Source organism: Dokdonella immobilis (assembly GCF_900115085.1).
In the GTDB taxonomy this organism is placed as follows: domain Bacteria; phylum Pseudomonadota; class Gammaproteobacteria; order Xanthomonadales; family Rhodanobacteraceae; genus Dokdonella; species Dokdonella immobilis.
Genome location: NZ_FOVF01000034.1, coordinates 1 through 51,527, shown reverse-complemented (window position 1 = coordinate 51,527; position 51,527 = coordinate 1). Strand labels below are relative to the sequence as shown.

Annotated in this window: 38 protein-coding genes; 21 read left to right on the top strand and 17 right to left on the bottom strand. The window is 65.0% G+C overall.

The features are described from left to right. Positions 1–112 precede the first annotated feature (112 nt). Entirely contained in the window at positions 113–559 is a 447-nt protein-coding gene (locus BM125_RS17215; RefSeq protein WP_175498162.1) for an REP-associated tyrosine transposase, read from the bottom strand. A gap of 324 nt (positions 560–883) precedes the next feature. Here BM125_RS17215 and BM125_RS17210 point away from each other — a divergent pair, with 324 nt between their 5' ends. From BM125_RS17210 to BM125_RS17180, 7 genes are all read left to right on the top strand, one after another. Continuing rightward, positions 884–1,771, top strand: coding sequence for a carbon-nitrogen hydrolase (locus BM125_RS17210; protein WP_092410279.1), 888 nt, complete (start codon positions 884–886; stop codon positions 1,769–1,771). Between the two features lie 11 nt (positions 1,772–1,782). Further along, entirely contained in the window at positions 1,783–3,033 is a 1,251-nt protein-coding gene (locus BM125_RS17205; protein ID WP_092410277.1) for a TraB/GumN family protein, read from the top strand. A gap of 33 nt (positions 3,034–3,066) precedes the next feature. Then, positions 3,067–5,748, top strand: coding sequence for a DUF349 domain-containing protein (locus tag BM125_RS17200; protein ID WP_092410275.1), 2,682 nt, complete (start codon positions 3,067–3,069; stop codon positions 5,746–5,748). 197 nt (positions 5,749–5,945) lie between these two features. Beyond that, positions 5,946–10,409, top strand: a complete 4,464-nt coding sequence (gene gltB / locus BM125_RS17195; protein ID WP_092410273.1) for a glutamate synthase large subunit — start codon at positions 5,946–5,948, stop codon at positions 10,407–10,409. After that, positions 10,406–11,815, top strand: a complete 1,410-nt coding sequence (locus BM125_RS17190) for an FAD-dependent oxidoreductase (RefSeq protein WP_092410271.1) — start codon at positions 10,406–10,408, stop codon at positions 11,813–11,815. Before gltB ends, BM125_RS17190 begins: the two co-directional genes overlap by 4 nt. A gap of 29 nt (positions 11,816–11,844) precedes the next feature. Then, positions 11,845–12,498 (top strand): response regulator transcription factor, encoded by a 654-nt coding sequence (locus BM125_RS17185; RefSeq protein WP_092410269.1) that lies wholly within the window; start codon positions 11,845–11,847, stop codon positions 12,496–12,498. A gap of 253 nt (positions 12,499–12,751) precedes the next feature. Continuing rightward, complete coding sequence (locus tag BM125_RS17180; RefSeq protein ID WP_092410267.1) at positions 12,752–13,558, top strand: hypothetical protein; 807 nt, start codon at positions 12,752–12,754, stop codon at positions 13,556–13,558. A 197-nt stretch (positions 13,559–13,755) separates the two neighbouring features. On the opposite strand, the gene BM125_RS17175 is transcribed toward BM125_RS17180, so the two are convergent. Then, complete coding sequence (locus BM125_RS17175) at positions 13,756–14,202, bottom strand: hypothetical protein (RefSeq protein WP_092410265.1); 447 nt, start codon at positions 14,200–14,202, stop codon at positions 13,756–13,758. Between the two features lie 174 nt (positions 14,203–14,376). Between BM125_RS17175 and BM125_RS17170 the strand changes: the two genes are divergently transcribed. After that, positions 14,377–14,685 (top strand): UBP-type zinc finger domain-containing protein, encoded by a 309-nt coding sequence (locus tag BM125_RS17170; RefSeq protein WP_092410263.1) that lies wholly within the window; start codon positions 14,377–14,379, stop codon positions 14,683–14,685. Between the two features lie 86 nt (positions 14,686–14,771). Here the strand turns inward: BM125_RS17170 and BM125_RS17165 are convergent, their stop codons facing one another. After that, complete coding sequence (locus tag BM125_RS17165) at positions 14,772–15,695, bottom strand: Vgb family protein (protein ID WP_092410261.1); 924 nt, start codon at positions 15,693–15,695, stop codon at positions 14,772–14,774. Between the two features lie 253 nt (positions 15,696–15,948). Between BM125_RS17165 and BM125_RS17160 the strand changes: the two genes are divergently transcribed. The 3 genes from BM125_RS17160 to BM125_RS17150 all read left to right on the top strand — a co-directional run bounded on the left by BM125_RS17160 (position 15,949) and on the right by BM125_RS17150 (position 20,061). Beyond that, the gene (locus tag BM125_RS17160; RefSeq protein ID WP_092410259.1) at positions 15,949–18,042 is read left to right on the top strand and encodes a winged helix-turn-helix domain-containing protein; all 2,094 of its coding nucleotides are present in this window, start codon (positions 15,949–15,951) and stop codon (positions 18,040–18,042) included. Between the two features lie 245 nt (positions 18,043–18,287). Next, a complete protein-coding gene (locus BM125_RS17155; RefSeq protein WP_092410257.1) occupies positions 18,288–18,986 on the top strand; it encodes an SDR family oxidoreductase in 699 nt (232 codons plus the stop codon). A gap of 166 nt (positions 18,987–19,152) precedes the next feature. Continuing rightward, the gene (locus BM125_RS17150) at positions 19,153–20,061 is read left to right on the top strand and encodes a haloalkane dehalogenase (RefSeq protein WP_092410255.1); all 909 of its coding nucleotides are present in this window, start codon (positions 19,153–19,155) and stop codon (positions 20,059–20,061) included. Between the two features lie 153 nt (positions 20,062–20,214). Here BM125_RS17150 and BM125_RS17145 read toward each other — a convergent pair whose 3' ends face one another. Then, complete coding sequence (locus BM125_RS17145) at positions 20,215–22,983, bottom strand: exo-alpha-sialidase (protein ID WP_092410253.1); 2,769 nt, start codon at positions 22,981–22,983, stop codon at positions 20,215–20,217. Between the two features lie 454 nt (positions 22,984–23,437). Here BM125_RS17145 and BM125_RS17140 point away from each other — a divergent pair, with 454 nt between their 5' ends. Continuing rightward, positions 23,438–24,223 carry a DUF2189 domain-containing protein gene (locus BM125_RS17140; RefSeq protein WP_175498161.1) on the top strand — a complete coding sequence of 262 codons (786 nt, stop codon included), beginning with the start codon at positions 23,438–23,440 and terminating at the stop codon, positions 24,221–24,223. Between the two features lie 73 nt (positions 24,224–24,296). Here the strand turns inward: BM125_RS17140 and BM125_RS20335 are convergent, their stop codons facing one another. Beyond that, a complete protein-coding gene (locus tag BM125_RS20335; protein WP_175498160.1) occupies positions 24,297–25,067 on the bottom strand; it encodes an N-formylglutamate amidohydrolase in 771 nt (256 codons plus the stop codon). Here BM125_RS20335 and BM125_RS20905 point away from each other — a divergent pair. Next, positions 24,968–25,420, top strand: coding sequence for a peptide ligase PGM1-related protein (locus BM125_RS20905; protein ID WP_342741303.1), 453 nt, complete (start codon positions 24,968–24,970; stop codon positions 25,418–25,420). The two genes, BM125_RS20335 and BM125_RS20905, sit on opposite strands and share 100 nt — an antisense overlap. A 70-nt stretch (positions 25,421–25,490) precedes the next feature. Here the strand turns inward: BM125_RS20905 and BM125_RS20330 are convergent, their stop codons facing one another. The 7 genes from BM125_RS20330 to BM125_RS17100 all read right to left on the bottom strand — a co-directional run bounded on the left by BM125_RS20330 (position 25,491) and on the right by BM125_RS17100 (position 36,731). Beyond that, entirely contained in the window at positions 25,491–26,099 is a 609-nt protein-coding gene (locus BM125_RS20330; protein ID WP_092410247.1) for a hypothetical protein, read from the bottom strand. A 339-nt stretch (positions 26,100–26,438) separates the two neighbouring features. Next, a complete protein-coding gene (locus BM125_RS17125) occupies positions 26,439–26,981 on the bottom strand; it encodes a hypothetical protein (protein ID WP_139225089.1) in 543 nt (180 codons plus the stop codon). A gap of 195 nt (positions 26,982–27,176) precedes the next feature. Further along, entirely contained in the window at positions 27,177–29,633 is a 2,457-nt protein-coding gene (locus BM125_RS17120) for a zinc-dependent metalloprotease (protein WP_092410243.1), read from the bottom strand. Positions 29,634–29,768: 135 nt separating this feature from the next. Continuing rightward, entirely contained in the window at positions 29,769–30,164 is a 396-nt protein-coding gene (locus BM125_RS17115; protein ID WP_092410241.1) for a TraR/DksA family transcriptional regulator, read from the bottom strand. A 402-nt stretch (positions 30,165–30,566) separates the two neighbouring features. Next, positions 30,567–32,267, bottom strand: a complete 1,701-nt coding sequence (locus BM125_RS17110) for a hypothetical protein (protein WP_092410239.1) — start codon at positions 32,265–32,267, stop codon at positions 30,567–30,569. 390 nt (positions 32,268–32,657) lie between these two features. After that, entirely contained in the window at positions 32,658–33,254 is a 597-nt protein-coding gene (locus BM125_RS17105) for a BLUF domain-containing protein (RefSeq protein ID WP_092410237.1), read from the bottom strand. Positions 33,255–34,106: 852 nt separating this feature from the next. After that, complete coding sequence (locus BM125_RS17100) at positions 34,107–36,731, bottom strand: peptidoglycan DD-metalloendopeptidase family protein (protein WP_092410235.1); 2,625 nt, start codon at positions 36,729–36,731, stop codon at positions 34,107–34,109. A 264-nt stretch (positions 36,732–36,995) separates the two neighbouring features. On the opposite strand from BM125_RS17100, the gene BM125_RS17095 reads away from it, so the two are divergent. Beyond that, positions 36,996–37,352, top strand: coding sequence for a hypothetical protein (locus tag BM125_RS17095; protein ID WP_092410233.1), 357 nt, complete (start codon positions 36,996–36,998; stop codon positions 37,350–37,352). A gap of 233 nt (positions 37,353–37,585) precedes the next feature. Beyond that, positions 37,586–38,680 carry a GGDEF domain-containing protein gene (locus tag BM125_RS17090; RefSeq protein WP_092410231.1) on the top strand — a complete coding sequence of 365 codons (1,095 nt, stop codon included), beginning with the start codon at positions 37,586–37,588 and terminating at the stop codon, positions 38,678–38,680. Between the two features lie 27 nt (positions 38,681–38,707). Here the strand turns inward: BM125_RS17090 and BM125_RS17085 are convergent, their stop codons facing one another. The 3 genes from BM125_RS17085 to BM125_RS17075 are packed head-to-tail and all read right to left on the bottom strand — an operon-like array spanning position 38,708 to position 42,596. Then, entirely contained in the window at positions 38,708–39,379 is a 672-nt protein-coding gene (locus tag BM125_RS17085) for an SDR family oxidoreductase (protein ID WP_092410229.1), read from the bottom strand. A gap of 55 nt (positions 39,380–39,434) precedes the next feature. Beyond that, entirely contained in the window at positions 39,435–41,027 is a 1,593-nt protein-coding gene (locus BM125_RS17080) for a sulfotransferase family protein (protein WP_092410227.1), read from the bottom strand. Positions 41,028–41,045: 18 nt separating this feature from the next. Further along, complete coding sequence (locus BM125_RS17075) at positions 41,046–42,596, bottom strand: choice-of-anchor J domain-containing protein (RefSeq protein ID WP_139225088.1); 1,551 nt, start codon at positions 42,594–42,596, stop codon at positions 41,046–41,048. Positions 42,597–43,591: 995 nt separating this feature from the next. Between BM125_RS17075 and BM125_RS17065 the strand changes: the two genes are divergently transcribed. Further along, a complete protein-coding gene (locus BM125_RS17065; RefSeq protein ID WP_092410221.1) occupies positions 43,592–44,143 on the top strand; it encodes a hypothetical protein in 552 nt (183 codons plus the stop codon). Positions 44,144–44,152: 9 nt separating this feature from the next. Then, a complete protein-coding gene (locus BM125_RS17060) occupies positions 44,153–44,725 on the top strand; it encodes a hypothetical protein (RefSeq protein WP_092410219.1) in 573 nt (190 codons plus the stop codon). Positions 44,726–45,076: 351 nt separating this feature from the next. Here BM125_RS17060 and BM125_RS17055 read toward each other — a convergent pair whose 3' ends face one another. Together BM125_RS17055 and BM125_RS17050 are read right to left on the bottom strand one after the other, a co-directional pair. Further along, positions 45,077–46,000 carry a collagen-like triple helix repeat-containing protein gene (locus BM125_RS17055; RefSeq protein ID WP_092410217.1) on the bottom strand — a complete coding sequence of 308 codons (924 nt, stop codon included), beginning with the start codon at positions 45,998–46,000 and terminating at the stop codon, positions 45,077–45,079. A gap of 29 nt (positions 46,001–46,029) precedes the next feature. After that, positions 46,030–46,791, bottom strand: coding sequence for a hypothetical protein (locus BM125_RS17050; protein ID WP_092410215.1), 762 nt, complete (start codon positions 46,789–46,791; stop codon positions 46,030–46,032). 704 nt (positions 46,792–47,495) lie between these two features. Between BM125_RS17050 and BM125_RS17045 the strand changes: the two genes are divergently transcribed. The 4 genes from BM125_RS17045 to BM125_RS17030 all read left to right on the top strand — a co-directional run bounded on the left by BM125_RS17045 (position 47,496) and on the right by BM125_RS17030 (position 51,034). Beyond that, positions 47,496–49,178 carry a GspE/PulE family protein gene (locus BM125_RS17045; RefSeq protein WP_175498159.1) on the top strand — a complete coding sequence of 561 codons (1,683 nt, stop codon included), beginning with the start codon at positions 47,496–47,498 and terminating at the stop codon, positions 49,176–49,178. Between the two features lie 364 nt (positions 49,179–49,542). Further along, positions 49,543–49,902, top strand: coding sequence for an ArsR/SmtB family transcription factor (locus BM125_RS17040; protein WP_092410211.1), 360 nt, complete (start codon positions 49,543–49,545; stop codon positions 49,900–49,902). Then, a complete protein-coding gene (locus BM125_RS17035) occupies positions 49,899–50,393 on the top strand; it encodes an SRPBCC family protein (RefSeq protein WP_092410209.1) in 495 nt (164 codons plus the stop codon). The genes BM125_RS17040 and BM125_RS17035 overlap by 4 nt, the downstream gene beginning before the upstream one ends. Continuing rightward, positions 50,390–51,034: a glutathione S-transferase family protein gene (locus tag BM125_RS17030; protein WP_092410207.1), complete on the top strand. Its 645-nt coding sequence runs from the start codon at positions 50,390–50,392 to the stop codon at positions 51,032–51,034. Before BM125_RS17035 ends, BM125_RS17030 begins: the two co-directional genes overlap by 4 nt. Positions 51,035–51,527: the final 493 nt, after the last annotated feature.

The window sequence follows — 51,527 nt, the reverse complement described above, 5'->3', positions numbered from 1 at the left end:
CCAGAATTGTGCCGGAGAGCATCGCGCCTGAAGGCGCTCCTACGAGGTGCCGGTCGGGCGGCGCGGGGGTCGATGAACGGCGATGCGATGCCGCTTCGTTGTTGGAGCGGCTTCAGCCGCGATGCCCTTCGCTTAGCCACACCGCATCCCAGAATGGATACTCGCCGACGCGCCTTGCCAGACCGGCACGTACCGGATTGCGAACCACGTAGCGTGCAAGCCAAACCACGTCTTCGTCGCTGCGCACGGCATGATCGTGGAATCCGCGGGCCCAGACCTGTCCGCTGGCGGCACGCGACACATTCACCGCCCGGGATGTCGACCCCTTGATGCGTCCGACAAGGGTCGAAAGCGAATCGGCGCCACCGAGTTCGACCAGTCCATGCCAGTGGTCGGGCATGAGCACCCAGCAGAGTAGCGTTGATTGCCGAAAAAGCGCACGCGCATTCAGGGCACGTACGAATGCCCGTGCGCTCGTCTGGTCGGCGAATAACGCCGCGCGACCTGCCGTGCAGAAAGTAACGAGATATATTCTGCCGGGTTCACTGGCGCGCCCCATGCGCAAGCGGGCGTGGCCTCGAACAGGAGGGATTGGCTGGTTCATGGGGCCATGATTCGCCAGACCCGGCTCATGCACGATAGACGTATTCGGAGTTTCTTGTAGGAAAATGCCGCATTGGTGCTGTTCAGGGCATTGACCGGTGCGACAACTCTGGGCAAGGGCTTCGCGCCTGAAGGCGCTCCTACGAAAAGCCGGAATGCCGGCACACGGTTCCGATGACCGGCGATGCGTTGCTGCTTCGTTGTTACCTTGAGATCGGCGGATTGAACCCGCAACTCGCATTCCGCGTTACCATTCCGCCTTTGCCTGTTTGCGATTCCCATGAACCCCGGATCCCTCAAGGTTGCCCTGCTCCAGGAGATCGACCGCGGCAGTACCGCGGCCAATCTCGACGCCATCGAAGCCGGCCTGCGCGAAGCCGCGGCCGCTGGTGCGCAATTGGTCCTGCTGCAGGAACTGCACAACGGACCGTATTTCTGCCAGCACGAAAGCGTCGACGAGTTCGATCGGGCCGAATCCATCCCGGGTCCGTCGACCGAACGTATCGGCGCGCTGGCCGGGGAACTGCGCCTGGTCGTGGTCTGCTCGCTGTTCGAGCGCCGCGCGGCCGGGCTCTACCACAACACCGCCGTCGTCTTCGACCGCTCGCGCGAGATCGCCGGCGTCTATCGCAAGATGCACATCCCGGATGACCCGGCCTTCTACGAGAAGTTCTACTTCACCCCGGGCGACCTCGGCTTCGAGCCGATCCAGACCTCGGTCGGCAAGCTCGGCGTGCTGGTCTGCTGGGACCAGTGGTATCCCGAAGGCGCGCGCCTGATGGCCCTGGCCGGCGCCGACCTGCTGCTCTACCCGACCGCGATCGGCTGGGATCCCGCCGATGCGCAGGACGAAAAGGATCGCCAGCGCGAGGCCTGGATCATCAGCCAGCGCGCCCATTCGGTGGCCAACGGCCTGCCCCTGCTTTCGGTAAACCGCACCGGCTTCGAGGCCTCGCCCGATGGCGGCCGCGGCATCCAGTTCTGGGGGTCGAGCTTCGTTGCCGGCCCGCAGGGCGAATTCCTCGCCCAGGCCTCGACCGACCAGCGCGAGCTGTTGCTGGCCGACATCGATCTTGCGCGCAGCGAGTCGGTGCGCCGGATCTGGCCGTTCCTGCGCGACCGCCGCATCGACGCCTACGCCGACCTGCTCAAGCGCTACCGCGACTGATTCCGGAACCCATGTCCAGCGAAAACGAACTTCCCGCCAGCGCGGGCGAAATGAGCGCCAGCCTTGCCGCACAACCGATCGCGCGGATCACCCGCGATGGGGTCGAGTACGTCCTCCTCGGCACCGCGCACGTTTCGCGCGCCAGCGTCGAGGCCGTGCGCGAAATCCTCGAACGCGAATCCTTCGATGCGGTGGCCGTGGAACTGTGCGATCCACGCTACAAGTCGATGCGCGATCCCGAATCGTTCCGCAATCTCGACCTGTTCCAGATCATCCGCCAGGGCAAGGCCGGCCTGGTCGCGGCCAACCTGGCCCTGTCCGCCTTCCAGCGCCGCCTGGCCGAGCAGTTCGGCATCGAGCCGGGCGCCGAGATGAAGGCGGCGATCGACGGTGCCGAGGCGCGCGACTTGCCGATCTGGCTGATCGACCGCGAGGTCGGCGTCACCCTCAAGCGTGCGATCCGCAGCGTCGGCTTCATGGACCGGGTCGGCATCATGGGCGGTCTCGCCGCGAGCCTGATCACGCGCGAGGACGTCGAGGAAAGCGAGATCGAAAAGCTCAAGGAAGGCGACATGCTCGGCAGCATGTTCAACGAATTCGCCAAGGAGTCGCCGCCGCTGTTCGAGGCCCTGATCGCCGAGCGCGACCGCTACATGACCGCTCGCCTGCGCGAGGAGTCGACCGATTCCCTGCGCGCCGACAAGCCGGTCCGTCGCGTCCTCGCGGTGATCGGTGCCGGCCACCTCGCCGGCATCGAAAAGGCCCTCGAGGCGCAGCAGGATGATCCGGGCCCGATGCAAAAGGCACTGTCTGAACTGCCACCCGGCTCGCCGTGGCCGAAACGCATCGGCCTCGCCCTGTTCGTGGTCATCGCCGTCGCCATCGCGATCCTGTTCTATCGCGGCACCGACTCCGGCACCGAGGCGCTGTGGACCTGGGCCCTGTGCACCGGCATCGGTTCGGCCATCGGTACGCTGGCCGCCGGGGGTCATCCGCTCAGCACCCTGGCCGCCCTCGTGGTCGGCCCGCTCAAGCCGTTCCGCCCCGGCGTTCCGGTCGGTGCGGCCGCCGCCGGCGTCGAGGTCTGGATCCATCGCCCGCGCGTAGCCGACTTCGACAGTCTGCGCGACGACGTCATCCACTGGACCGGTTGGTGGAAGAATCGCATCTCGCGCACCCTGATGGTCTTTGTCTTCGCCAACTTCGGCATGATCCTCGGCGAGTGGATCGCCGGCTTCCGCATCGTCAAGTCGCTGCTCTGAACTCCATTCCCGACTCCTTCTGAAGATCACGCCATGAGCCTTGCCCGATTCTTTTCCAAGCCGCGCTGGCAATCGAAGGACGAATCTGCACGGCGAGCCGCCGTAGCGTCCGACCAGGAGCCGGAACTGATCGAGGCATTGCCGCGGCTGGCCCGCGAGGACTCCGACGCCGGCGTGCGCATCGCAGCGATGAAGCGCCTGGCCGATCCGGGCCTGACCCAGGCCATGGCCAGCGACGACCGCGACGAAGGCGTGCGCGTCGCCGCGCGCAGCCTCTGGGCGGAACTGCTTTCCGGCACCCATGCCGCGGCGCCTTCGCTGGCCGATCGCCTGCGCCTGCTGCGCGCCCAGGACGACCCGCGCCTGATCGAGCAGATCGCAACCAGCGCACCAGAGGCCCCGCTTCGCCTGGCCGCCCTGCAGCGCATCGATCGCCAGACCCTGATCCTCGACCGCGCAACGACCGATGCCGACCCCGAAGTACGTCTGGCTGCACTGGCCCGCATCGACGATGAGGGCCAGCTCGCACGCATCGTCGAGCGCACGCGCAGGACCGACAAGACCATCAACCGGCTGGCCGCCGAGCGGCTCGAGAACCTGCGCGTCGAACGTGGCGATGTCGACGCCATTGCCCTGCGCGCACGCCAGCTCTGCGAGCGCCTCGAGCGCGTCCTGCGCGAAGGCGACGGCAGCGAAGAAGCCGCGGACATCGCCTCGGCATGGACGGGCATCGCGGACAAGGCCCCGCCGACGTTCATCGCCCGCTACCGCAATGCGCGCGAACTCTACGAACTGAGCCGCAACCCCGACGCCGTGGCCAGGCTGCGCCAGCGGGCCGAAGACCGTGTCCGCATCGAGGAGCAGATCGGCACGCTGGAGCGCCTGCTGGCCGAACACCGGGGCAGCCAGCAGCGCGACGAACTGATGCAACGCTACGACGAACTGGCCGAACAGCATGCGGCCTATGCACAGGACGTCGACGATTCGAGCGCCGGCGTTTCGGTCCGGTTTGCCCGCCTCGGCGCGCAGATCGCTGCACTCGAGCCGCTGCCGCGCAACGAGCTGGCTGTCACGTCGACGACGGAAACGGAAGACAGCGCCCGTCTCGCCGAACAGACCGAGCGTGCCGCCCAGGCGAAAGCGGCCAAGGCGGCCGCCCGCGAGCAGAAGATCCAGGCATGGTCCGACGAACTGCAAGCCGCCATCGAAGCGACCGCAAGCGCCATGCAGACCGGCAAAACCGCCGAGGCGCATACCCATCACGCCAGCATCGGCCGCCTGCGCCGCCAGATCGGCTCGGTCCCGGCCTCGCTGCGCGAGCGTCTCGCCGATGTCGAAAGCGAGTACGCCAAGATCGCCGAGTGGCAGCGCTGGAGCGACAACGAGCGCCGTCGCCAACTTTGCGACGAACTCGAGCTGCTGCCCCAGGCCGGCCTGCATCCGGACGCGCTGGCGACGCGCGTGCGCGAGATCCAGGCCGAATGGACGCATCTGGACCAGATCGAGGCGCGCTCGGTGCATGCCACCGAAGGCATGGCGCGCCATTTTCGCGCGCTGTGCCGAAAGGCCATCGAACCGGCCAAACCCTATTTCGAGAAGCGCGACGAGTTGCGCAAGCAGGGAACGAAGGAAACCAGCGAGCTGATCGCCCAGGCCAGGACCGATGCGGCGGCCGAAGAGCCGGATCTGCGCGCACTGCCGAATCTGCGCCGGCAGCTGGCCGATGCACTGCGCGGCCTCGATCGCGTCGATCCGCGCGAGCGCAAGAACCTCGCTGCCGAGATCAAGGCTGCGCTGGCACTTGTCGACGAACGCGTCTCCGCACGGAACGCAACGGTCGAAGCAGCCAAGGCCGCGCTGACCGATCGCGCCACGGCGCTTGGCGAAGTGGCCGATACGCGAACCGCGATCAGCCAGGCGCGCGACCTGCAAAAACTCTGGCAAAAAGCCGGCAACGGCAAGCGTTCGCGCGACCAGGCCCAATGGAAGACATTTCGTTCCGCCATCGACGCCGTATTCGCGCGCGCCGACAACGAACGCGTCGAACGTTCGGCGCAGGAGCGCAAGGCGCTCGAATCGGCCGCCGGGCTCTGCGCCGAACTCGAAGCGCTCGCCATCGGCGACGCGCAGCCGGAGCGCGCGGCCGTCCAGCGCATCGAAAGTGCCTGGCGCGAGCTCTCCCCTGCGGATGCCGCACTGCGGCAAAGATTCCAGTCCGCTCAATCGAGGCTGGCCGAGCTCGGCCGGCGCATCGAGAAGCAGCGCCATCGCGCCCAGTTCGACATCTGGCTGTCCCACTACGAGTTGTGCCGTCAGCTCGAACGCTCGGAACTCGCCGCCGATGGATACCGCGCGGCCGAGGCCGGATTGCCGCCGCTGACCTTGGGCGGCGACGCATTGCGGGCGCGCATCGGCGACGCCCTCGAAGGCCAGGAACTCGAGCCCGGCGACCCCGACCTGTTGCGCGACTGCGTGCTCGAAATCGAGCAACTGGCAGGCCTCGAACCGCCCGCCGAGGATCGCCAGCGGCGCATGGACCTGCAACTCGAGAAGCTCTCGGCACGCATGCGCGGGGTGAATGCCCCGGCGCCCGACACCGCCCTGCAGAACCTGCTCGCCGAATGGCTGCAACTCGGCCCCGTCGGCGTCGAGGACGCACCACTCGAAACCCGCTTCAAGCGTGCGTTGCACGCCGCGCTCGACACGCTCGGCTAGCCAGCCCGCGCATTCCGATGGTTTCCTTTGGAACCATTTGGACGTCCAAATTAGTTTGACGCATAGCAACATTTGTGATTGATTGGAGGCGCAACGATCGCCGATCGTTGGCTCTGCGAGACGGACCCGCATTGATGACCTCCGCGAGCGCATCCGCCAGGGATGAGTGCGCTCGGCCCGATTGCGCAGGACGCAAGATGACGCCAGACCTGACCCGCGGACTTTACGATCCCGAATTCGAACACGACAGCTGCGGCTTCGGGTTGATCGCAAATATCGATGGCAAGGCCAGCACCTGGCTGGTCGATCAGGCATTTTCCGCCCTGGCCAGGATGTCCCACCGCGGCGGCGTCAACGCCGATGGCGTCACCGGCGACGGCTGCGGTGTCCTGATCTATCGCGCCGGGGACTGGCTGCGCGCGCTGGCCGGCGAAGCCGGAATCCAACTCGACACGCGATTCGCAGCCGGCCTGGTATTCCTCGATCGTGATCCCGCGAAGGCAGCCGCGGCGCAACGGGTACTCGAAGAGAGGCTGGTCGAGGAAGGCGTTTGCGCAGCCGGCTGGCGCGACGTGCCGGTCAACGATTCGCCCTGCGGGCCGCTCGGCCTCTCGAGCCGACCGACAATCCGCCAGTTGTTCGTCAATGCGCCGGATGGACTCGACGAACCCGCGTTCGAGCGCACCCTGTTCCGTGCCCGTCGCCGTGCCGAGGTCCCGCTCGCCGATGACCCGTCGTTCTATGTGGTCAGCCTCTCGACCGCGACCATCGGTTACAAGGCCATGGCCGCTCCGGGCCGCCTGCGCGAGGTCTATCCCGATCTGCAGCATGCGCAACTGGCCAGCAGCGCGGTTACCTTCCATCAGCGCTTCTCGACCAACACCCTGCCGAACTGGCGCCTCGCCCAGCCGTTCCGCATGCTTGCCCACAACGGCGAGATCAACACGATCCGGGCCAACCGCAACTGGGCCCTGGCACGCCAGCCGAAACTGCATTCGCCCCTGCTCGACCTCTCCGACATCGGCGACCACGTCAGCCGCACCGGCTCCGATTCGCAAAGCCTCGACAACATGTTCGAACTGCTCGTCGAAGGCGGCATCGACCTGCTGGCGACCACGCGCATCCTCGTGCCGCCAGCCTGGAGTGCCGATGAAAACCTCGATCAGGACCTCGAGGCCTTTTACCAGTACTACGCCCTGCATACCGAACCCTGGGACGGTCCGGCCGGACTGGTCATGTGCGACGCCCGCTACGCGGTCTGCGCGCTCGATCGCAACGGCCTGCGCCCGGCGCGCTGGTCGCGCAGCGACGACGGCCACCTGATCGTCGCCTCGGAAACCGGTCTCTGGGACGTGCCGGAGCAACGCATCCTGGCCAAGGGCCGGCTCGGACCCGGGCAGATGCTCGCGGTCGATCTGGTCGAGCATCGCCTGCTCGACAGTGCCGCCATCGATCGCATCAATGCGGCGCGCGCACCGTACCGCGAATGGTTGCGCGAAGGCGTGATCTATCTCGAATCGCACCTGATCGATCCGGCCCTGGCCGCCGAACCGATGTCGGCCGATGTGCTCGCACGCTTCCAGAAGCAGTTCGCCCTGACCCGCGAGGAGCGCGACATCGTGCTCAAGACCCTGGCCGAAACTGGCGCCGAGGCGACCGGCTCGATGGGCGACGACACCCCGATTGCCGTGCTCTCGCAGCAGTCGCGTTCGCTCTACGATTATTTCCGCCAGGCCTTCGCCCAGGTCACCAATCCGCCGATCGACCCGCTGCGCGAGCGCCTGGTGATGTCGCTGGTTTCGCAGATCGGCCTCGAAGGCAACCTGTTCGACCTCTCCGCCGATGGCGCGCGCCAGGTGCTGCTGAGCTCGCCGGTGCTGTCGCAGCGCAAGCTGCGCCAGTTGCTTGCATCGCCGCACCTGGTCGACCGCCAGGTCCGCATCGATCTCTACTACGACGAGGACATCGGCCTCAAGGCCGCCCTCGAAGCGATCTGCGCCGAGGCCGAATCCGCGGTCGCCAGCGGCGCCGCCATCGTCCTGCTCTCGGATCGCTTCCCGCAGCCGGGGCTGACCCAGATCCACGCCCTGCTCGCGACCGGCGCGATCCACGCCCACCTGACCCGCAAGCAGCTGCGTTGCGACTGCAACCTGCTGGTCGAGACCGGGACCGCACGCGACGCCCATCACTTCGCCTGCCTGATCGGCTTCGGCGCCACCGCGGTCTATCCGTTCCTGTCCTACCAGACCCTGTTCGACATGAACCAGCGCGGCGAGATCCGCGGCCGCGAGGACGAGACCGTGCACGAAATCGGTCGCACCTACCGGCACGGCATTCGCAAGGGCCTGCTCAAGATCCTCTCGAAGATGGGCATCTCGACGATTGCCGGTTACCGCGGCGCGCAGCTGTTCGAGATCATCGGCCTCGACCGCGAAATCGTCGACATGTGCTTTCCGGGCACACCCTCGCGCATCGGCGGCGCCGGCTTCGTCGACATCGAGAACGAGTACCGCGCCCAGCTCGCGCGTTCGCGCAACCCGAACTACACCTTGCCCGCCGGCGGCCTGCTCAAGGCCATTCCGGAGGGCGAATACCACATGTACAACCCCGCCGTGGTCGGCCACCTGCAGACCGCGGTGCGTACCGGCGAATTCCGCCACTACCGAAAGTACGCCGATGCGGTGAATTCGCGCCCGCCTTCTACGTTGCGCGACCTGACCGCCCTGCGCGAGGACACTACCGCGACCGCGCTCGACGCGGTCGAAGCGCGCGAGCGCATCCTCAAGCGCTTCGACTCGGCCGGCATGTCGCTCGGTGCGCTGTCGCCCGAAGCCCATGAGGCGCTCGCGATCGGCATGAATCGGCTCGGCGGACGCTCCAACTCGGGCGAAGGCGGCGAGGACCCGGCCCGCTACGGCACCGAGCGCAGCTCGAAGATCAAGCAGGTCGCCTCGGGCCGTTTCGGCGTCACCGCCGAATACCTGGTCAATGCCGAGGTGCTGCAGATCAAGATCGCCCAGGGCGCCAAGCCCGGCGAGGGCGGCCAGCTGCCCGGCGACAAGGTCAATGCCCTGATCGCCCGCCTGCGCTATGCCAAGCCCGGCATCGGCCTGATTTCACCGCCACCGCATCACGACATCTATTCGATCGAGGACCTGACCGAACTGATCCACGATCTGCGCGAGGTCAATCCGCAGGCCCTGATCTCGGTCAAGCTCGTCTCGCATGCCGGGGTCGGCACGATCGCCGCCGGCGTGGTCAAGGCCGGCGCCGACCTGGTCACGATCTCCGGCCACGACGGCGGCACCGGGGCGAGTCCGATCACCTCGATCCGCTATGCAGGAACGCCGTGGGAACTCGGCCTCGCCGAAACCCACCAGACCCTGGTCCGCAACGGCCTGCGCGACCGCGTGATCGTGCAGACCGACGGCGGCCTGAAGACCGGTCTGGACGTGGTCAAGGCGGCGATCCTCGGTGCCGACTCGTTCGGCTTCGGCACCGGACCGATGGTCGCGCTGGGCTGCAAGTACCTGCGCATCTGCCACCTCAACTCCTGCGCGACCGGTGTCGCCACGCAGAACGACATCCTGCGTCGCCAGCATTTCGTCGGCGCTCCGGAGATGGTCCAGCACTTCTTCCAGTTCATCGCCGACGACGTGCGCTCCCTGCTCGCCCGACTCGGCGTGCCGAGCCTGCACGACCTGGTCGGTCGCACCGACCTGTTGCAACCGCTGGCCGGCATCACGGCCAAGCAGGGCAAGGTCGATCTCTCGCTGATCCTGGCTCGGGCCGAGGCGCGGACCTCGACACTCGACCTCTGCGGCGCCGGTCCGCTGGCGCCGGGTCCGACCGACCTCGCCCTGGCCACGGTTCGCGACACCCGCGAAGCGGTTGCCGGAAAAACGGGTGGCCGCTTCCGCTATCCGATCCGCAACGTGGACCGTGCGATTGGTGGCCGGCTGTCCGGCGAGATTGCCCGCACCTGGGGCGACCACGGCATGGCCGATGGGCCGATCACGCTCGAGTTCGAAGGTTCGGCGGGGCAGAGTTTCGGTGCCTGGAATGTCGATGGCCTCGAACTCGTACTGACCGGTGAAGCGAACGACGGTGTCGGCAAGGGCATGGCCGGTGGCCGTATCGTGGTGCGCCCACCCGGTGGCGTCCGCTACGCCTCGCAGGAGGCCAGCATCATCGGCAACACCTGCCTGTATGGCGCGACCGGGGGCGAGCTGTATGCGGCGGGCCGGGCGGGCGAGCGTTTCGCGGTGCGCAATTCCGGTGCGATCGCCGTCGTCGAAGGCGTCGGCGACCACGGCTGCGAATACATGACCGGCGGCACCGTGGTCGTGCTCGGCCGCAGCGGACTCAATTTCGGCGCCGGCATGACCGGCGGCTTCGCCTATGTGCTCGATCTCGAGCGCAACTTCTTCGACCGCTACAACCACGAGCTGGTCGACATCAACCGCATCTCGCTCGAGGGCATGGAAAATCACCTGCAGCACCTGCGCGCGCTGATGCAGTTCCATATCGATGCGACCGACAGCGCCTGGGCGAAGCAACTGTTCGGCGATTTCCGCGATGTCCTGCACAAGGTCTGGCTGGTCAAGCCGAAGGCGGCCAGCCTGGCCGCGCTGAACAGCGAGCTGAGGGAAGCGGCATGAGCGAGCGGCCGTTCCCGTTCCTCAAGTTTCCGCGCGCGCTGCCGGCGGAGGTGTCGATACCGATCCGCGTGCTCGACTTCCACGAGATCAACGCCGACTTCGTCGGCAGCGAAGCGGCCGACCAGGCCTCGCGCTGCATCGATTGCGGCAACCCGTATTGTTCATGGAGCTGTCCACTCGGCAATCGCATTCCGCAATGGCTGAAGCTGGTCAAGGAGGGCCGCGTCATGGATGCGGCCACCCTCATGCACGAAACCAATCCCTTGCCGGAAATCTGCGGGCGGGTCTGCCCACACGATCGCTTGTGCGAAGGCATCTGCACGCTCGAGGAAGGTTTCGGCGCGGTCACCATCGGCGCCATCGAGCGCTCGATCACCGACGAGGCGATCCGCCTCGGCTGGCGCCCGCCCGAAGCAACCACGACCACCGACAAGTGCGTCGCCATCATCGGTGCCGGTCCGGCCGGCCTGGCCGCTGCCGATCGCCTCGTGCGCGCCGGCGTTGGCGCCGATGTCTATGATCGCTACGAGGAGATCGGCGGCTTGCTGACCTTCGGCATCCCGGCCTTCAAGCTCGAAAAGGACATCGTGCGCACCCGACGACGTGTGCTCGAGGACCAGGGCGTGCGCTTCCGCCTCGGCGTCGAGGTGGGTCGCGACGTCGCCTTCGAGACTCTGGTCGACGACTACGATGCGGTGTTCATGGCGACCGGCGCCTACACCGCGGTCGACGCGCGACTGCCCGGGCAGGATCTCGATGGCGTGATTGTCGCCCTGCCTTTCCTGATCGCCAACGCCCGGCGCCAGCTCGGCACGGCGACCGCTGCCGACGTCCTGCCTGACCTCGAAGGCAAGCGCGTGGTCGTGCTCGGTGGCGGCGATACCGCGATGGATTGCGTGCGCACCTCGGTGCGCCTCGGCGCGGCGCGGGTCACCTGCGTCTACCGACGCGACGAGGCCAACATGCCGGGTTCGCGCAAGGAAGTGAAGAACGCACGCGACGAAGGCGTGATCTTCCGATTTCTCGCGCAACCGCTGGCCATCGTCGGCGATGGCATGGTCGACGGCGTCGAGATCGAGGAGACCCGTCTGCTCGACAGCGACGACGACCGCGCCCGGATCGAGGCCGTGGCCGAAAGCCGGCACACGATTCCGGCCGACATCGTGATCCTGTCCTTCGGTTTCCTGGCCAGCCCGCCCGAGTGGTGCGCCCGTTCGGCGATCGAGACCGAACGCAATGGCCGGCTCAGGGTGGGTGGTGACGGCCGCCTGCCGCTGCAGACCGCGCACCCGAAGGTATTCGCCGGTGGCGACACGGTGCGCGGCGCCGATCTGGTCGTGCGCGCGGTACTCGACGGTCGCGAAGCGGCGCGCTCGATCCTGAGCCAGCTCAACGTGGTTGCCTGATCGCGACCGCGAACGGTTAAAGTTGGGCAATGACCCGGATCCTGATAGCCGACGATCACCCGCTGTTCCGCCTGGCCCTGGTCCAGGCCGTCGGCCATCTCGGCAACGACATCGAAATCATCGAGGCGGACGGGCTCGATTCGGCCCGTTCGGCGCTGGCCGCACAACCGGGCATCGATCTGGTCCTGCTCGACCTGCACATGCCGGGCTGTCACGGACTGATGGGCCTGGTCGCCCTGCGCAGCGAGTTCCCTTCGGTCGCCGTGGTCATGATCTCGGCCAACGACGACCCCCAGGTCATGCGCCGCGCCCTGACCTATGGCGCCGCCGGATTCATCCCCAAGCGCAGCAGTTTCTCGGACATCCAGGCCATGCTGCGCGCCGTGATCGATTGCGAGGCGCCACTGCCCTTGCCGCTTGGTGACGACTCCGCCGCCGAACAGGACCAGCAACTGGCCGCCCGCCTCGCTTCGCTGAGTCCGCAGCAATTGCGCGTGCTGGGCCTGGTCGCCGAGGGATTGCTCAACAAGCAGATCGCTGACCGTCTCGACATCCAGGAACGCACGGTCAAGGCGCACATGAGCGCCGTGTTCGAACGCCTCGACGTGCGCAACCGCACCCAGGCCAGCGTCCTCTTGCGATCTCTGGAGATCGCCGATCCTTCGCGCTCGGTAGCGGACTAGCGATCCTCGTGGCGACACCCGGGGCTGCAGGGTCGCCCGGCGTGGAATCCCGGATCAGGCCCGGATCCTGCCAATCGCCGCGCGGCGCCGCTGCCGCGCATGACTACAAGTTTCGCCCTTGCCTTCTCCACACTTGACCCGGACGTCCTCCCGGCGCAACGATGCAAGCGCTCCGCAGGCCCTGCCAAACAGCCAGGAGAAACGGAACCCGTTCCGGATGCGGAGTTTTCTCCTGGTCCCCTGGAGAGTCAAGATGAACATGATTGTGGTTGGCAAACGCATCGCCCTGGCGATCGCGATCGTTGTCTCGCCGTTCGCCATCGCTGCGAACGAGGGGGCCTCGACCAGCGAGGCCATGCAGCAGGCCCGGGCCGAACAGGCCGCGCTGGCCAAATCGGTCAGCGTCGACGACGTCGGCGATGCCGACTCGTTCGGTCGCAACGTGACCTACATCGGCCTTGCCCAGACCGGCAACGTGAACTTGCAGAGCGACTGCACGCCGCTGCCGGGCGATCCGCCGCCAGGGCCGGACGATCGCTGCATCACGCTCGGCGCCGCCGGCACGCCGACAAACTTCGACGAGCGTGATATCGGCCGCATCTCCCTGCCGAAGAATGCGACGAAATCGCTGATCTGCTTCGGTGTCACTTCATTTCCGTTGTGGAACTACTTCAATCCGGATCCGTCGCCAGTCACGGGTCGATTCCGTTTCCTCAACGGGTTCACGATCGAGAACGAACTGCTCGACGATCCGGCGCTGATCGACCCGACGACCGGTCTGCCGTTCAACGGAGCGATCGAGCTGCCGCTTGGCAGTCCCGTCCTCGAGTTCGTCACCCTGCAGCCCGGTGAGTCCGACCTCAAGCGCACGATCACCTCGCGCACCTGCATCGGCGGTCTGGTCAGCAAACGCTCCCTCGCCGAGTCGTATGGGCTGCCGCCGAACATCGTCGACAAGTTCTTCAAGAAGCCGATCACGATCCGCCTCAACCTGAGCGGATCGATGACCTACGTGGACAGCGCCAACATCTTCTATGGTGTTCGCTTCTACGGCGACTGAGACCGGCAGGCGGCCCCTGCGCCGACCGCTTCCGACAGCGCGCACCGCTCCCTCACGGAGCGGTGCGCGATGGGCGCCGCCGTGCGCTCAGCGGCCGGTGAATTCGCGGCTGGCATCACACATCGCTTATGCGCACCAGGCCCCTGGAAGGGCGCGGAATGCTGGTCAGCGAGGCTCGATTGGCGATCAGACCTTCCCTACAGCGACCAGTCCACCGCGACACCGGGGCGTTCGTTGTCCCAGATCATCGAGGTGATCTGCCAGTGGCCGACGGCATTGCGGAACAACTGGATCGAGTTGATGCCGCGACGCTCCGGCACGTCGTCGTCGGGCGCCTTGCGCGCTTCGTAGACGCTCCAGACATGCGCCATGTTGCCGAACTGCTGCACGCGCCGGCCGACCTCGACCTCGAAGAAATCGTTGACGGCGAAGAATGGCGTCGTGTCGGCCGCGTAGTCGTCGAGGGTCATGATCCTGATCCAGGGCTTGCCATCGGCGTCGACGCCGGTGCGCATCTGCCGCGCCTCGGGATGGAAAACCTTCTCCTGCAGGGTCCAGTCGCGGGGACCGGCCGGCCCGGAGACCATGGCGTACATGGCATCGACGACATCGGAAAGACGACTGGGATCGAACGAGGGGCTCATGAGGTACCTGACGGCAATGGACGGGATAGGGCAGCGTCGCAGAACGGCACGGACGCCGGAAACGGCCGAAAGTACCGATCCCGGCACTCGAATGGAAATTGCAGGCCATCGATGCGCAGGCTTGCACGGGACACGCCACGGTTGTCCAATGACCGGACAACCCGGAGACGATGCATGGCCGACGACTGTTCGCACCTCGACACGATCCGCCCCGTGAAGCCGAGCGCCCGTGGTTGCGAGGATTGCCTGAAATCCGGCATGCGCTGGGTGCATTTGCGCATCTGCCGGACCTGCGGCCATGTCGGCTGTTGCGACCAGTCGCCCGGACGCCATGCGACCGCCCACTTCCATGCCACCCGCCATCCCATCATCGAAGGTTACGATCCGCCCGAGGGCTGGGCCTGGTGCTACCTCGACGAATGCTTCTTCGATCTCGATGGCGACACCACACCGCAGGACGGACCGATTCCGCGCTACGTTTGATCGCTGCGCCCGGCCCGGGCGCGGGGCTGCAGCCGACGTGCAGGCGGATGCAGCACGATGGACGAACCGACCCCTGCGGCAGGCATTCAGTCGGCCGGATCGAAACCGTTCCGGTAGATCAGATCGGAATCCGGATTTGGCACCAAGGCCACGAAGGTGCCACCAGAGATGCCACCAGTGACGCCATTTGCGAGTACACCGAGATCGGCGCCCGTGCTGCGGTCGTAACGGCGCACGCGATTTCCCGTCAACACGAGCAACGAACCGTCGACGCCGAGCGCCATTCCGGTCGGCCGGCTGAGCCCGCTGACCAGCGTCGCGACGAACGCGCCCGTCATGGCATTGAAGCGGTAGATCGCGCCACTGCCCTCGCCGCCGACCAGGATCGTTGCGCCTTCGTCGACGATCCCTCTCGTTTCCAGGAGTCCGGCCGTGCCGGGAGGTACGAACGACGCCTGGATCTGGCCACTTTCCGGGTCGACCCGGGCCACGCTGTTCGAGTCGTAGCCCGGCACATAGACAAGCCCGATGACGCTGGCCATCAGGCCGTTGTCAGCGCCCTGCAGGCCGCTGTTCGACGGCAGCAGCACGGACGTCTGCAGGCCACTGACCGGGTCCAGTTCGACCACCTGGCTCAGGCCATAGCTGGCCACGTAGACCTCGTCGTCGAGACCAAAATCGATCCCGGTCGGATCGAAATTGCTGGCCAGTTGCGCGAACACGTCGACGAACTCGTAGCTGCTGTTGCGGCGGTAGCGCTGGATCTGGTCGTTGCCCTCACTGACGACGTAGATCAGGTCGTCGATCGGGTTCCACCGCACCGCCTGCGCCCCCTGGATCCGGCCGGCTTGCTCGAGCTGGCGCAGGTAGGTGCCGTTGCAGGCGTCGTAGATGGCGACATTGTTGGAGAAATATCCGCTGACCAGGAGGTGATGGCTGCACGGCTGCGCGCATGCCGCGGTACTGATCGAAATCAGGATCAGGGCTGCAATGGCGATTCGGGTTGGCATGGCTGGACTCCGCGGTTCGGGAGGTCGCAGCATGGAAGCAAGGGCCCCCGACGTCCTTCGCAAAACGTTCCGAAGACCTCCGTTTTTCCTCCTTTGCAGAATCCTCCGAGTCCTGCGCCTCATCCGCCAGCCTCGCAAGGTCGCGCAGTCAACGGATGTGACGGGCAGCCGGGACATGTGCGTCCTTGCAGGCGTCTACCGAATCGGAGATCCAGGCCGCGGCAAGGCGCCGGGGACTTGCTAGCATTCCGGAATGGGCAGACCGATGGATCCGATGGCTGACTACACCTTCCTGCATTGGCGCTACACGCCCGGGCGACGCCTCCTGGTCCAGCCCGGGCGCGAAGTCCGCCTGAAGCCCCTGCTGGATCGACTGCTGCGCCGGTTCCTCGACGAACCCGGAACGGTACTCACCCGCGAAGGCCTGATCGAGCAGGTCTGGACCCGACGCGAAGTCAACGATGAGGTTCTCTCCCGCGCCATCGCCGAACTTCGCGCGATCCTTGGCGACGACGCCCGCGAGCCGCGATTCATCGAAACCCTGTCAAAGGGAGGCTATCGATGGATCGCTGAGACAGCCCGGAACGATCCAACCGGCCGTGCCGACGCGGCCGGGCCCGCCACCTCCCTGCCATCGCGCGCACGCATTCGGGGTTTGCGCCTTTCCTTGTCGGCGCTCGCCGCCATGGCGCTGCTGGCGCTCACCTGGCGGCATATCGTCGATCCCGAGGCTGGGTCCGTGCATCGGGCCGAACTCGCCGTCGATCTCCTCTCGGCCCAACCGCTGGCTGCCGACCCCCGCCTCGAATACGACGCACGATTCGACGTCCTGGGACGCGTGGTCTATATCCGTTCGGCGCCAGGCAGCGAAGCCAGCGAGCTGGTCATGGTCGACCCGGGCAATCGGGCCGAGCGCGTCCTCTGGCAGGATGCAAAGGCACTGCGCCACCCCGCACCATCCCCCGATGGTCGCGAAATCGCGCTGACGCGCCACGGCGAATCAGGCTGCGAAGTGTGGAGCGTGGATGTGGTCGACGGTCATCACGTGCGCGTCGGTGAATGCGCGGATTCGGCAAGCGGCGGCATCGAGTGGGCCGATGGCGGCCTCGCGTTGATCCTTACCGGCAAACCAGTCGACGCGAATCATGCACCGGGACTGATCCAACTCGACCGGCGCAGCGGCGAACTACGGCGCCTGACGATGCCCCTGCTGCACGAAGGGGCTCACGTCGATCCACGGCTCTCGACCGATGGCACGGAAATCGTCTACGCGAGTGTCAACGGCGACGACCGGCAGCTATGGCGCGCCCCATGGCCACGGATGGCGCCGCCGGTGGCGCTGTTGAAGCGTCCGGAACCGGTCTACGGCCATGCTTTCGAACCGGACAGCCGCAACCTCTGGATTGCCGGTGACCTGATCCTCTATCGCGCATTGCACCGGTTACGCCCGGGTGGCCAGCCGGAACTGATCGGTGGCCGCGGCGCGCGATCCATCGACATCGCCGCGAATGGTGCCGCGGTCTGGTCGGAGGCCCGCTACGACGCCGACATCTGGCTGCGCGACGCGATCGGCGGAACATGGACCGCCATCGCGCGCTCACTGCGTTACGAAGCCCAACCCGAGTTTTCCGCCGACGGGCGCCTGATTGCCCTGGGCAGCAACCGCAACGGCGCCGAATCGGTCCTCGTCCACGACGCGCTCACTGGCAAGACCCGGCAACTGGCACTCGATCCCTCATTGCGCTGGGTCAGACCGACCTGGTCGGCACGCGACAACTCGCTGGTCCTCACGGCCTACGAAAATCGGCAGACCCGCTTGTACCGATATCAGCTCGATGGCGACGTGCTCTCAGTCATGAGCGAAGTCGAGCCGGGGGCGTTCCAGGGCATCGAGCTCCCCGATCGCCTGCTCTATCTGGTCGGCCATGGCACCGCGCAGAGTACGTTGATGCAACTGCGCGCAGGCCAGGCTACTGCCGAGAACCTGGGACTGGGTCCGGTCGCTGCCTACCGCGCCTCGAACGAATGGCTTGCGTGGCGGACCCCGGGTTCCGGCGAGCTCAGGTTCGCACCTCTCGCCGAACCCCAAACCGTCGACGCGCTGGTACTTTCCGACGATTCCATGCCCGAGGCCTTCGCCCTGAACGGCAGCGTCCTCACCTATCGCGACAAGAACCTGCTGTGGTCGATGAGACTTCCCGATGGCAAGCCGCAAGCCGTTGCCAGCGAACATGTTCCCGATGGCGCAGGCCCGAGCATCGCGGTCTCGGCCAACGGGGCACTGGCGACCGTCACCCTGACCTCACTGAGCATGGACCTCATGATTGCCGGACCGGCGTCACGATGATCGGCCCGGCTTCGAGGAGGCACGCGCGTGCAGGCACGCACCAGCAAACTCGTCTCGTGCTCGACGCGGATTCGGCAGGCGATCGCGTCGACCCGGCCGCAGGCCGACGCGCATGGGAGGCCGGCGCCTCAGCGCAGGTATCCGCTCTTCCGCGTATGCACTAGCATCTGCCTTCGTTGCTGGCCATCTAACGGGATTGCCGCCATGCAGGTTCCTGCCGGACTGACCTTGATCGGACAAGCTGAATGTTGAAGGATCGTGTCGTAGCCGTTACCGGCGCCAGCCGCGGCATCGGAATTGCCATTGCCGGATTGCTTGCCGCAAACGGCGCGCGCGTCATCGCCGGCTCGCGGCGCCCGCCCGATCCTCCGATCGATGGCGTGCAGTTCGCAGCGCTGGACGTCATCGATGAGTCGAGCGTCGCCGAATTCGCCCGCATCGCCGTCGCGGCGGACGTGGACACTCTCGTCAACAATGCCGGCATCGGCGTGTTCAAGGCGATGGAAGACGTGACGGTCGAGGAGTATCGGCGCGTCATGGACACCAATGTCCTCGGCCTGATCCTGACCAGCCGGCATTTCGTGCCGCACTTCCGCAAACGTCACGAAACCGGCAAGCACAGCCAGATGGTCAACGTCACCAGCGATGTCAGCAACCGCACGTTTGCAGGCGGCGGGCTCTATTCGGCCAGCAAGTATGCACAGCGCGCCCTGACCCAGGCCCTGGCCTTCGAAGGCCAGGACTACGGGATGCGCGTGACCGAGATCAGGCCGGGCCTTACCGACACCTTCTTCAACGGCAATATCCCGGGCCGCGTGGAACGCCGGAACGACCTGCGGCCGCTCGACGTCGCCCGTTCGGTGCTGCACGTGCTGGGCGCCGAGCCGCACCTTCGAATCGATGAACTGCTGGTCCATCCACTCAGCCAGCCGGTCGTGTTCTAGCCCGATCTGCGCGGTCGACACGGTGCGAGGATCGTGTAAGCACTGGTGGCTCGGGATGGGACAATTTCCGACCGCGGCCGTCGGTCCCGCAACAGGCGTGCTCGAATCCTGACCGGTTGCCATGCGTCTGCTACCGTCGCTCCCACGTTCACGAAGGAACATCGCAATGCAGGTTTTGCGCACGCCCGAGGATCGATTCGACACGCTACCCGGTTTTGATTTCGCACCCCACTATGTCGAGTTGGGCGACAGGGGCAGCCTGCAGCCGTTACGCCTGCACTATCTCGACGAAGGCCCGCGCGCTGCTGCGCCGGTCCTGCTCCTGCATGGCGAGCCCTCCTGGTCGTATCTGTACCGGAAGATGATCCCCGTGCTGCTCGATGCCGGACACCGCGTCGTCGCCCCGGATCTGATCGGTTTCGGCCGTTCGGACAAGCCGGCATCGATCGCGGACTACAGCTACCAGGGCCACGTCGACTGGATGTCGGCCTTCCTCGAAGCGGTCGATCTGCGGGGCATCACGTTGTGCTGCCAGGACTGGGGCGGCCTGATCGGACTGCGTCTGGTCGCCGAGCATGGCGGTCGGTTTGCCCGCGTGCTGGCCGCCAACACCTTTCTTCCGACGGGCGACCACGATCCGGGCACGGCCTTCCGCGAATGGCGCGAATATGCGCGCAGCACACCGGTCTTTCCGGTCGGTCAAATCGTTTCGCGCGGCTGCGCCAAGCGTCTCACGGAAAGCGAGATCGCCGCCTACGACGCGCCATTTCCCGACGAATCCTTCAAGGCGGGTGCGCGCGCGTTCCCTCTGCTGGTACCGACCACGCCGGATGACCCGGCTGCCGAACCGAACCGGCAAGCCTGGAAGTCGCTCATGCAATGGGAAAAACCGTTCCTGACCGCATTCAGCGACCAAGATCCGATCACGCGGGGTGCGGACGCCGTGTTGCAGAAGCTGATTCCGGGCGCCCGCAAGCAGGCCCACCGGACCTTGGCCGGAGGTGGCCACTTTCTGCAGGAAGATGTCGGCGAGGAACTGGCGCGCGTACTGGCGCGATTCATTGCGGACACTTGAAACCATCGGCATGCGCCTGCCCCATCGCGGGCGCCTGATCGCGGCTACCTGACGACCTGCCGACAGGTGGGTGTGCTCAAGTTCCACCCCCAACCGGGCAACCCGAAAGCAGGCCCGGGACAGGGTTCGCACCCTGCCCCGGGCCAGTTGGCCTTACGGAACGACGACGACCGGATCGAAACCGTCGGCGAAGATGACATCGGAAACGGAGGACTGGCATGACTGCACGGCGACGTCGTCGATGTACCAGCCATGCGGCGTGCGCCCGACCGAACTGTCGCTGCCGACCCGGAATCGGAACTGCACGGTCTGTCCTGCGAACGCAGTCAGGTCGATCACGGAGCGCAGGTAAGCCTGCGGATCGCCACACCACGCGCTCAGGCCCGCGAGCGGATTCTGGAACGATCCGCTGATCGGACCGTCGTACGGGTCGGTCAGGGCCGAAACGCCCGGCACCTGGGTGAAGTTGGCGCCACCGTCCGTCGAAATCTCCAGGATCGCGCCGTCATAGCAACCCGTCGTTCCGTTCTTCTCGAGGGTCTGGTCGTTCCAGAAGATAAGCGCCAGCGGATCCTGTCCGGTCGGCAAGGCGATCGCCGGCGAGATCAGGCGCTGGTCGGAGGCGGCCGCCAGATCCTGGGCCAGGAACGCATTGGTGCCGCCATGCGGACGTGCCGTCGAAATCGCCCAGTTGCTCGAACCGACGCTGCCCGCCCCAAGCGTCCAGGCCGAATTGTCGCCCTCGAAATCCGTCGAATAGACGTTGTTGGCCACGGCGCCGATCGGGCAATCGCCCGGCAGCGGTACCGTCGTGAAGGTGAAGGCTGCTGCATCCGGCCCGGTGCCACAGACGTTGTCCGAACGTACGCGCCAGTAAAGCGTCGTATTGGAAGGAAGATCCGAGTTCGGTACATGGCTGGTGCCCGTGACCGTCGCGGTGTAGGTCAGCGGCGGGGCAAACGACGGCTCGTTGTCGACTTCGAGCACGTAGTTGACACCCTGCGGCGCCGCGGCCCAGGCGAAGGTCGGGCGGACCGGAACGACGGTCGCGTTGTTCGCCGGTGTATTGAGTACCGGCGCAACCGGCGCGGCAGTCGAGACGCTGAGGCCAAGCGCGGTGGTCTGAACGACCGCGCCGGGACTGGAGAGACCGGAAATGTCGATCACCGAGCTTCCGGCAGCAACGCCCGCCGTTGTGATGGTCACCGAGCTCGAACCCCCCGGTGCCACCGGATTGGTGCCGAAGGTGACCGTCGAGTTGGCCGGGTTGCCCGATGCCGACAAGGTCACCGGCTCGCTGAAGCCGAGGAACTGGTTGACGTTGAGCGTGTAGTCGGCGTTCGCGGGCGAACATACGGCGACGCTGCTGGTTACCGGTACGAGCAGGTAGTTGGTGCCGACCAGGGTCCGATCGGTGTACACGTCGGGCGTGCTGCCGCGATCATCCGACCACAGGTAGTGGGCGCGTCCATTGTCGTCCTGCAACTGCTGGTCGTAGTCGCCGTGGTAGCAGGTCGCCAGCGAGCTATCGAGCACGATCGCGCTGGAGGCGTCGGACAGGCGCACGCTCGGCTGCGACCAGCTCGCGCCATTGTTGAAGGACGTGCGCGAGTAATAGTCGATCTGGAGATTGTTCGGATCGAGCTGGCGGCTGTAGTAACCCACCGTGACCTGCCCGGCAGAACCTACCGAAATGGTCGGCTGGTACTGATCGGTCGTGGTCGCATCGTCATTGATGCGGACTTCCGCATCCCAAGTCGAGGTGGCCGGGTTGTAGCGACGATAGAACACGTCGATGACGTCGCCGGTGTTCACGCCGTCCGGATCGTAGGCGTAGACCGTATGCAGGTAGCCGTTGCGGAATACGATCTGCGGCGAGGGCAGCAGGCGTACGTTGCCCTTGATCGCCGGGCGCCCGCAGCTGCTGGTCGCAGCGGCTTCGCGCGGATTGACCTTGTTGGTCATGGCTGGGGTCAGCACGGAGTAGCTCACGCCGCCGTTGGTGGACCGGTAGATCGGAATCTCGATGTTGCCGGTCGGGTAGCCGTTCGGCGGCAACCACTTCAGCCAGGTGACATAGACGTCGCCGTTCGGGGCGATGGTCGGCCAGGCACCCTGGTTGCTCTCGCCGGACGGACTGATTGCGAGCTGGGCCGACCAGGTCGCACCGGCGTCGCTGGAGAAGATGCTGTAGATCCGCGAGCCGCTGCCGAAGTCGGTCCAGACAATGTAGATGCGGCCGTAGAACGGGCTGGTCGGCTCGTTGTCGATCGCCATGATTTCCTTATCGTCGTTGTTGGTCGCGAACTGGCTGACCAACACGAAGCTCTGGCAATCATCATCCGAACGGAACAGCGCGAGTCCGCCGTTGCGCAACGCGGCGTAATAGAACTTGCCGTCCTGTCGGCGCCAGACCAGGCTCGGGTCACCACTGTCGTCGGCGCTCACCGCGCCACGGTCGACCCAGGTATTGCCGCCGTCGGTCGAACGCGAGTAACCGGAGAAGCCGACGTTCTGGGTGACGCCATGGAAGGAATCGTTGTAGGCCGCGCAGAGCGTGCCGGTGACCGGATTGCGCTCGATCGAGGTTTCGCTCTGGGTGCGCGTGGTGCCGGTATCGCCGGCCGGATTGCTTACATTGAGATCCGTATTCGGCTCGAGGTACGGCGGCAGGAAGCCGGCATCGACGCTTTCGACCTGTCCGATGAATTCCCCCTGGCGCCCGCACGCCTTGGCCAGGAAGAACAGCAGGCCGTCCATCAGATTGGCCTGTTTGGGATCGTCGAGCACGGCGCAGGATTCGGCCGTGACATAGGGAGATGCGCGCAATTGCGCCTTGTAGGCCGCATCCGCAATATTTCCGGCCGACTCGTCGGCGTGTGCGCCGAAGGCCAGGACACTGATCAGGATCGCCGCATGCACGCGGACGAATCCACCCCGCAAGAATGGATATCGGTTCAAAACTGTATCCCCTGACGTCTCCGGCATGGAGACAAGCCGGCGCCAACGTTAACCGACTTTGAGGGTGCCTGACTAGGTCCCTGGACGTAATGGCGTCCCGCCTGCTCGCCCCCGCGACATCCTTTGCAGGGAGGATTGCCCGCGCCCCCTCACCTGGCCGTCTGGGCGTTCCCCGCACGCTCTGCAGGCAGGCTGAATCGAAGAGCCAATGCCGCTCGGGCCCCTTCCGGACTCATCTGCCCATGCCTGTCGCGACCCATTGCAGTCATGCTTGAGCCATGCAACCGGTTTGCAGACAGTTCGGCGGGGACGCAGGCCCAGGGCCCAGGGTGCAGCTCCGGTTGTATCGCCCGGACCCCGGTTGTACGGTTCGCATCGTTCGAACGGGTTATCGCAGACTTCGGGGGGGCCACCGGTGAACGATCCGTCCGCAAACGATGACCATGGGCGCGGAGATATTCCACGGCCCTTCGTGGTCCCCTGCCGGATCCTGACCGCCGATGCGCCGTGGCACTGGCTTCGCCTCGGCTGGTCCGACCTGCGCCAGACTCCGGCCCTGAGCGCCCTGTTTGGTAGCGTCATCGTACTGCTCAGTGCCCTTGTTTCCGGGTTCGCCTGGTCCCTGGGTCGTTTTGCCCTGCTCGCGGCCCTGCTGTCGGGCTTCGTCTACATCGCGCCGCTGATCGGCGTCGGCCTCTACTCGGTCAGTCGCGCTCTGCTACGCGGTCGCCAGCCACGGCTCTCCGATTCGTTTGCAATGGCGCGGCGGGTGCTCGGCAGCGCCGGCATCTTTGCCCTGATCCAGTTCGTCATCGTGCTGGTCTGGTCGCGCTCGGGAATGATGCTCACCGCGTTCTTCCCGGCACCCGAGGGCGACACGCACGCGCTCATGGAGTTCCTGCTGATCGGTTCGGCGATCGGCTCGGTGTTCGCCGCGCTGACCTTCGCGACCTCGGCGTTTTCGCTGCCGATGATCGCCGACCACGAGGTGGACATGGTCACGGCCTGCCTGTCGAGCATCAACGCCGTGCTGCGCAACAAGCTCGTCATGCTCGAGTGGGCGCTGGTCATCTGCGTGCTCACCGCGATCGGTTTCGCCAGCGCCCTGGTCGGTCTCGGCGTGGTCATGCCCTGGCTGGCCTATGCGACCTACCACGCCTATCGCGAAACCATCGACGCCTCGACCTGGCCCGAGGCCTGAGCCGCGAATCACCGTGAGGCAGTCATTTCGCACGGCCGACTTGCGCGCGCCGAATCAAGTGGCCGACCGACTTTCAGCCGTGCATTCCGAAGCGCGTCTCGACTATCGCGCGATGCAGGCGCTCGCCCCACTGCTGCTGTTGCTGCACGGTTCCGATCTCGTTGTTGCGGATCTCGAACAGGACGTGCGCAAGATTGCGCCGTAGGGCGTGGCATTCGAGGGTATGCCCACCGAGCACCCGCGCATCGTAGGGCTGGTTGTCGCCGACCTGATAACCCTGTGCGGCGAACCAGTCGATCAGCGGCGCGACCGGATCGCGCGACTTCTTCCACAGCACGGCAATCGGCCACGGCCGCTCGATGCTGCCGAATCGTGGGGTGAAGCTGTGCACGGAAATCAGTACCGGCTTGATACGCCGGGCCAGCTGCTCGTCGAGCCAGGCATCGATGCGGGCATGGTAAGGCGCGAAGAATCGGCGCACGCGCTGGGCTCGCTCGTCGTCGCTGATGGCCAGATTTGCCGGCACGAAGGTGCTGTCGATTTCGGCGGTGATCGAGCTGGCGTCGTCGATGTCGCGATTCAAATCGATCAGCAATCGTGAGCTTCCGCCGAGGATCACGGGGCATTCGAGTCGATCGGCGAGGGCGAAGCTGACGCCCCGCGCTCCGGGATCCCAGGCGATATGCTGCTCGAGCGCATGCGCGGGCAGCCCGAGCGCCTGGTATTCCTCTGGCACCGCGTTGGATGCGTGGTCGCAGACCACGAGGAACGCCGCGTTCGGACCTGGGTGAAAGTGGACAGGCGCGGTGTAGGCATCGACATTCATGCCGGCAGTGTGCCGCACGCGCCTTTGATCGAAAAGTTTGCACTGCGATGCCGCGAGCACGATGTGGAAGGGCTCCGCGGCTCGGGCTGTTCCGTCACGCTGCTGGGCACGCACCGGAACCACCACGTCATCGACAGCCTGCTGCCCCCGTACTTTCGGCGCTTCATCCCGGAACAGCTGATCGACACCGTCGTCGACCACGAGCGGCAACGCGAAGACACGCGCCAGCGGGCATCGTCTTCCATCTGCTGGGCCCACTCTCCGAATACGGAATGCTCGGGGTCGTGTGCATCGCCGAGACCGTCGCCGAGGCCCAGGCGATGTTCGGTGAAACGGTCGAGATACTCGAGCGCGAAGCGGCCCTCGACTGACACCGTCGGCTGCCGGCGCAACCCGGCCCGGCGGCTGCCGAGGCGTCGAAGCACGCCGCGTTCGCATCGCTCAGCGCGACTTGCCTGCCCTGTTGTCCGCCGCCGCCGATGTCCCGGGTGCGCTCGCATCGGTCTTGTCGTTCTCTACGGCGCGCGTGCGCAGATGCACGTCATCGGCCCAGCCGGTACCGCCATCCAGCAGCAGGAAACCAATCTCGATGGCCGTCGTCCCGGCTGGCACGTCCTTCCTGATCGCTACCTCGGTCCACTCCGTATCACCAGTGACCGGTGTCGCGCGCACCTGATCGATGATGGCGCTGTAGCGAAGAAAGGTCATCTTCATCACCCAGCCCTTCTTGCCGACCTCGGCGGTCTTCAGTTTCGCCGCCAACTCGACGGGCTTGCCGGCCAGGTCCGCAGCCTCGATGACCTGGGAGATCATGCCGTAGGCCTGCTCGGTGGTGCGCCGCATACGAATGCTGTGCTTGCCATGGGCGAAGCGTTCGGCATCGCGCTCGACCACGTAGGCTCGGACGCCGGCATGCTGGGTACGCGACCAGCCCGGAATGCGAAGGCCGGCCATCGGCAACTCGAAATCGGCATTCTTCAACGGGATCTCGGTGGCCATCACGCTCGAGCCGAGCAGCAGGCAGACGACAACGGCGAACGCTTTTGACATGTAGCACTCCGGATATGCGCTTGTGGTCTTTCGCGGTGGCAGCGGTGTCGCCACGTTGAAGGGCGCAACATCTTGCGTTCAAGCCTCAATCGAGGCAAGCGCGCCGTCGCGCCTCATGATCGGGCCGATGGATGCCCGGCAAATCAGCGCAAGGTCTGAACAAGTACGAACGCCACCCTCGGCACCGCAGCTCAAGTCAGACCTCCGCGCCCCTTCCCGGCAGATTCGCGAGATTCCCCTGGCAACGCGTCGCTGGAACGACCGCCGCGCGGCGCTGCGGCTCTCGACAACGTCCGACCGAGCCCGCAATCCTGGATCAGGCCTGTTCCGGTTTCCGCATCAGGGCTTCGGCCAGCCGACGGCCACATCGAAGCTGATCGCGCAGTCCATGTCGGTGTCGTCATAGGGCGGCTCATGGGCTTCGCTGGTGACCTTGCCGGCGATGCGAGTGGGCGAGTTGGTCTGCAGGCTGACCCGCCCATTGCCACCGTCGAGCCCGGTCATCACCCCGTCGCGATCGATGTACATCAGGTTGACGATGGTGGACATGTCGAGTTCGCCGCCGACATGCTGGATTTCGATCCAACCGTCCGCGGTCGCCGCACGCTGGGCCTCGATGCGATCCCCACGCGGGCTCACGAACGTGTTCTCACCCGGAGCCACGGCGCACTCGCTGCAAGCCGCAAGGGCCTTGCGATCGAGCGGTTTGCTGGTCAGGTATATCGTGGTGGTGACGACACCCTCGGCATCGCGGGCATCGACGAACGCGATGCCATCGGAAAAGGTAAGGCGCTTGCCATCGCGCTCGCAATAACCCTCGACGGGAGTCGCATGAGCCAGCTGGATCAGGCCAGGCAGGAGCAACCAGGGCAACATTCTCATTCAATCGACCTCGCGTTTGTCGGGTGACCGCGCCAGTGCGGCCTGCTCTCATCAAACGGAAGAGCGTGCCGGCACGGGCCACCCATCGCAGATCTCCATTGGTTTCAGCTTTCAGACGGGCGCGCCCTGCCCTGTATTCCCAATCCTCACGGGCAGGCCACTCGTTCTTCGGATCTAAGGGCGTCGAATACGCCCTCAGATCGGCGCTCCGGGTGGAATCTGCGGCAGCTTGCGCAGGGTGACCGATTTCGGATCGGCCAGGTACTTGCCGATCAGCGCCGCTGCCTGTTTGCGATTGGCGGCCTGGCTGCCGCGTCCGGCATTGTCCGCCAACCAGACCTGCCAGCCCTGCAGCGAATCGCGAAGGTCCGCGGCGACCTGTGCATGCAGCTTGCCGGCCTCGAGCGTGGCCAGCAGTGCATCGAGGACGACCCAATTCGCGGCAGCCTGCACGGCCTCGCCGGCAGGCACGCTGGCATCGATCGGCTTGCGCTGCCAGGTACCGCGGAAAATCGCCTCGAGCAGCTCGTCGATGCCGGGCGACGTTGCGTCGCGCGCGTGCTGCCAGGCCACCCGGTTGAGGCGCTCGGGCGCGAACAGGAAGGTCGTCGTTTGCGCCGCAGCGGCGCCAACGACGGCAAATGGATCGAACATCGGTCCGCTGGCGGTCGCGAAGTACTCGCGCGAGCGCGAGTATTCAATGCCGGGAGGGGTGACGAGATCGAGCACGTTGGCCGGCAACGCGAGCTGTTCGGCACCCAGCGAAGCGACCAGTCGATTCAGCGCGGCGCGTTGACGCTCGGCGGCAACGGTGTGCGTTCCGGCCTGACGGTCGGCCGCCTCGGAGTACGCATAGGTCACCCCGCCAAGCAGGCGCGCAACGGCCTCGAGCTGGTAGCGATGCAACAGATAAACCGGAACGAGACGCGCCTCGAGTTCACCGACCTGCCGCTCGGGCGGCAGCACGCCGATCGAGAAGTCGTCGAGGGCCTTGCGTCGGACGGCCATCAGCGAATCGTAGGTCGCCAGTGAGTCCGCGCCGTAGTCCCAGAGCAGACCGTCGACTTCGGCATCGCCCGGTGAACGTGCATCCGGATCGCTCATGTAGCGAAAGCCGGCCTTGGCGATATTTGAGCGCAAGGCCGCCAGCGACGCCGCCTCGGTGCCCGGGGCGAACTGCGCGTAGGCGTGGGCGACGAGGAAATCGTCCCACGGTCCGACACCGATTCCATAGACCTTGTCGAGATGGATGTCGCCGTCCTCGCCGATCTTCAGCAATGGATGCGGGTAGTCCATGACCGAACCATTGCCCAGCCGGCTCGCCGCGAAATTGTGGTTGAAGCCAAGCGCATGACCCACTTCATGCGCGGCCAGCTGGCGCAGGCGCGCGAGCGCCATCTGTTCGGCCTCGCGTGCGAGTGCGCCGGCATCGGCTTTGTCGTAAGGCGCGAGCAGGCTCTCCGCGATCATGATGTCCTGCCGAATGCGTTGCGAGCCAAGCGTCACCGATCCCTTGATGATCTCGCCGGTGCGCGGGTCGACGATCGGCTGGCCGTAGGACCAGCCGCGCGTCATCCGATGCGCCCAGGTAATCAGGTTGTAACGCACATCCATCGGATCGACGCCTTCGGGCAACAGTTCGACCCGGTACGCGTCCTTGAATCCGGCCTTCTCGAACGCGCTCTGCCACCAGTTGGCGCCTTCCAGTAGCGCCGAGCGAACCGGTTCCGGCGCACCGCGGTCGACGTAGAACACGATCGGCTTGCGCACCGTACTCAGCGTGGCGGCCGGATCGGTCTTCTCGAGACGGAAACGCGGCTGCACGCGGACCTCGATGCTCGACGCGAGCGGCTTTGCAAAGTCGTAGTAGCCGACACTCATGCCGCCGGACGCCGGGTGATAGGCGCGCGGCACATAGCCCCGCGGTGGCAGTCGCACCAGGCTCAGGTGCTGGCGCACAGTCAGGCTTTCCGGGTCCGGGGCCACGTCGCGCACGTATTCGGCTTCGCCTGGACCCTTGAAGGTCAGCAGTGCCTCGAGTTCGGTATTGTCCGGAAAACTCTTCGCATCCGCGGCGGAGACCGCGCTGCGCTTGTCATCGAGTTCGTACTTGCCCTGGCCGGCCTGGTTGAGCTGGCGCGCGATCCCATGCCGGTCGGAAACCAGCAGGGAGCCGACGTCGACGACGACCAGCGAACCCTTGGAATCCTCGCCGACGATGTCGCCCGCCCAGAGCACCGATTCGGCAAACGCCTGGCGCACGCTCAGCGCCTCGTCCGGATTACTCGACACGGCTCGAAAACGCGCATTGTCCTCGACCAGCAATACGCGCTGGCCGGCACGTCGGAATTCAACAAGATGGGAACCGCTGCTCTGACCGCGGTCGAGACCAATGTCGTTCGACCCGATCGCCCACGGCAGCGAACTGATCAACAGGAACGGCTGGTCGAACTCCCGCAGTCCCAGCAGCACGCGGCCCCGGGCCTCATCGCGATAGACATCGAAGAACCCCGCGACATGCACCGTGCCTCGCGTCGCGCTGGCGATGTCGGTCGGCGCTGGCGTCTTGCCGTTGTCGGGTTTCGCTGCCAACGTCGCTGTCGAGAGCGAAAGGGCCAGCAAGGCACCAAGCGTCTGAAAAAGCTCCTTCATGGGTGGGTTCCGGAAGTGGCTGCAGCGGCCAAGTCTGCCTGAACACACGGTCTGCGCCTATGCGTCGAAAGGCACCGCAAGTCGATGCGGCGTGTTGCACCTACCGATCCCCGCCACAATTGGCCGCGGGACCTATCAGCGGCGCACTTCGCGACTGCGTTCTTCCTCGACGGTGTAGATCGCCTCTGGCGTCGATTCAAGCCGGGACAGCGGAATCGGCTTGCCGCTCGCCTCGGAGAGGCCATAACTGCCTTGCTCGATCTTCCGCAACGCACGCTCGATGTCGGCGATGCGTCGATCGTTCAGGTTGCGCGTCGCCTGACCGACTTCACGCTGGGCCATGCTCTGCGCATCGTCCTCGAACTCCCGGGCTTCGTTTCCATGCAATTCGCGCTCTGCGCGCTCGTCCGCGATCTCACGTTGCTCACCACCGAGCAATTCTTCGCGCAGCGCCTCCAGTCTCTTGCGTTGCAGTTCGATGAACGAGCGGTCCAGCTGCGGATGGGACGATCCTCCGGATGGATTCGACATGGGTCTGGCTCCTTGCACGAGGGGTGAACGATTGGGTCGGTCGGGTCCGCGGACCCGGCGGTCGGAGTTTGGGAGGGACGCGTAGCCGGCTTTGCCAACATGGATACGCATCGCTTCTACACCCTATACCCAAGACCCCACGGATTGCACCATCGCGGGGTCACCGACCCATTCCGCAATCGAGCGCGGCATCGGGGGTTCGGGCGTGGCCAGGGCATGAAGCGAGCGGCAACCGTCATCACGCTCGATGACGGCAAGCGCTTCAGCCGATGGACTGTTCCGGTTGATCGCGGAAGAGTCGCTTCTGGCAGCAGCCTTGGCCCAATGGGCCAAGGCCCCGGCGCGCTTGAGTGACGATAAACGCCCCGGATCACCCACTGCCCCCTGCCGGCCATCCTCGAATCAATCGAACCCGTCGCGGAAGATGAGATCGATCACGCCTGTCGACATATAGATTCCGCCCCAACTCTCGGTAATCGTCGGATCGATCGGATCGACGTACAGCATCGTCGCGGTGATCGCCAGGCGGCCGTTGCGGAATCCCTCGCGTTCGACACCGACGGAACTGATCAGGGAACCGGCTGGCGCAAGTGGATCCAGTTCTGTTCCCGGCGTTGTGCCGACCTCGGCAACGGTCCTCAGTGGCAGTTCGAGGACGGAACTCTCGCGCAGGTAGAGGCCGACCAGGCCGTTGCGCTGCGCCTTGAAGACCACCTGGGTCGGTTGATCCACTTCGAAGGACAGGGCCGCAAAGCCCGAAGAACGCCAGCGCGCCGGCTCGATGTCGGTGTCCTCGGTGCCGCCGACACCCGGCGGGCGACCCGAGAAGACCCAGAACAGGAGATCTTCCACGCCGTCATTCTGGGTGCGCGCCACGGCTGAGGTGATGCCGCTGGTGGCATCGTGGATGAAGATGCCCTGATGGACCGGAATGTTCACCACCAGGCCATCGGGATAGGTTTCGTTGCAGAAGGCAATGAGGTCGGCGTTGCCATCGGTCGGACACAACAGGGTCTTTTCGAATGTTTCGGTTCCCCATCGCGCCCAGAATGCAACGAGATTGCCGTCACTGCTGACCGAGAGTCCTTCGCCGAGTCCATTGAAGACCGCACCGGGTGGTTCGCCGGGGACCGGGTCGCCGATTCCGACCATCACGCTCAGCGGCAAGGCCAGCGGCGCAAGCGGAGGTGGTGATGCCGGGATCTGCGCACGATAGATGCCGCCCAGGGTCGGTGCTTCCTCGATGTCGAGGCCGGTGAAGTAGACGAGGCCGTTCGCGGCACTGGGTGGCGCAGTGGAACCGAACTTCACACTGCCTCCCTTCGGCTGGTTCGGCACGAGCGTGTTCGAGTCTGCAATCAACCCGGTATACGGCGTTGGCGTCCCGCCCAGGACATCGCGGAAATAGACGCCGGTACGACCCAGGCCGTCGAGCGGGTCGGTGTAGTTCCCCTTGAATACGATGTAACGACCATTGGTGACAGCCGGGGAACCGGGAAATTGATCGAAACGCGTGCCGAGAATCGCGCCCGGCACCGAGTACCAGGGAAAGCTCAAAGTGACCTGGTCCGCTTCGAGCGCACTGCCGAGAAGACTCGCTCCGGTCACGCCCACACCTTGCGGAAAGGCATAGATTCCCGACGTGCCGACGCGCGTCTCGGTTGCGCCGAGCAGATAGGTCCACACCGGCTTGTGCTGGCCGCGCGTTGCCACCAGGCCGGTATCCTGGTCGATTCGCGGCGTCGACGGAAATTCGGTGAACGACGAAGGTACGCCGTTATACGATGTGTTGTTCGGATCCGGCACGACGTCATCGCGTGCCACGAGTTTCACCACGGGATTCGGACCGCTCAGGTCGCGCTGGTAGACACCGCTGATCTGGGCACCGCTTCCGGCACTGCTGCGGGCGCGGAACACGATCAAGCCGGCATTGTCGATCGCAGGCTGGTTGTAGCTTCGAAAGGTCGCAGCCGGGTCTCCACCAGGGGCGATGGTCCCGTTGTTGACACCGGTCTCCCATGAGAATTGCTGGGCGGACGCATGGTTCATGCACAGGGCTAGTGCCACCGCTGCGCTGAAGGTCGAACGATTGAAGGCAGACATCGGATGGTCCTCGAGAGTGCGAAGGAAACAGGCCGCCACACCAACCAGCGGTGTTCGCCAATGGCCGTAGCCGTGGCAACGTGGGCATCACGATGAACCGGAGCCGATGCCCGCACATTGACCTGCATCAACTGGAAGGAGGATGGGAAGACCCATCGGAGAAGGCGCATGATCGGAAGGGAGCGAATGCAGCAGAGCAGTCGCTGGGCTACCGATCGACCAAGGACGCTTGCGCGCACCAACGCCATCGTCGAGTGGCGTGTATTCCGGCGCAGCCAGGGAGGAAAGCCATCGAGCCGTCGCTGCAATGCGTCCAGCGAAATCCGCCCCGTCTGGCCGTCCGCACTTGCCTTTCAGAACCTCCCCTTTATACGTTCGCCCGGTCCGGGACTATCCGCCAAGGACGAGCCACGCGATGCAGGCAATCACGACCAGGGCCGCCGCACCGAACAGCATGGCAGTGCGTCCGGAATGGCCGCTCGCCGTTGCAGCGACGGGCTCCGGCAGACGGTTTCCCGAACGGCGATTGCCCGACGCATCGACCTGCAGCAGGTCGGCATCGGCCCCCTGGCGCAGCAAGGTGAGCATGGCCGAAATGGTCGACTCATCGAATTTCTCGGGCTCGAAGCGGGTCAGGCCGCGGCTGACCAGGAGGATCTGCACCTGCATCGCGTTTGGCACGAATTTCATGGCCCAGACCGAAAAGGACCTGGACTTGATCGGATGGCGTCCGAGCACCTTCATGCCCGTGTGCCGCGAGTCCTGACGGATGCGTTCGCAGACCTCGTCGAGCGCCTCGGCCTCGCCTTCCAGGCATTGAAAGAAGTTGCCGTCACCGAAATAGAGCGCACCGACCAGGCCCTGGCGCGGATTGTTCCTGCGCGACTGCATGAGGATCCGGGCGACCTCGCGGTTGATACCGCTGTCGTCCTGGACCTGGGCAAAGGTTGCGCGGCTCGAATAGACGAGGCGTTGCAGATTCGACATGGAAACCCTGCTCCTGATTGAAGTGTCGCTCGATCGAAATCGATGGGCCATCGTCGAATGCACCCGGCCCTTGCCGGGCTGGATCCGGTTCGACATGGCTTGATGCATGCGTGGCTGGCACGCAGGATCATGCGTGCGCGGCACGATCGGAGTGCCGGACGCGTCGGCGCGGCAAACTGGACGTTGCGCAGTTTCCTGCGCGCCAAAGCAAGCCCGGCAATCCGTGAGGACGTGCCGCACGCCAATTGGGGCTTGTGAGCCATCGCCATCCGGGACTCGCCACGTGCGGGCGAAGCCGTCTCCGTCACTCTTTAACGACAGTTCGGGCGTCCCTCGTTCGGGGCGCCCGATCCCGTCCGGACGTCATCGCTGACTCGCCAGCGCCCAGAAGTATGCTGTCGGGGCTGCTTTTGATGAAATCGATTGTTCCGATCGAACGAATAGCTTTCGACTATGAACGCCACTCCGCAGGCGCGCAGTTCGTGACATGGTCGGCCATCATAAGCACGCGATGGGCATCCACCGCGCGTATCTCCCTTGCTGCGCCAGCGCCCTGCGTTGCAGTGGTTCGATCGTCGCGTCGCGGACGTGGGCATTCGGCCCTGGCCTCGGCATGCACCCATGAAAGTTGCCGAAGGGGCCGATCGGTCCGCCGATTCCCGCGCCAAGATGCTGCTCGAGGGGCACCCGATGGGTGCCCCTTTTCGTTGCGGCAACGGACACGTTCCCTCTGGCGGCCACCCGGGCTTCCTGCGAATCCGGCGCGTCGAGTGCGCTGCGGCCAGCGCAAACAGCGGTTGCGCTTCAGCATCGGGCAGGCGCGTATGGCGCCGGGCCCAGAGGAGAACCCCGTCAGTTCAACGGCGGTGCCTCCCCGGAAATCCAAAGACGCGAACTGAACCCACCCGCATCGTCGAGCAAGGCGTTGCTGGCATGGTTGCGGAAACGCCAGGCCCAGGGATCGACGCCTTGCGGCGCCATCCAGCCCCACGGGTCTACCGTTGCGACGCTGGCATCGCGATCGTGCTGTCCGCCTTCGAAGCGGAATTCGAACGTGCTGCGGAAGGACAGGTTGCGATGGCGAACCACCGACAGGTGCAGGTGCTCGCCGGTCGAGGCACCCGTGGTGCCGACCCTTCCCAGGATCGTGCCGGCGCTGACCACGTCACCGCGACGCACCGCCGTATCCTGCATGTGCGCGTAATAGGTCGTGAAGATTTCCGCGTAGCGTCCCCCACCGACCTGGTGACGCACGAAGACCTCGCGCTGATAGGGATCCATGCCTGCCGGCGCGTACGGCGGGACGTGCCTCGGGACGGCCATGCTGACCCGCCCCGAAGCGGTGGCCACCACATAGCGCGAGCTGGTCACATCGATATCGACGGCCGGCTCATTGACCCCGGAATTGTCGTAGTTGCAGGTCGAGGGGACCGCATTCGGATTGCCGACGCTGCGCTGGCGACCGCGATTGTCGATCGCGCAGGCGTCGTAGGTTCCCGCAGGCTGGCCGAAGTCGGTTACATCGACCGGTATGTTGTACGGATCGTGGTTGAATGCCTGGGTGTTGCCGATTCCGGAGTGCGAACCGCTGTACGGTCGCGAAAAGATCGGAAGTTTGCCAGCGGTCGCCGTGAAAACGCAATTGCTGCGGCCCGCCGCGTCGGCAAACGCCTGGTCGAAGGGCTGCGTGCCGTTGCCGCCCCGCAGGGTGATGAAATTACCGCTGCAGGTGCCGATCACCCAATTCAGTCCGGCCAGCCAATACATGCCGGATCGTTCGATGATGGCGGTCGGATTGCTGTCGAGGAATACCTGGCAGGGATCGCTACCGGTGCCCTGCGGCAACAGTCCGAATCCCCCGCCGCTCGCGTTGCGCACGCTGCAATAATTGCCGAGGCCGATCGGCGTCTGCACCGCAGGAGTGGCCGAGGCGGAGGGCGGTATGCCGTCGTAGTCGAAATCGGCGCCGAAGAGGTGCTCGGTGGTGATTGCCGCAATCACTGGCGCGATCGGGCCGGGTTCATTCAGGTTTCCATCGCCATCGTGATCGAACACGAAACTCGGGTAGCGCTCGCGGTCCGCCACGAACAGCAGGTTGCCGTGATAGAGGATGGCATCGACCATCGCTTCGGCAACGCGAAAGCGGGTCGCATCGCTGACACCTCCCTGGGTCACTTCAGCAAGCGTATGGAACGCGATGCCGTCACTCGAATAGGCGTCGCTGCCGGATTCGACGACGCTGCCGTCGGCTTCGAAACGCATCGTCGCCGCATCGCTGCTGCCGTAAGTCGTTGCATCGTTTTCGCTGTTGTAGTGCGTTCCGAGCAGATAGAAGCTGCCATCGTCGCGCATCAGCAGTCGCCGCACGCGTGTTCCCCCGGATTCGCGTGGCGCCCCGCTGCCGAAACTCGAGAAGCGGAACGCCTTGCGTCCATCGCCATCGAAGGCGGAATCGAGCGTGCCACTGCTGCCACGGATGGCGAGCACGCAGCCGGACGGTTCGAGGCCCGCACTGAAATCGAGGCCGCAGGCGACCATCAGGCGGCTGCGGCCAGCATCCCAGGCGATGTCGTTGAGGGTCGGAGTCGCCGCCAGCGCACTGCCGTCGTCGACGATCAGTCGCCCCTGGTTGCCGAATCCGCTCACGAAATTGCCGGCCGAAGTCAGTTGGGTCAGGCCGTAGGATTGGTCTCCGCCGGAATCGGTGACGATGCCCCCGGCGACGATGTTGCCGTTGGGCAGCACGACCAACCGTGAGCAGCCGTCGCTGCGATCGCCGGCGACATTGAAGTCGATCTCGACATGGCCGGTTCCGCGGAAGCCCGTATCGAGTTGGCCGCTCGCATTGAATCTCACGATCAGCATGTTGCGGCTCGCACCGCGCTCCACCCAACCGCAGGCCAGCACGTTGTTGCCAACGGCGAGCACATGGTTGAGCCGGGTCTGCAGCCCCAGGAAGGGCGAAACGTTGGATAGCGCGAGCTTGCCGTCCGACGAAAAGCTCGTGTCGTAGGCGCCGCTCGACGTCAACCGCACGAGGAAGCCGCTGAGTCCGCTGCTGGACGCGCCCCACCCGGAAATCACGGCCCGATTGCTCGCGTCGACGTCGATCGCCGTGCACAGATCGACATCGTTGCCGCCCATGTCGGCCGCCACGCGCCGGGTACCTTCGAGTTCGTCCGGCCCCGTGTAGCTCATGTCGAGCAGGCGTGCATTGACCAGGTGCCGGGTCACCGCACAGTCGACGTTGCTGTTTCCGGTCTCGCGCCACTCGTTGAGCACGAGCAGGCGCTGCTGATGGTCCACGGCAATGCCATACGCATTCTGGCTGCTCAGATGTTCGCGCGTGATGTTGAGGAAGACACCGCTGGCCCGGTCCGGACCGAACGTGTCCCAGGTGGATCCGGTGCCGCTTTGCGCCTGCACGAACCCGCCGGCAGCCAAGGCGATCATCGATACCAACGGTCGAACATTCATGCTTGCACCCTTGCCAGAAACGGAACCCGGTGTTCCTGGCTGTTCACACGCAAACCGGCGGCAATAGGGGCCAGGCAGGCCGCTCGAGACCCGCGGCGGTCATCGGGCTCGATCGAGCCTGTCTCTCGCCCATGTCGACTGCGGAAGGAGGGATGCGTGCGCCGACGCACGGACTGCAGGCCGGTCGATGGCTCATTCACCTCGGGACAGGCTGAATTGAATGAGCGAGCAAATCGATTCGGGCCCGCCTCACGGCAGCGCATCGTGCTCTTCGCAAAGGGGCTGTTGCGCGAGAGGGACCATCAGTCGACCACGATCGCCTTCCTGCTCAAGCGTGGCGACATGCTTCGCGGCAGCCTCCTACATTTCCTTTCCGGCAAGCAGGACGTGCTGCTCGCTGTCCTGGATCTCCACCACCGCGGCGTCGACCGGATTCTGCTGGCGCCGGCTTGGAACGACGTCGCGGACCCTATCGAGCGCGTCTTCGCCTTGCGCGCCAGGGTTCGCGATCTGATCTTGCAGACCGAGTGCGGCTACAGCTGCCCGATCGGCAGCCTCGCCCAGCACGGCCCGACCCGCCGGAACGTGCGGCATCGACGGCGAATTCCACCGCCTGGATAGAAGACAGACTCGTCGATGCCCGGGCGCTGGCCCCGGTGCGCCGCTCGCATGCCTGCGCTGAACAGGCATCGGAGGCGTGCCGCCAACCACAGGGAACCCTGATGGCCCCATCTGCGCGGCGTTTCATCGCAAGTTGAGCACCAGTGCACGTTTTGCCGGGCTCGGATGGCCCGGATGATGCAGGTGCCAGGCAGGCCCCGATCGATCATGGGCCCTCCAGGCAGGCTACTCACATGTGGATGAAACGGATTCGCCAGGACTTCAATCTCGCCCTCGTCGTCACGTTCGGTGTGATCACCAACGTGATGATCCTCCCGTTTGCGGCATACCGCTTCCTTTCCGGCCAGAACCTTGCCGCCCTGATCGACTTGCTGATTGTCGCCTGCATCTCGCTCGGCGCGGTTCATGCCTATGTCAGCGGCCGTACGCAGGGGGCATCGCTGTTCCTCGCCGTGACCTACTCGATCGGCTGCATCGCGATCGCCTATGTGGCCGGCACGGCGGGTTCACTGTGGATGTACGCCGTGCTGCTCTCGAACTTCCTCCTTATCGAGCGCCTGCGCGCCGTCCTGATTTCCACATGTGCGATCGCTGCCGTTGCGGCGAGTCCACTGGCATTGCCCGAGTTGGCCCACAAGGCCGCGTTCGTCGGATCGAGCGTGGTCGTCAGCCTGTTTTCGTTCGCGTTTGCCTGGCGCACCGACGTCCAGCGCCAGCAACTCGAAAACCTGGCGACGCTGGACCCCCTGACCGGCGCCGGAAACCGCCGCGCCATGGGGGCGCAGATCAATGCCGCCTTGGCAGAGAGCGCTCGCAGCCGGAAGCCGCTCGGTCTGATCACGTTCGATCTCGACCATTTCAAGCAGGTCAATGACCGCTTCGGTCACGAGGCCGGTGACCACGTACTGGTCCAGGTCGCCAGCGTGGTTCGCCGCATCACACGCCGGGCCGACAGACTGTTTCGTCTCGGTGGCGAGGAATTCGCGTTGCTCATTCCGGATGCCGACGCGCAGGCACTGTGGGAGATTGCCGAGAAGGTCCGCGAGAGCCTGATGCGCGAAGTACGCTGCGGCGAATTTCCGATAACTGCATCGTTCGGCGGCAGCCTCCTGCGCGCGAATGAAAGCGAACGCCAGTGGCGCGAACGCGCCGACGCCGCCATGTACCGAGCCAAGCGCGAGGGACGAAACCGTTCGATAGTCGATGGCGTGTCGCGCCCCGCCAATGACAATCTCCTCGCCTCGGCAGGCGCACCGAGCGCACTGTCCGCCAACGAACGCCCGATCGATCTGGCCACCCGCCTCGGACCTGACAGGTTGGTTTGCTAGTCTGGGGTCCCGCAAGCTGCGCTTCGGCTACCAGGGCAGCGCGGCGCCCTTTGCATGGCGAAAGCTGCCAGTCTCGGCAAGTGTCAGCGCATCGAGGCGTTCGACCAGTTGTGCAGCGGCCGCATCCGGACTGATGTCACCGCCGCCACCTACCATCTCGGTCGCGACGTATCCCGGGTGCAGCAGTATCACCGCAATACCTCGGTCCTTGAGATCGAGCGCCAGGGACTTGCCGATCGCATTCACCGCCGCCTTGGACGCCCGGTAGCCATAGAAGCCGCCCGACCCGTTGTCTGCCACCGAACCCATGCGACTGGTGATGATGCCGACCTTGGCGCCACTGGCCAGGTGACCGGACAAGGCCTGCACCGTACGCAGGGGTCCGAGCGAATTGACCTCGAACTGCCGGCGCATGCGTTCGAACCCATCCTCGTCGATCTCGCCCAGGGATTCCTTCGACAGGATGCCGGCGTTACATATCAAGACATCGATGCGGGTTTCGCCGAGGCGCGTGGCCAGTGCGGCAAGCACCGCGCCGTCGGTGACGTCGACACCGGCCTCGACGCGCGCGCCGCTCGCCGCCAGTGCTTCGCTGCCTTCGCGGCACACGCCAATCACGTCATCGCCGCGTTCGCGGTATCGCTTCGCCAACGCCAGGCCAATGCCGCGGTTGGCGCCCGTGACAAGGATGGTAGCCATCGCAATCTCCTTGGGAGGAATGGACTTGCTGACGTGGCGACGATCCGTCCAGCGTTCAACCCGGTTCTGGTCCAGGCTCCCGCTGGAATCCGGATGACCGACAATCCAGCAGCGTCTGCAGCGGACCCAGCCATTTGGCATAGGGCTTCCAGCGGCCGATACTGCGCGAATGGATCGGGCGGCGCACCTGCATCGAACTGAGGGTATTGACCGGTGAATCGGACGATGCTGACGGCTCGAGCGCCGCCGGTGTCCAGTCCAGTCCGCAGAACTCGAAGACCCTGCGGCTGACCTGCTCGGGGTTGGTCACGAGGTCTTCATAATCCACGTCGAGCACGAAACCGGGGAAACTGCGCTGCCAGTGGCGCATCAGTTCGACGTAGTGCGCGTGGAAATGCGCCAGATCCTCGATGGTGTAGCTGTAACTGACCGAATCGGAAAACAGTTCACGCAGATTGGCAAAGCAAAGATCCATCGGATCACGGCGAAGGTGGATCACTCGTGCCTGCGGCATCGCGTCATGGATGAATCCGATCAGCTGGAAGTTGCCGGGCAACTTGTCGGTCACATGACTCGCGGCGCCGATGCGGCGCCGGCCCTCGGCGAAATAGCAGGTCGAAACCTGCCGCGTGTCCATGCTCGATGCGCGACTGATCAGGACTTCATCGAGCAGCGGCTGGCACCCGTGATCGGCCGCCTGGCGCAGCGCGCCGCTCAACCGCTGCGATTCACCGTAGGCGAATACACCCGGATGGGCGGCGAGCATGCGCTCGAGCAGTGTCGTGCCCGATCGGTGCATGCCGACGATGAAGATCGGAACCGGATCACGGCTGACGTGCGCCGCGGGCGACCGGGCCAACGGAAACCGTTTCCTGAGCGCGGCAAAGAGTCGCTCGCTCGCGACGGGATCGTACGCCGCTTGCTTGCGGGCCTGACGACAGCCTTCCATCAACGCCTGCCAGGCAGCGCCCACATCGCCGGCACGGTCGAGTTCCTGGAACAAGGCGAACTGAAGCAGCGCACTGTCCGCCGCGCGCGCGCACGTCGCGATGCGTCGACGCAGGCGTTCGACACGCCCAGGTTCCGGATCCTGCGTGTCGAGGCGAGCCAGCAACCAGTGCGCGGTAGCCGAATCCTCTGGCCCATCAACGACCTGGTCGAGGTCGGCGCGTGCACCGTCAAAGTCACCAGCGTAGCTGCGGATCAAAGCCCGATTGACCCGACAGATGCCGCTCGAAGGTGACTTCGCGACGGATTCCTCCACCCAGTCGAGGGCCGGGGCATGCAATCCGATCGAACTGAGCGCGGCCGCGATCCGCGCCTGGTCCTCGGCAGGCACCGCAGCCCGGGCGGGGAACGAGGCGATCCATGTATCCAGCGCATCGTGCGCAATGAACACCCGCAGGCAATTGACGACATCGAGGGCGAGTGCGCCTGGACACTCCAGCGTCGCCACGGCATTCAGCGCGCGGGCACGCGCCTGGCAGTAGCGACCCTGGAGCTGTTCGATACGCGCGAGCACCAATTCCGGCTCGAGCAGGCCTGGATGGCCTGCTCGCCACAACGCAAGCACTTCCAGGGCCTGCTCGGTCCGCCCCTCGGCCATGTGACGCTCGAGGCGGCTCCGGTAGCGCTCGACGCTCGGCATCCGCCGTGGATGTCCGTGTCAGCGCGGAACGCGCGGAACGAGCTGCGTCGGCGCGGCCCTTCGGGTTGGCCGCGTCGGTGCCGCCATGCGCGGCGCTGCCGCAGGCGAATCGGCCGTCTCGAAGCCATCCTTGAACAGGGAAAATTCGCTGAGCAGCGAAACGTCCGGCGTGATTAGATACTGGTTGCCGAAATCCTCGGGATGCGCCCATCCGCCGAGGGGATTGGTTGGCCAGTCGATCCATCCAGCACCTGCCTCGTAACGCTGCGCGCTCACGAACAGGGGCATCGCCGGCCCACTCATCGGCTCGGACACGGTGATCACGTATCTCCCCGGCACCAGAACCTGGGCTCCTCCGGAAAATGGCGCGTCATAAGCGCCACCAGCGTTCGTGCTCAGCACAGGAGTCGTCGAGGCCAGCAGGCTGCCCGGCTTGCCGGTCGACGTGTCGAATTCCCTCAGGTTGGCGACCAGGTTGCGTCCGGCCCATTCCGGATCGGGCGGAACCGCGGGCTCGACGGCATTCATGGCAAAACGAATGCCTTCGAATGTCGACGTCGTCTGCAAATCGAACTGCACGCCGATTTCCCCGCCACTGCCGGCGCCAATGCCCAGCACCGAAGTCGGCGGCAGCTCGTGCCGTGCGAATTCGTTGCCACCGACAGCCGTTGGAACCGACTCGATCACGTTGTCGAGCAGACTGATTTCCGAGGACGATTGGGCCGAGCTCAAGCTGTATTCGATCGACCAGACACCATTGCCATCGAAGGTATGGCCGATCGGAAACGTGACCGGTTGAGCGGCACCGATCGGCAAGGAGGCAATGACGTCGGAGATGATCGGCGTCCCGAATGCCACGCCATCGCGCTTGATCGTGGCTGTCGCGACGACATCGGTCAGATCCGCGCCACCGACGTTCAGCGCTCTGACCCCAAGCCGGGCATCGACCTGAGTGCCCTCGGAAACGCGTGGATAGGGCGAGCTGACTGCCGCCACGCTCGCCGACAAGTTGGGCGTGGCATCGACGACCTTGACGTCGTCGATGATCAACAGGAATTTGTCGTTCGAGTTGTTGCGGAATCCGAAATAGACCTGTTGTCCGCCGAACCCAGAAAGACCCACGGCATGCTGCGTCCAGGCGGACTGTTCGGCGGCCACCGAAAACAACGTCGTGCTGTTGGTGATCTGGTTGCCGATGGTGCCCGTGCCGCCGGTCGGCGGGCCATTCGCTGCCTGCATAACACGGACTTCATAGCCATCCGGGTAGGCCGGATCGTAGGCTACGGCTCGCCACGACAACGTGGCAGACCCGGCCGGAACGGAAATCAGGGGTGTCCACATCCAGTCGTTCGCCGCACCGGCTGGCGAGTACCACGAAGTACTGAAGGCCGCGCACTCGGTGACATCGAAGTTGAAGTCCTCGCGAACTTCCCAGGCTTCATTGACATAGGCGACCGAAGCATCCGGGACGCGATTGTCGACGTTGCGTTTGACCCAGCCCACCGGAAACGGGTAGGTACCCGCACCACCGGGGAAGTCCCCGGTATTGCACCCGGGTCTGGGATTCATCGGATCCGAGATATCGAAATTCTGATAGAAGACCTGTGCGTGCAATGAACTTGAAGCGCCGAACGCAACAACGATGGACGTGGCAAGAAGACGGCGCATTGGAACATGGATCATGTTGTTTCCCCTGGGAACGTAGGTGTCGCCCGCCTGAGCATACTTGATCACTGTCTTTTGCAACGCATGCCCGAGGATCGGTACCCGCGAAAACTCCCCCATGACCCGGAGCCCTTGGATCAGTCCGATCAGGGAAAGTCGTTCTTTGCACCGTCTTCAGCAGATCGCGCAGGCGAACGACCTCTTCGCGCACGGTGATCTGATTACCCAGCGCGTGGACCTGGCTGCGTCGAATGGCACTGAGCGCGCCAAGGACTTCCGGATCGGCGTGCAAGTCGGCGGGATTTTCCAGGACCTCGAACAGGTCGGCATTCATCATGTCGGCCTCGGTCCTGCCATCATGAACGGCGCTGGTGGGATCAACGCGGACGTGGCGAACGACCGCCAGCATGTGCTGGGAGCTATCATCCACCATCATCTCGATGTCGCCACGGATGACGGCCACCGTATCGCGGCAAGCGGCCAGACCTGCCCGCAAGGTGGCATCGGAAATGAGATCGAGCTCCCCCTGGAGAGCAGCTCGTCAACCGTGTCCACATGCCGGGAGCCAATCCCTAAGGCATGTGGATATCAAGGGCCCATTGGCGCCGCCATCCGGCTGCAAGCCCCGCAGGCGATGGGCGGGAGATTCGCAAAGAAGCACAACATCCATGACCCGTGCTGTCCCTCCAGCCCGACCAACCCGAGCCGGGTGCGGAAGTCCGCCATGGACGGTTCGCGGCTGGCCCCTTCCCGCTGGTACCCGGCCATACCATCGAACCCCACCCGAAATACTGGCCAGGCGGCCAAAACGTCGCAGCTACGCTATACCGCTTGCAAGCGGGCCCCCTTGCGAGTATTGGTGCCGTCCAAGGCGTGTGTACCGACCTGGGGGAAATCGCATGGCCGCTCTTTCTATCCGTACCCTGCTCCTGACTGCCGCCACGGCAGCGCCGATGTTTCTTTCAATCGGAATCGCACGCGCGGAGGGGCCTCCCCAGGCGCCCGCCCAGCAAACCCTCAAGAGTGAAATCGAGGGCGGCAATACCAGGGAGATCAAGGCGCCGGCCGGCGCAGCGGTGCCGGATGTCCCGACAATATCTTTCATCGAATCGCCAACGGCCACCTGCTACCAGCCCGACCACACGCAGGACACCTGCTACATCAATTGGTATTACCTCGCCGTCAGCGCGGATCCGAATTACATGGTCTCGATGCAGGCCGAGATCAACGTGTTCGGCAAGGTCGCCCGCTATTCTGGATTTTTCCAGACTTCCATGTATGTCCCGTTCAACATGCATGATCGCGGATTCAAGGTTGCCTGTGGAGGTCTCGGCGCAGGCGGCGATCCCGAATTCGGCAACGCCTACGCCTATACGATCCGAGCCAAGGACAGCGCTGCGTTGACGTCGGCGAATTACGGAACAGTGTTCTGCCCCGCCTACACGCCGTGAGGCATCCCGATGCAAGCAGATGAAGGGATCAGGTTCGGGCGGATCAGGCTGTTCGGCGGAACGTTGCCGCTGCTCTTGCTGAGCGTTGCCTGCGGCGGCTTGATGCCGGTGGTGGCGCCGGCGGCCGGCCTCTGGGACACCGGATTCCAGGATGAACCCCATCGCGAGCGCAGCGAGCCGCCGGGCGTTCCCACCATTTCCTTCATCGACAGCCCGACGGCGCAATGCTACGGCCCGATGGACGAAGTGGACGCGTGTTATGTGAACTGGGGATCCCTGCAAGTCTCGGCAACTGCGCCGCAGTACATCGAGCGCATGACCATCATGATCGATGGACGCATTCGCGCCTACTACGCCGGTTTCTTTCAGACCTCGATGACCGTACCCCCTGGCATGCACGCCGAGGGATTCAAGGTTGCCTGCGGGTACCCCGGCGCGGGCGGGGATCCGGCCTTCGGTAACCAATACGCCTATGAAATCCGCGCTCGCGAGACGGGAGGACTGTCCTCGGCCAATTTCGGATCGGTGCTCTGTCCCTTCGACTATCGTATCGATCTGATCTTTCGCCACGGCTTCGAGTAGGACTGCCCTGCGGCGCGGCTGCTTGCGAACCACACACGGACTCCGCCCTGGCGCTCGATGCTGCGGCGACACATCCCTCGATGAGCACTGGGCGGGCCTTTTGAAAAGCTCGAAGCGTTTCGACCCCGAGCTGGGGCACGCAACCGATGCTGTGTATCACCCATCGAATGGAGCAGCCATCATGGTCTCCATCGGGATTGCCAAAGCCGAAACCTTGGCGCAAGGGCTGCCACCATCGATACGCCGCGCGAGGCGAACCCGGTCCTGGTGTTCACATCACACTCCAACATCATGCGCTCGGTCGCACCAAGCGCCGGCAAGCTCCCGGCGACGCCACGAACGTGCGAAGTGTCAGTTGCTGCAATAGACCTCGGCCTGCATCTGCGTGCCACCTGAGCTGCCAATGCCACAGGTCCAGGTGGTAGCGCTGCTGCGGAACGATGAGGAGATCAGGTCGTTGGCTGGATCGGATTTGCAGCCACCGCTGATGGCGACGCCGGTCAGGCAGGTCGCGACGATCGTATTGCCTCCAGCCACCGTGGTACCGCTATTGCTATAGGTCGTCAGCGATATCGACGCGATGGATCCGGTCGCGCCCGTGGCGCCGGTTGCGCCCGTGGCACCTGTCGGTCCTGCAGGACCCTGTGCGCCGGCTGGCCCCGCCGGTCCCGTGGCACCCGCCGGGCCAGTCGATCCGGGCGCACCTGTCGCACCCGTCGCTCCGGCCGGACCGGCCAAACCCGTCGCACCGGTGGCGCCTGTTGCACCCGCGGGTCCGGTCGCGCCGGCAGCGCCACTGGATCCCGTCGCACCCGTTGCGCCCGCCACGCCCGCCGGTCCCGTGGCGCCCGTAGCCCCCGTCGCGCCAGCTAATCCGGTTGCGCCTGTAGCACCGGTGGCGCCGATCGATCCTGTCGCGCCGGTCGGACCAACAGGTCCCACGGCTCCGCCGGGACCCGTGGCCCCGGTTGCGCCGGTGGGGCCCGCCGGGCCGGTAGGTCCGATGAGGCCGCCGTTGGAACAGGGACCGACTGCGCCGCTCGCGCCGTCGAAGCACATCGGGCTGGTCCAGGCGGTCGCCGTACCGATATGGACAATGCTCAGATTTCCCGACGCATCAACCGTAAACAAGGGCGAACCGCCGCTCGCATTGACCGCAAATCCGCCTCCAGCCGCCGGGGTCACATTGACGTCCTGGGCAGCGACGGCCTGGATGCCCAGCGTTGCTGCGATGGTGAAAGCCAACGACGAGCGGCGAACGGAGAACATGGACATGGCCGACTCCGGAAATAACGAGGGAATGATCAGTCGAGGAACTGGCTGCGGCGCCTGGCCACGAGTGCTACAAGAGCCAACGCGAGCAACAGTGCGCCGAAGGAGGACAACGTGGGTATTTGCGCGGCCTCGACCAGGGGCGTATTGCCAAACCAGCCGACATCGTTGCCTGCACCGCCCTGATTCGTTTCGTCCGGAGCCAGAGGCTGGCCGATCGCATGCACATCGGACACGCCGACGAAATGGATATCCTGGGAGCCACCCGGCAACAGGTTGAAGAACGCCACCTGCCCTGCGGCGGAACTCGTGATCTGTATCGGCAGAGCGGCCGTTCCCAGGATGCGCAGGAGGCCATCGAATTCCTGCGTGCTGCCCACCGCGAAGGCGTGCGTCTTGCCCGCGGCACTGACGAACGCCGCATCATGGAAGCGGGTATTGCCACTGTAATTCGAGAGCGCTTCCGCACCGTCTTCGAAGGTCACGAGGCTGCTGCCGGGCACGAAGACGCCGGCATTTGACCAATCGCCCGAAACGCTGAGTGAGCCAGTTCCGGCATCAATCACGCCACTGGCCGCTATCGCGATGCCATGGCCGGCGTCGATCGCCCCTGCCCCGATCGACAGCGATCCTCCCACGACCAGGTCGTTGCCGCCCAAATCGATGCTACCGCCATTCAATTGCACTGCTGCGCCGACAGGAACCGTGACCTGCGCATGCGCAGCCGCCGAAAGAAGCAGGAAGGTCAAACAGGAGAAGCGAAAATTCATGCGCCAATTGATCATCTGGATCATTCTGAAGTTCGACAGGTTGGAGTCTATAGACGGCAGCCATGCAAGACAAGAATGCACAAAAATTCGCATCATCGGTCGCATAGCCCGACAAGGGCCATGCAAGGTGACTCCGCCAGATCTGCCGGCGCCAGCCTCGATCAGTGACGAGCCCAGGCGGCGCATGGGCCGCCCGTTCGATTCGACAACGCGGACAAACGCTCGATCGGGCAGGCGGCCAAGTTCTTCGACTGACGCCCCGCTGTCGCACGACGTCTTCTGCGGTCGAAGACTATCCCGATCTGATCGACTGGACAGCACGCCTCACTCACGTCGACCAGGGTGACGTCACGGAAATCACTGAGCTCCGCAACCTCCGAAAGCCGGGGCTGACCGAGCCCCAATGGCATCAGCGGATGCACTACTCGGGAGGGAGATCTTGGGGAGACATCAGGACCGGCCAGTCACTGCTCGAGAAGGCCGCCGCCATCGACCGATCCAGGCATGACGGGTCAGCTCAACGCTTTTCGCCCGGCCTGCGCTTTCGCCCATTGCGACAAGGAGGGCCTGGCCCCGTTCTTGCTATGTCCCGCAGGGGCCCGGGAGATCGCTTCACACTGCCTCGAGTCCCCACAGTCAAAAACCCGCTCGGTCCGCAATCGGCCGGAACTGATCACCCCATCGAAACGAACAGCACCGCCAGCCTGCAGACGCGAACCGGACCTTCAATGACCCGCGACATCCTCACGATCAAACCCCCTTTGCTGGCCGACGCCACCGCCCTGGATGACTATCTGGGCAACTTTCCGAACGTCTATGCCGAGAGGGCCTACCCGGCGATCGACCTGAAGGCCTGGCTGGCACTTGGGGAAGATGCTGGCGAACCGACCTACGCAATCGCGCAATGCCTCGGTCTGCCGCTTGTGCGACTCGAACGGATTTCGGCCCAAACCGACGCCCTGGCTCTGATTCCTCCCGATCTCGCCCGCCGCCTGCGCGCGGTCCCTCTGCGCCTGCACAAGGGTTTGCTGGCTGTGGCCATGGAAGACCCCAGCGGACCGGATGCCCAGCGCCTGCTCGACTTTCTGAGCCGTGAGAGGGTCCTGCCATTGGTCGCCTCTCCGTTGCAGATCCGCGAGGCCATCGCGCGGCATTACGACCAGGTGGAAGATCGTGCCATGGCCCTGCAACTCGGCCTCGACACGGACATCATCGATGCGCAGTCGCCGAGCGAGCAGGAAGCACAGCGTCTCGCCCTCGAGATGCCGGTCGTGAGCATGGTCCATACGCTGATTGCCGACGCGGTCAGCCGACGTGCATCGGACATCCACTTGCGCCCCGGAGAGACTGCAACCGACGTGCTTTTCCGGATCGACGACGAGCTCGTTCCGGTGCGCCGTCTGGCACGCGCCCTGAATCCCGCTGTGGTCAGCCGGATCAAGGTCCTCGCGGGAATGAATCTCGCCGAGCACCGGCGGCCGCAGGACGGTCGCACCACATTCCACATCGATGAGGCACGCAGCGTCGACCTGCGCATCTCGCTGCTTCCAACGGTGTTCGGAGAGAGCATCGTCATCCGCCTCCTCGACACGACCGAGAGCCTCTGGAACCTCGACGAACTCGGCCTCAGCGAATCCGACCGAGGGCGTGTCGAGGATGTCATGGCACGCAGTCACGGCATGTTCCTCGCCACCGGACCCACCGGTTGCGGGAAGTCGACAACGCTCTACGCCATGCTGATGGAACTGCGCAAGCAGCGCATCAACATTCTCACCATCGAGGATCCGGTCGAGTTCCATATCGCCGACATCCAGCAGATGCAGGTCAACCGCGCTGCCGGATTCACCTTCGCCAGTGCCATGCGCAATTTCCTCCGCCACGATCCCGACGTGATCATGGTCGGGGAAATCCGCGATCGCGAGACCGCCGACATCGCCGTCGAGAGCGCGCTGACCGGCCACCTCATGCTGAGCACCCTGCACACGAATACCGCGGCTACAACCGTCACCCGCCTGCTCGACCTTGGCGTGGAGTCCTATCTGCTGCGCACCTCACTGCTCGCCGTGATCTCGCAACGACTGGTGCGCCTGACCTGCCAGCATTGCCGAATCGAGGAAGCCGTGGACATGCATGTTCGCGAAACGCTGGGCGTCGCTGCCGATGAGAAATTCCAGATCGGCCGCGGCTGCCATCACTGCGAGGGGCTCGGCGTATTCCGCCGCCAGGCCGTGTATGAACTGATGGTGATGACGCCGCGATTGCGCCGTCTCATCGTGCCCGGTGCCGATGCCGATGCCCTGCACGAAGCGGCCATCGCCGAAGGCATGATCCCGATCACGCAGGCTGCTGTGGCCCTGGCGCGAAGCGGCGCGATCTCGTTGACCGAGGCCTGGCGGGTTCGCGCGGAGTGAACGGCTGCGAGAGTTCGCCTCTTGCCGCGCAAAGCCGCATCAACCTGCAGTGCGCAGCATGGCCGGGGTCAGGTTGGACGACTCCCGATCTCCCCGACAGCTCAATTGCACTCTGGTCGGAAGGCTGGACAGGTGGCAACGCAAGGCGCGATTCAGGCCGTCCAGGAATCAGGGACGTGCCGAATCGCACCACCACTCGGCGCGCAGGCCCTGCAACGATCGGGCGTCGCAGAAGAACGGCAACTGACCTGAAAAGTGCAACCTGACCCGGGTACTGCGATTGGACCCGATCCAGCAATTCAAGACCTGAGCGCTTTTCCCATTGATATTGACGAACGGAGTAACCGGGCCTATATTCACCTCTATGGGTGAATATAGATCCAGTCAGCTCGACGAACTTTTCGGCGCCATTGCCGATCCGACCCGCCGCGCCATCCTCGACCGCCTCGCCAGCGGCGAAGCGCGCGTCACCGAGATCGCGGCGGATTTCCCGATCTCGCTCAATTCGGTGTCCAAGCACCTGCGCATGCTCGAACGCGCCGGCCTGGTCGTGCGCCGCGTGCGAGGCCGCGACCACCACCTCAGCCTCAACGCCGAGCCCCTCAACGCCGCCGCGGAGTGGATCGAACACCACCGCCAGTTCTGGGAACAGAGCCTGGCCGGCCTCGAACAATTCGTCACGCGCAAGCCGCGCAAGAAAATCCAAAGGAGTTCGCGCCAATGAATGCCGTACACAAGCCATCGCCCCGCTCCGTCGAGTTCCCGCCACCGGCCGGCGCCAGCACCGCGCCCGTCAGCGTCCATGTGCGACGTCGCATCGCCGCACCCGCGCAGGCGCTGTTCGACGCCTGGCTCGACCCGGCGGCGATCGCCGCATGGATGCGCCCCTTCGACACGGTGCGCACCGAGGCGCAGGCCGACCCAGTGGTGGGAGGCAGCTACCGCATCGACATGGTCCAGCCGGACGGCGCCCTGGTCGAGCACGTGGGCACATACGTGCAGATCGATCCGCCACGTCGCCTGGTGTTCACCTGGGCTTCGCCGGCCACCCAGCACAAGGATTCCCTGGTCACCATCGAATTCATCGAATCGGACGGTGCCACCGAAGTGTCGCTGACGCACGAGCAGCTTCCCGAATACATGGCGCAGGCACATGTCGGCGGCTGGACGAGCGCACTCGAAAAGCTGGCTGCACGCTTTGGGTCGGCGGCATGAGCCAGCTCGTCCTCTACACCTTTGACTGGGTCCCCGAACCGCCGCGCGGTTACGTGCGCGACCTGCGCGTTCGCTGGGCGCTGGAAGAAGCCGGCCTGCCCTATCGTGTCGAGTCCGTGTCTTTTCGCGCGCGCGGCGCCGAACACTTCGCGCACCAGCCTTTCGGCCAGGTGCCCTGGTTGACCGATGGCGACCTGTCGATCTTCGAAAGCGGCGCCATCCTGCTGCACCTGGGCGAGCGCAGTGAGAAGCTGATGCCTCCACAAGCCCAGCGTCGCAGTGAAGTGAAGCAGTGGTTATTCGCCGCACTCGCATCTGTAGAGGCGGCGAGCCAGCCATGGTCATTCTTCAAATTTTCCAATGCCCAGCCGGACACGCCGATGTTCAGGATGTTCGAGGACTTCCTGCAGGTACACCGCCTTCCCCACATGGAGAAAGTGTTGGCCGATCGCGAATGGCTGGCCGGTAGCTTCTCCGTCGCGGACATCCTGATGGTGGACGTGCTGCGCCTGGTCAACCGCTTCGAGGGCCTCCAGTCGTTTCCGGCCTGCCGCGACTACGTGGCTCGTGCCACCGCACGCCCGGCATTCCTCAAGGCCCATTCGGACCAGATGGCGCACTTCGCAGCGGCGGACAATTAGGGAGGACCGAATTCAGCCTACACCGCCTCCAGCGACGCGCTGGCTCAAGAGACGCATGCTTTGTGGATGCCAGCCCACCTCGGCTTGCGCTCATGCAGTGCCTTGAAGCTGCGGCGACAAGCTCGCGTCAAGCCCAGCACGACGAACCGGGACATATATGGACGCCTCCTCCAGGTCAAGCCATCGCGATGAAGAGGATCGGTGCTCGGACATATATTCGGCGTCGTGGTTGAGGCTGGATTTGCCTCGCGCCGTGATGAGCTTCGATCCTGAGTGGCCCAAACACCCACGCGTGCTCATGGCACTTGTCCCGGTAGGGCTCTTCTCAGGAACGGTGACCGTTTCATTCATCAGGTTGGCCGGACTCGGTTGAACGAATTCCTCTGTGTTTGATTGCGCGTGATGTCTAACGAGCAGGTTGCGGACGGAATGCTTTGCGTTGATCGAAAGAAGCTTCACCGGCAAGCACGGCCCAGACGATTCGAATCATCTT

Excerpts from the sequence above, each read along its gene's own strand:
- BM125_RS17215 (WP_175498162.1), bottom strand. The coding sequence starts at position 559 with ATGGGGCGCGCCAGTGAACCCGGCAGAATATATCTCGTTACTTTCTGC.
- BM125_RS17210 (WP_092410279.1), top strand. The coding sequence starts at position 884 with ATGAACCCCGGATCCCTCAAGGTTGCCCTGCTCCAGGAGATCGACCGC.
- BM125_RS17205 (WP_092410277.1), top strand. The coding sequence starts at position 1,783 with ATGTCCAGCGAAAACGAACTTCCCGCCAGCGCGGGCGAAATGAGCGCC.
- BM125_RS17200 (WP_092410275.1), top strand. The coding sequence starts at position 3,067 with ATGAGCCTTGCCCGATTCTTTTCCAAGCCGCGCTGGCAATCGAAGGAC.
- gltB (WP_092410273.1), top strand. The coding sequence starts at position 5,946 with ATGACGCCAGACCTGACCCGCGGACTTTACGATCCCGAATTCGAACAC.
- BM125_RS17190 (WP_092410271.1), top strand. The coding sequence starts at position 10,406 with ATGAGCGAGCGGCCGTTCCCGTTCCTCAAGTTTCCGCGCGCGCTGCCG.
- BM125_RS17185 (WP_092410269.1), top strand. The coding sequence starts at position 11,845 with ATGACCCGGATCCTGATAGCCGACGATCACCCGCTGTTCCGCCTGGCC.
- BM125_RS17180 (WP_092410267.1), top strand. The coding sequence starts at position 12,752 with ATGAACATGATTGTGGTTGGCAAACGCATCGCCCTGGCGATCGCGATC.
- BM125_RS17175 (WP_092410265.1), bottom strand. The coding sequence starts at position 14,202 with ATGAGCCCCTCGTTCGATCCCAGTCGTCTTTCCGATGTCGTCGATGCC.
- BM125_RS17170 (WP_092410263.1), top strand. The coding sequence starts at position 14,377 with ATGGCCGACGACTGTTCGCACCTCGACACGATCCGCCCCGTGAAGCCG.
- BM125_RS17165 (WP_092410261.1), bottom strand. The coding sequence starts at position 15,695 with ATGCCAACCCGAATCGCCATTGCAGCCCTGATCCTGATTTCGATCAGT.
- BM125_RS17160 (WP_092410259.1), top strand. The coding sequence starts at position 15,949 with ATGGGCAGACCGATGGATCCGATGGCTGACTACACCTTCCTGCATTGG.
- BM125_RS17155 (WP_092410257.1), top strand. The coding sequence starts at position 18,288 with ATGTTGAAGGATCGTGTCGTAGCCGTTACCGGCGCCAGCCGCGGCATC.
- BM125_RS17150 (WP_092410255.1), top strand. The coding sequence starts at position 19,153 with ATGCAGGTTTTGCGCACGCCCGAGGATCGATTCGACACGCTACCCGGT.
- BM125_RS20905 (WP_342741303.1), top strand. The coding sequence starts at position 24,968 with ATGCGTGGTCGCAGACCACGAGGAACGCCGCGTTCGGACCTGGGTGAA.
- BM125_RS20330 (WP_092410247.1), bottom strand. The coding sequence starts at position 26,099 with ATGTCAAAAGCGTTCGCCGTTGTCGTCTGCCTGCTGCTCGGCTCGAGC.
- BM125_RS17125 (WP_139225089.1), bottom strand. The coding sequence starts at position 26,981 with ATGAGAATGTTGCCCTGGTTGCTCCTGCCTGGCCTGATCCAGCTGGCT.
- BM125_RS17120 (WP_092410243.1), bottom strand. The coding sequence starts at position 29,633 with ATGAAGGAGCTTTTTCAGACGCTTGGTGCCTTGCTGGCCCTTTCGCTC.
- BM125_RS17115 (WP_092410241.1), bottom strand. The coding sequence starts at position 30,164 with ATGTCGAATCCATCCGGAGGATCGTCCCATCCGCAGCTGGACCGCTCG.
- BM125_RS17110 (WP_092410239.1), bottom strand. The coding sequence starts at position 32,267 with ATGTCTGCCTTCAATCGTTCGACCTTCAGCGCAGCGGTGGCACTAGCC.
- BM125_RS17105 (WP_092410237.1), bottom strand. The coding sequence starts at position 33,254 with ATGTCGAATCTGCAACGCCTCGTCTATTCGAGCCGCGCAACCTTTGCC.
- BM125_RS17100 (WP_092410235.1), bottom strand. The coding sequence starts at position 36,731 with ATGAATGTTCGACCGTTGGTATCGATGATCGCCTTGGCTGCCGGCGGG.
- BM125_RS17090 (WP_092410231.1), top strand. The coding sequence starts at position 37,586 with ATGTGGATGAAACGGATTCGCCAGGACTTCAATCTCGCCCTCGTCGTC.
- BM125_RS17085 (WP_092410229.1), bottom strand. The coding sequence starts at position 39,379 with ATGGCTACCATCCTTGTCACGGGCGCCAACCGCGGCATTGGCCTGGCG.
- BM125_RS17080 (WP_092410227.1), bottom strand. The coding sequence starts at position 41,027 with ATGCCGAGCGTCGAGCGCTACCGGAGCCGCCTCGAGCGTCACATGGCC.
- BM125_RS17075 (WP_139225088.1), bottom strand. The coding sequence starts at position 42,596 with ATGAATCCCAGACCCGGGTGCAATACCGGGGACTTCCCCGGTGGTGCG.
- BM125_RS17065 (WP_092410221.1), top strand. The coding sequence starts at position 43,592 with ATGGCCGCTCTTTCTATCCGTACCCTGCTCCTGACTGCCGCCACGGCA.
- BM125_RS17060 (WP_092410219.1), top strand. The coding sequence starts at position 44,153 with ATGCAAGCAGATGAAGGGATCAGGTTCGGGCGGATCAGGCTGTTCGGC.
- BM125_RS17055 (WP_092410217.1), bottom strand. The coding sequence starts at position 46,000 with ATGTCCATGTTCTCCGTTCGCCGCTCGTCGTTGGCTTTCACCATCGCA.
- BM125_RS17050 (WP_092410215.1), bottom strand. The coding sequence starts at position 46,791 with ATGATCCAGATGATCAATTGGCGCATGAATTTTCGCTTCTCCTGTTTG.
- BM125_RS17045 (WP_175498159.1), top strand. The coding sequence starts at position 47,496 with ATGACCCGCGACATCCTCACGATCAAACCCCCTTTGCTGGCCGACGCC.
- BM125_RS17040 (WP_092410211.1), top strand. The coding sequence starts at position 49,543 with ATGGGTGAATATAGATCCAGTCAGCTCGACGAACTTTTCGGCGCCATT.
- BM125_RS17035 (WP_092410209.1), top strand. The coding sequence starts at position 49,899 with ATGAATGCCGTACACAAGCCATCGCCCCGCTCCGTCGAGTTCCCGCCA.
- BM125_RS17030 (WP_092410207.1), top strand. The coding sequence starts at position 50,390 with ATGAGCCAGCTCGTCCTCTACACCTTTGACTGGGTCCCCGAACCGCCG.